48 protein-coding genes, 1 other RNA gene and 1 pseudogene (1 of these 50 cut by a window edge) are annotated in these 57,671 nt (G+C 47.0%); 4 read left to right on the top strand and 46 right to left on the bottom strand.

Annotated features, from left to right (window positions below):
- The 24 genes and pseudogenes from ftsA to WG8_RS15720 all read right to left on the bottom strand — a co-directional run.
- A pseudogene (gene ftsA / locus WG8_RS28555) lies at window positions 1-782 on the bottom strand (cell division protein FtsA); the annotation flags it as partial.
- A gap of 199 nt (window positions 783-981) precedes the next feature.
- The gene (locus WG8_RS15610) at window positions 982-1,746 is read right to left on the bottom strand and encodes a cell division protein FtsQ/DivIB (RefSeq protein ID WP_007431188.1); all 765 of its coding nucleotides are present in this window, start codon (window positions 1,744-1,746) and stop codon (window positions 982-984) included.
- A 56-nt stretch (window positions 1,747-1,802) separates the two neighbouring features.
- Window positions 1,803-3,113, bottom strand: coding sequence for a UDP-N-acetylglucosamine 1-carboxyvinyltransferase (gene murA / locus WG8_RS15615; RefSeq protein WP_007431189.1), 1,311 nt, complete (start codon window positions 3,111-3,113; stop codon window positions 1,803-1,805).
- Entirely contained in the window at window positions 3,103-4,008 is a 906-nt protein-coding gene (gene murB / locus WG8_RS15620; RefSeq protein ID WP_007431190.1) for a UDP-N-acetylmuramate dehydrogenase, read from the bottom strand. The genes murA and murB overlap by 11 nt, the downstream gene beginning before the upstream one ends.
- Before the next feature lie 146 nt (window positions 4,009-4,154).
- A complete protein-coding gene (gene murG, locus WG8_RS15625; RefSeq protein WP_007431191.1) occupies window positions 4,155-5,264 on the bottom strand; it encodes an undecaprenyldiphospho-muramoylpentapeptide beta-N-acetylglucosaminyltransferase in 1,110 nt (369 codons plus the stop codon).
- A gap of 6 nt (window positions 5,265-5,270) precedes the next feature.
- Window positions 5,271-6,368, bottom strand: a complete 1,098-nt coding sequence (gene spoVE, locus WG8_RS15630; RefSeq protein ID WP_007431192.1) for a stage V sporulation protein E — start codon at window positions 6,366-6,368, stop codon at window positions 5,271-5,273.
- Between the two features lie 49 nt (window positions 6,369-6,417).
- Complete coding sequence (murD, locus tag WG8_RS15635; RefSeq protein WP_007431193.1) at window positions 6,418-7,839, bottom strand: UDP-N-acetylmuramoyl-L-alanine--D-glutamate ligase; 1,422 nt, start codon at window positions 7,837-7,839, stop codon at window positions 6,418-6,420.
- Between the two features lie 4 nt (window positions 7,840-7,843).
- Window positions 7,844-8,812: a phospho-N-acetylmuramoyl-pentapeptide-transferase gene (gene mraY / locus WG8_RS15640; protein WP_007431194.1), complete on the bottom strand. Its 969-nt coding sequence runs from the start codon at window positions 8,810-8,812 to the stop codon at window positions 7,844-7,846.
- Between the two features lie 22 nt (window positions 8,813-8,834).
- Window positions 8,835-10,166 (bottom strand): UDP-N-acetylmuramoyl-tripeptide--D-alanyl-D-alanine ligase, encoded by a 1,332-nt coding sequence (locus WG8_RS15645; protein ID WP_083837592.1) that lies wholly within the window; start codon window positions 10,164-10,166, stop codon window positions 8,835-8,837.
- A 38-nt stretch (window positions 10,167-10,204) separates the two neighbouring features.
- The gene (locus WG8_RS15650; protein ID WP_043891180.1) at window positions 10,205-11,692 is read right to left on the bottom strand and encodes a UDP-N-acetylmuramoyl-L-alanyl-D-glutamate--2,6-diaminopimelate ligase; all 1,488 of its coding nucleotides are present in this window, start codon (window positions 11,690-11,692) and stop codon (window positions 10,205-10,207) included.
- An 88-nt stretch (window positions 11,693-11,780) separates the two neighbouring features.
- Window positions 11,781-13,697: a stage V sporulation protein D gene (locus tag WG8_RS15655; RefSeq protein ID WP_007431197.1), complete on the bottom strand. Its 1,917-nt coding sequence runs from the start codon at window positions 13,695-13,697 to the stop codon at window positions 11,781-11,783.
- Between the two features lie 82 nt (window positions 13,698-13,779).
- On the bottom strand, window positions 13,780-16,152 hold the full coding sequence (locus tag WG8_RS15660) for a penicillin-binding transpeptidase domain-containing protein (RefSeq protein ID WP_007431198.1): 2,373 nt from the start codon (window positions 16,150-16,152) through the stop codon (window positions 13,780-13,782).
- Window positions 16,153-16,211: 59 nt separating this feature from the next.
- A complete protein-coding gene (locus WG8_RS15665; RefSeq protein ID WP_007431199.1) occupies window positions 16,212-16,592 on the bottom strand; it encodes a hypothetical protein in 381 nt (126 codons plus the stop codon).
- A 23-nt stretch (window positions 16,593-16,615) separates the two neighbouring features.
- On the bottom strand, window positions 16,616-17,566 hold the full coding sequence (rsmH, locus tag WG8_RS15670; protein WP_007431200.1) for a 16S rRNA (cytosine(1402)-N(4))-methyltransferase RsmH: 951 nt from the start codon (window positions 17,564-17,566) through the stop codon (window positions 16,616-16,618).
- Between the two features lie 17 nt (window positions 17,567-17,583).
- Window positions 17,584-18,021 (bottom strand): division/cell wall cluster transcriptional repressor MraZ, encoded by a 438-nt coding sequence (gene mraZ, locus WG8_RS15675; protein ID WP_007431201.1) that lies wholly within the window; start codon window positions 18,019-18,021, stop codon window positions 17,584-17,586.
- A gap of 337 nt (window positions 18,022-18,358) precedes the next feature.
- Entirely contained in the window at window positions 18,359-19,624 is a 1,266-nt protein-coding gene (locus tag WG8_RS15680; protein ID WP_007431202.1) for an adenosylhomocysteinase, read from the bottom strand.
- Between the two features lie 80 nt (window positions 19,625-19,704).
- Window positions 19,705-21,336 carry a bacillithiol biosynthesis cysteine-adding enzyme BshC gene (gene bshC, locus WG8_RS15685; RefSeq protein WP_007431203.1) on the bottom strand — a complete coding sequence of 544 codons (1,632 nt, stop codon included), beginning with the start codon at window positions 21,334-21,336 and terminating at the stop codon, window positions 19,705-19,707.
- Between the two features lie 122 nt (window positions 21,337-21,458).
- Window positions 21,459-22,397 (bottom strand): ABC transporter ATP-binding protein, encoded by a 939-nt coding sequence (locus WG8_RS15690; RefSeq protein ID WP_007431204.1) that lies wholly within the window; start codon window positions 22,395-22,397, stop codon window positions 21,459-21,461.
- 11 nt (window positions 22,398-22,408) lie between these two features.
- Window positions 22,409-23,359: an ABC transporter permease gene (locus tag WG8_RS15695; RefSeq protein ID WP_007431205.1), complete on the bottom strand. Its 951-nt coding sequence runs from the start codon at window positions 23,357-23,359 to the stop codon at window positions 22,409-22,411.
- A 4-nt stretch (window positions 23,360-23,363) separates the two neighbouring features.
- Window positions 23,364-24,296, bottom strand: coding sequence for an ABC transporter permease (locus WG8_RS15700; protein WP_007431206.1), 933 nt, complete (start codon window positions 24,294-24,296; stop codon window positions 23,364-23,366).
- Window positions 24,297-24,489: 193 nt separating this feature from the next.
- Window positions 24,490-26,193 (bottom strand): peptide ABC transporter substrate-binding protein, encoded by a 1,704-nt coding sequence (locus tag WG8_RS15705; protein ID WP_007431207.1) that lies wholly within the window; start codon window positions 26,191-26,193, stop codon window positions 24,490-24,492.
- Between the two features lie 153 nt (window positions 26,194-26,346).
- Window positions 26,347-26,736 (bottom strand): DUF3397 domain-containing protein, encoded by a 390-nt coding sequence (locus WG8_RS15710; protein ID WP_043891102.1) that lies wholly within the window; start codon window positions 26,734-26,736, stop codon window positions 26,347-26,349.
- A 4-nt stretch (window positions 26,737-26,740) separates the two neighbouring features.
- Window positions 26,741-27,673, bottom strand: coding sequence for a ketopantoate reductase family protein (locus WG8_RS15715; protein ID WP_007431208.1), 933 nt, complete (start codon window positions 27,671-27,673; stop codon window positions 26,741-26,743).
- Window positions 27,674-27,826: 153 nt separating this feature from the next.
- Entirely contained in the window at window positions 27,827-28,477 is a 651-nt protein-coding gene (locus WG8_RS15720) for an RsfA family transcriptional regulator (RefSeq protein ID WP_007431209.1), read from the bottom strand.
- A gap of 296 nt (window positions 28,478-28,773) precedes the next feature.
- Between WG8_RS15720 and WG8_RS15725 the strand changes: the two genes are divergently transcribed.
- Entirely contained in the window at window positions 28,774-29,871 is a 1,098-nt protein-coding gene (locus tag WG8_RS15725; protein ID WP_007431210.1) for a coiled-coil domain-containing protein, read from the top strand.
- Window positions 29,872-29,971: 100 nt separating this feature from the next.
- On the opposite strand, the gene WG8_RS15730 is transcribed toward WG8_RS15725, so the two are convergent.
- From WG8_RS15730 to WG8_RS15750, 5 genes are all read right to left on the bottom strand, one after another.
- Window positions 29,972-31,303 (bottom strand): PhoH family protein, encoded by a 1,332-nt coding sequence (locus WG8_RS15730; protein ID WP_007431211.1) that lies wholly within the window; start codon window positions 31,301-31,303, stop codon window positions 29,972-29,974.
- 376 nt (window positions 31,304-31,679) lie between these two features.
- Window positions 31,680-32,741 carry an LCP family protein gene (locus WG8_RS15735; RefSeq protein WP_043891103.1) on the bottom strand — a complete coding sequence of 354 codons (1,062 nt, stop codon included), beginning with the start codon at window positions 32,739-32,741 and terminating at the stop codon, window positions 31,680-31,682.
- Between the two features lie 116 nt (window positions 32,742-32,857).
- A complete protein-coding gene (gene typA / locus WG8_RS15740) occupies window positions 32,858-34,699 on the bottom strand; it encodes a translational GTPase TypA (RefSeq protein WP_007431213.1) in 1,842 nt (613 codons plus the stop codon).
- Window positions 34,700-34,991: 292 nt separating this feature from the next.
- Complete coding sequence (locus WG8_RS15745; RefSeq protein WP_007431214.1) at window positions 34,992-35,483, bottom strand: hypothetical protein; 492 nt, start codon at window positions 35,481-35,483, stop codon at window positions 34,992-34,994.
- 160 nt (window positions 35,484-35,643) lie between these two features.
- Window positions 35,644-36,303, bottom strand: a complete 660-nt coding sequence (locus WG8_RS15750; protein WP_007431215.1) for a TerC family protein — start codon at window positions 36,301-36,303, stop codon at window positions 35,644-35,646.
- A gap of 250 nt (window positions 36,304-36,553) precedes the next feature.
- On the opposite strand from WG8_RS15750, the gene WG8_RS15755 reads away from it, so the two are divergent.
- Complete coding sequence (locus tag WG8_RS15755) at window positions 36,554-37,255, top strand: TerC family protein (protein WP_043891104.1); 702 nt, start codon at window positions 36,554-36,556, stop codon at window positions 37,253-37,255.
- 73 nt (window positions 37,256-37,328) lie between these two features.
- Here the strand turns inward: WG8_RS15755 and thiI are convergent, their stop codons facing one another.
- The 6 genes from thiI to WG8_RS15785 form a co-directional block, all read right to left on the bottom strand.
- Complete coding sequence (gene thiI / locus WG8_RS15760) at window positions 37,329-38,555, bottom strand: tRNA uracil 4-sulfurtransferase ThiI (RefSeq protein ID WP_007431217.1); 1,227 nt, start codon at window positions 38,553-38,555, stop codon at window positions 37,329-37,331.
- A gap of 1 nt (window position 38,556) precedes the next feature.
- Complete coding sequence (locus WG8_RS15765) at window positions 38,557-39,705, bottom strand: cysteine desulfurase family protein (RefSeq protein ID WP_007431218.1); 1,149 nt, start codon at window positions 39,703-39,705, stop codon at window positions 38,557-38,559.
- A 154-nt stretch (window positions 39,706-39,859) separates the two neighbouring features.
- The gene (locus WG8_RS15770) at window positions 39,860-40,558 is read right to left on the bottom strand and encodes a lytic transglycosylase domain-containing protein (protein ID WP_007431219.1); all 699 of its coding nucleotides are present in this window, start codon (window positions 40,556-40,558) and stop codon (window positions 39,860-39,862) included.
- Between the two features lie 168 nt (window positions 40,559-40,726).
- Window positions 40,727-41,122: a hypothetical protein gene (locus WG8_RS15775; protein WP_007431220.1), complete on the bottom strand. Its 396-nt coding sequence runs from the start codon at window positions 41,120-41,122 to the stop codon at window positions 40,727-40,729.
- A 45-nt stretch (window positions 41,123-41,167) separates the two neighbouring features.
- Window positions 41,168-41,395, bottom strand: coding sequence for a DUF1540 domain-containing protein (locus WG8_RS15780; RefSeq protein WP_029390016.1), 228 nt, complete (start codon window positions 41,393-41,395; stop codon window positions 41,168-41,170).
- A gap of 179 nt (window positions 41,396-41,574) precedes the next feature.
- Complete coding sequence (locus WG8_RS15785) at window positions 41,575-42,081, bottom strand: YpuI family protein (protein WP_007431222.1); 507 nt, start codon at window positions 42,079-42,081, stop codon at window positions 41,575-41,577.
- 186 nt (window positions 42,082-42,267) lie between these two features.
- Here WG8_RS15785 and WG8_RS15790 point away from each other — a divergent pair, with 186 nt between their 5' ends.
- Entirely contained in the window at window positions 42,268-44,148 is a 1,881-nt protein-coding gene (locus tag WG8_RS15790) for a S8 family peptidase (protein WP_007431223.1), read from the top strand.
- Window positions 44,149-44,259: 111 nt separating this feature from the next.
- Here the strand turns inward: WG8_RS15790 and WG8_RS26630 are convergent, their stop codons facing one another.
- Complete coding sequence (locus tag WG8_RS26630; RefSeq protein ID WP_007431224.1) at window positions 44,260-44,484, bottom strand: hypothetical protein; 225 nt, start codon at window positions 44,482-44,484, stop codon at window positions 44,260-44,262.
- 88 nt (window positions 44,485-44,572) lie between these two features.
- A complete protein-coding gene (gene pdxR, locus WG8_RS15800) occupies window positions 44,573-46,048 on the bottom strand; it encodes a MocR-like pyridoxine biosynthesis transcription factor PdxR (RefSeq protein ID WP_007431225.1) in 1,476 nt (491 codons plus the stop codon).
- Window positions 46,049-46,164: 116 nt separating this feature from the next.
- Between pdxR and WG8_RS15805 the strand changes: the two genes are divergently transcribed.
- Entirely contained in the window at window positions 46,165-47,385 is a 1,221-nt protein-coding gene (locus WG8_RS15805) for an aminotransferase-like domain-containing protein (protein WP_007431226.1), read from the top strand.
- A gap of 449 nt (window positions 47,386-47,834) precedes the next feature.
- Here the strand turns inward: WG8_RS15805 and rnpB are convergent.
- The 9 genes from rnpB to glyQ form a co-directional block, all read right to left on the bottom strand.
- Window positions 47,835-48,232: RNase P RNA component class A (gene rnpB / locus WG8_RS26035), an RNA gene on the bottom strand.
- Between the two features lie 100 nt (window positions 48,233-48,332).
- Entirely contained in the window at window positions 48,333-49,448 is a 1,116-nt protein-coding gene (locus WG8_RS15810; RefSeq protein WP_007431227.1) for a Nif3-like dinuclear metal center hexameric protein, read from the bottom strand.
- Entirely contained in the window at window positions 49,424-50,185 is a 762-nt protein-coding gene (locus WG8_RS15815; RefSeq protein WP_007431228.1) for a tRNA (adenine(22)-N(1))-methyltransferase, read from the bottom strand. Before WG8_RS15815 ends, WG8_RS15810 begins: the two co-directional genes overlap by 25 nt.
- Window positions 50,182-51,021: a hypothetical protein gene (locus tag WG8_RS15820; protein ID WP_043891105.1), complete on the bottom strand. Its 840-nt coding sequence runs from the start codon at window positions 51,019-51,021 to the stop codon at window positions 50,182-50,184. The genes WG8_RS15815 and WG8_RS15820 overlap by 4 nt, the downstream gene beginning before the upstream one ends.
- Window positions 51,022-51,107: 86 nt before the next feature.
- Window positions 51,108-52,241, bottom strand: coding sequence for an RNA polymerase sigma factor RpoD (rpoD, locus tag WG8_RS15825; RefSeq protein WP_007431230.1), 1,134 nt, complete (start codon window positions 52,239-52,241; stop codon window positions 51,108-51,110).
- Window positions 52,242-52,284: 43 nt separating this feature from the next.
- Window positions 52,285-54,159 carry a DNA primase gene (gene dnaG / locus WG8_RS15830; protein ID WP_179032941.1) on the bottom strand — a complete coding sequence of 625 codons (1,875 nt, stop codon included), beginning with the start codon at window positions 54,157-54,159 and terminating at the stop codon, window positions 52,285-52,287.
- Complete coding sequence (locus WG8_RS15835) at window positions 54,152-54,634, bottom strand: YaiI/YqxD family protein (protein ID WP_007431232.1); 483 nt, start codon at window positions 54,632-54,634, stop codon at window positions 54,152-54,154. The genes dnaG and WG8_RS15835 overlap by 8 nt, the downstream gene beginning before the upstream one ends.
- A 115-nt stretch (window positions 54,635-54,749) precedes the next feature.
- Window positions 54,750-56,825, bottom strand: coding sequence for a glycine--tRNA ligase subunit beta (gene glyS / locus WG8_RS15840; protein ID WP_007431233.1), 2,076 nt, complete (start codon window positions 56,823-56,825; stop codon window positions 54,750-54,752).
- On the bottom strand, window positions 56,818-57,671 hold the 3' portion of the coding sequence (gene glyQ / locus WG8_RS15845; RefSeq protein ID WP_007431234.1) for a glycine--tRNA ligase subunit alpha. It continues 34 nt past the right edge of the window; 854 of the gene's 888 nt are visible here — the last part of the coding sequence; its start codon lies off the right edge, out of view; its stop codon occupies window positions 56,818-56,820. Before glyQ ends, glyS begins: the two co-directional genes overlap by 8 nt.

A 57,671-nucleotide genomic window follows, 5' to 3' on the forward strand; every position in this document is an offset into this window, starting at 1 on the left:
CAGCCGTATTTGAGCTTTACTTTCTCGGCTTGATCGGTAAGGGTCCTCAATCCGTAGGCAATATCATTGGTTACAAATTCTCCGCCAATTGGAAGTGTTGATGTGGCAACAATCGATCCTTCCTGGAAAATAGCAACATTCGTAGAACCTGCACCAATATCCACCAGCACCGAACCCATCACCTTTTCATCCTTCGAAAGAGACAATTGCCCAGCCCCGAGTGGCAGCAGCACCAGATCTTTGATCCTCAAGCCGGCCTTCTCAACGCAACGCAACAGGTTATGTATCGGGGTCTTGCCTCCAGTAACAATCGTAGCCTCTACTTCGAGACGAACTCCGATCATACCGCGAGGGTCCTGAATTCCTTCAAGGCCATCCACGACATACTGCTTGGCTACCACGTCAATGATTTCTCTCTCCGGTGGTACGGCAATAACTTCAGCTGCTTTCAGTACACGCTCGATGTCCTCCTCACCGATTTCTCGGTCCTCGTTGGACACGGCTACTACGCCATGACTATTTTGCAAACCAATATGGTTGCCTGAAATCCCCACATACACTTCTGTTATTTGAATACCAACCATACGCTCTGCGTGATCCACAGCGTTACGGATTGATTGCACGGTTTGATCAATGTCTACAATTGCACCTTTGCGAATCCCTTCCGAGTCGGCAGATCCAACTCCAATAATATTAAAGGTTCCATTATTCATTTCCCCAATAATAGCCCGAACTTTGGATGTACCGATGTCCAAACTAACAATGATGTCATTGTTGCTCAAGTCTGTGGCACCTCCTGACTCCAAAATGAATTTCGTTCTTTGAACACACACTGTACATATTCAACATACTCCATGCTTTCCCTCTTTTTTCTACAAATTTTTTAGAAGCCAATTTATGGTTGCAGTCACATAAAAATTCGAAGAAAAAAGAAGGAGGCAAGTCTATTACCCATAAAATTAATTCTAACATTTTTTCACATCACTGAGTAGTATCTTTTTCTTGACCCTCTTCATTCGTATCCGGCTTGAACGGAACGTAAGAATCCGCCGCCAACATGGTGATCAGGCCGGGGTCTTCTGTTTCCAGCACCTGATTCAAATAGCTGATTTTAGAGTTCAGCAGCGAAACGGTTGTTATCACCTCAAACTGAGAGCGTGTATACATTTTTATGCGGTCCGGAAAAGAAGGAATCGGCGCGGGAATGATTTCCGAAATATCGGCTGTCCACTCTCCCGGAATACGCGATAAAGCATCACACAGCTTCGCTTTATACGGATCATCCGATTTCCATTTGGTCAAAATCGGCTTCTCAACAGCTATTCCGCTGCTGCTCACGCCTACGCTTGACCCGTTTGCCAGAATTGCTCGCAGGCTGCCATCACTCTGCAGCTCGTAAGCGACCGTAGCAAACTCTTTAACGTGAACAGAAATGATACCCGGAAACTGCTTGTCCACCGTGACTTGCTGAATCGACTGAATCTCCCGCAGCTTTTCAGAAATGTCAGATGAACTAACTCCAAAATACTGATCCCCGATAGCCAGACCGCTTCGATTTAGAAGCTGCTCTCGGGTCGAAAATACATTACCGTCAAAGCGGATTTCAGAAACCCGACTTAACGAAGAACGGAAAAAGAGAACAGCGAGTAACACAATGAACAATAAAATGAGAAGAACGGCAATCTTCCGGCTTGTCCTTTTTTTCGTTTTATTCTTTTTAAGAACAGGTATTTGAGCATTTGGCATAGCTTCTCTCCACAAAAGCCTTTTGTCCCCCCGCTCCCGGAGGGACGTTCCAGGCATTAATTTACGAAATCCAGCTGCTCCAGCACCGGAGACTGACGGCTCATTAAGGCGCCCAGTCCCTGGAAAAGACGTTCGATCCGGTCATACCCTCTGTCAATGTGGTGAACCTGCTCAACAATGGTACGTCCCTGGGCAGCCAGCCCCGCTATAACGAGCGCAGCCCCTGCCCGCAGATCGGTAGCCTCTACCGTAGCCCCGTATAGACGAGAAACTCCTCTTATAAAGGCAGCATTCGCATCGACCGTAATATCGGCTCCCATCACATTTAATTCATCCACATGTTTGAATCTACTTTCGAAGACGGTCTCTTTCATGACACTGAAGCCGTCCGCCAAAGAAAGCAGAACCATGACTTGAGACTGCAAATCGGTTGGAAAAGATGGGTAAGGTGAAGTAACAATCCTCTCCACCGCTTTGGGGCGGCTCATACAGCTTATGGTCATTATATCATTCAGGATGCCGATTTGAACACCAGCCCGCCTAAGGACATGAATCAATGCGGACAAGTGGGAGGGATTACAGTGTGTCAATGACACACTGCCACGTGTAGCAGCAGCTGCGATCATAACCGTTCCTGCTACAATACGGTCAGGAATGACCTCATACGTGCACGGATTCAGGCTACTGACCCCCGTAATTGTAATCGTGTCTGTTCCTGCACCGATAATATGGGCACCCATGGCATTCAGGAAGTTCTGAAGATCCTGAATCTCCGGTTCCCTCGCTGCGTTGGTAATCGTTGTTCGCCCTTCAGCCAATACGGCAGCCATCATAATATTTTCCGTTGCTCCTACGCTCGGAAAATCCATATGAATGTCTGAGCCGGTCAGCTTGCGGGCACGGAACGTAATTTGCTCGTCTTTTTCCTCGATCTCTGCACCAAGAGCCTTTAAGCCCTCCAGATGAAGGTCGATTTTACGCTCGCCTATAGCGCAGCCTCCCGGCTGGTAAATGGAAACTTCACCATATCTGGCGAGCAGAGGTCCCATGAGAAAGATCGATGAACGCATTTGCTTCATCAAATCCTCTGGAATTTGGAACGATCGGACGGACGACGTATCCACGTATACCGTTTCCTCTTCATGTCGGCATGTACAGCCGAGTCTTTCAAGGATGTGCAGCATGACCTTAATGTCTAATAGATGGGGCACATTCCGAATTTCCACCTTACCTTGCGCAAGCAAACTTGCTGCAAGAATAGGCAGTGCCGCATTTTTTGCTCCATGGATACGTATGGTGCCTGACAGGGGACGGCCTCCCTCAATCACCAATTTGTCCAATGTATCACCTCCGAGTTTACCGCTCACCCACTACGAAAACCTCCGGAACTAGCTTGATGCCGGTTTGAGATGATATTGTACTTTGAATATGCTTCATTAGGGTAAGCACGTCCTCTGCTGTCGCTTGACCGGTATTTACAATGAAATTGGCATGCTGTACAGATACTTCAGCGCCTCCCGCCTTCAAGCCCTTCAGACCCGCGCTTTCAATAAGCCGTGCGGCATAGTCACCTGGCGGATTACGGAACACGCTTCCTGCGCAAGCTAACTGTAACGGCTGAGTCAGCCTGCGGCGGTCTTTAAAAGCCGCAAGCGCCGCTGAAATTTCCTCGCGGTCGCCCCGCTTCATCTGAAATACTGCCTCTGTCACCATTCCACGCTGCTCATGCAGCACGGAGTGGCGATAGCTAAAACGCATGTCCTCGGCATCGTACACAGCCAAATCCCCTGTATCCAGCACAATCTCAGCGGACTGGAATATTTGTGACACATCAGACCCATGGGCACCGGCGTTCATGTAGACAGCCCCCCCGACTGATCCCGGGATACCTCCCGCAAATTCAAGGCCGGACAGCCCCTGCTTACTAGCCATAACACACAGTTTGACCAGTGACATGCCTCCGCCAGCGATGATCCGTTCATCCTCAAAATGGACATAATCAAATCCCGGCCCCAGTTTGATCACAAGCCCCCGTATTCCTTTGTCGGAAACGAGCATGTTGGAGCCCCTCCCCAACTGCATCCAGGGGATACCGTGCTCACGAGCCAGCCGTAAAACCCTTGCCAGCTGCTCCTTGGTATCCGGGATGACAAGAGCATCCGCAGGACCTCCAATCTTCCATGTCGTATATTTGGACAGCGGCTCATGCTCCAGCACTTTTCCGATATCATGCTCCGCTAATAATGGCATCCATTGCTGCATTGTACTGAAACCTCCTTGTTGCTTGCCCCCGCATAGTTATGAGGCTCTCACCTGACAACCGGCAGCCTGAGTGATGGTCACAATCTATAGGGTATCCTATGTCAATAGCGTCCGATATGTGACAACCGCCCAAACTGCGCTGCAGACTACCTTTTACGGGCAAGGCGCTCCATTTCTTTTACTAAAATATCTGCCGAGTCAGGCTTGCCAAGTGAAGACGCCGACTCTGCCATCCGGTTACGCAATGCTTCATCCCCCATAATTCCCGCAATAGTCTGAAACAGAGAAGAACCGCTCAATTCCTTTTCCATGATCATTACCGAAGCGCCTGCCTTTTCAAGCGTGCGGGCATTGGCCTCCTGATGATTATTGGTCACATTAGGTGATGGAATCAGAATGGACGGAATACCCAACGATGTAATCTCGGCCAAGAAGGACGCACCGGCGCGATTAACGATTAAAGAGGTACAAGCCAGCACCTCTGGCATATTGTGAATATAGGGAAGCACGTGAAGATGGTTGGGCAATGAGCCGATCTGATTCCGTATGCTGTCCAACGTCTGTTCATAGTAAGATTCACCAGTCACATATACAAAATGGACGTCTTTCAGTTGCGAAAGTTGCGGAGCCATGGCAATCATAGCATCATTAATAGCCTTCGCTCCTCTGCTGCCGCCTACCACAAGTACAACCGAGCTATTCATTGGAACCCCGATCGTAGCAAAGCCTCGATCCCGGTTAGCCAAACGAACTGTCGTCGCGCGTGGATTCCCGGTATACAATACATTTTTGGCTTTGGGAAAAGCCCCTTCAGAGCCTTCAAAGCTAACGGCCACCGTATCTACATAGCGGCTCAGAAATGCATTGGTCAGGCCTGGAATCGCATTTTGCTCATGAATCATGCTGGGTATGCCCAGCTTGGAAGCTGCATAGACGACAGGGCCGCATACATATCCCCCGGTACCTATGACGATATCTGGTTTAAATTTTTTTAATAATGCTTTGGACCTACGAACCCCCTGGAAAAAGCGCATGATCGTTTTAATATTTTCCAAGGACAAGCTGCGACGAAATCCTGTGATATCAATAGCCTCGAACGGAATTTTTTCCTGAGGAACCAGCTTGCTTTCGAGTCCTCGTTGACCGCCAATGTATAAAAATTCAGCGTCCGGATCAATCTCTTCGCACTGTCTGGCTACGGCCAGCGCCGGATAAATATGCCCTCCGGTACCGCCGCCGCTCAACACGACGCGCATAAACGTTCACCTCGCATAACGTGATAAATTCAGTAAAATACCCAACGCAGTTAGCATCAACGTCAGAGAAGAGCCTCCATAGCTGATTAAGGGCAATGTTATTCCTGTCACCGGCATTAAGCCGATGACAACACCGATGTTAATGACAACCTGTACGGCAACCATTCCGACAATGCCTACCGCCAGCAAGCTGCCATAGGTATCCGGAATGGTAATAGCGACACGCATTCCTCTCCATACGAGCACCAGAAAGAGTCCCAGCACCGTCATTCCACCGATAAAACCAAGCTCCTCCGCCAAAATAGAAAAGATAAAATCCGTCTGCGGCTCGGGAACATAACTGTATTTCTGCCGACTCATGCCAAGTCCCAGACCCGCCAATCCACCAGGTCCAATGGCATATAGCGATTGAATAATTTGATAGCCTGCACCAAGCGGATCGGACCAAGGGTCCAGAAAAGCCGTAATCCGCTGGAGTCGATAAGGCGCAGCCGCGATCAGTGCAGCAAACCCTGCTGCCCCTGACAAGGCCAGCAGGCCAAGATGCTTCATACGCGCACCAGCTGTAAATACGATCAGCATAGACGCTCCCATCATCACTGTACCTGTACCCAAATCGGGCTGCAGCATGATCAGGCCGAAGGCCAGTCCCATGAGTCCAAGCGGAGGCAATAGGCCACGCGTAAAAGAACTAATATCATAATCCGCACGACTGAGCCATTGGGCGAGATAAAGAATCATGCCCAGCTTCATAAACTCGGAAGGCTGAATGCCGAAAGAGCTGATACCCAGCCAGCTCCGTGCTCCGCCTCTAACTACACCAATGCCGGGAATTAACACGGCAACCAGCAACGCGAGACAGATCAGCAGCACGACCTTAGCATATTTCTGCCAGATTCGATAGTCCGTTCTGGCAGTAAAATACATCGCTACAAGACCAAGCCCCGCAAAAAGCAATTGCCGTTTTACAAAATAGTAGGAGTCCCCGTACTCGTGAAAAGCGAGGACGGCGCCCGCGCTGTATACCATAATCATGCCGATGGCTAATAAGCTTATAATACAGACGAAAAGCCATATATCCGGCGCCGAACGAGATTGCTTCATCAGGAGGCCACCCCTTGCATAAAAGTAGGGGCTTATCCAACCCCCCTACTTACAATTTATGCGCCGCCTCTTTAAAAATACGTCCACGCTCTTCATAGGATTGGAACATATCCCAGCTTGCGCAAGCGGGTGAGAGTAATACCACATCTCCCGGCTCAGCAAGTTCTGCCGCCTTGTTCACAGCCTCCACGAGCGTAGTAGCGGCGTCCTCCCCATTATCGACGACCTCGACATGCTCTATTCCGGCCTGATGGGCCCGATCTGCCAGCTTATGCCGTGTCTCACCCAAGAGCACAACGGCCTTTACACGCTCCTGCAGGGACGGTACAAGCTCCGTATAATCTGAGCCGCGATCCAACCCTCCGGCAATCAGTACAACGGGTTGCTTAAAGGAAGATAGGGCCATCATAGTCGCTTTGGAATTGGTTGCTTTGGAATTATTGTAATAGGCTGCTCCGGCATGCTCAATGACATATTCAAGCCGATGTTCTACACCGCGAAAAGCGCTTAAGGGTTCTGCCAACTTCGCAGGCTCTGCGCCTGCGGCAATGGCTATTGCGCAAGCAGCTAGCGCATTTTCCACGTTAAAGCGACCCGGCAGTCCAATCTCGTCCACACCTATAATGGGATGCACCACCCCAAAATTATCGCGATATACGATGCTTCGTTCGATATCATCCGTCACATCCGGTATGTATGGCGGGTCAGCAAACAACCCTTCCTGCAAACGTTCCGTCATCGAGAACGGAAGCAGCTTCGCCTTAATATAGGGCACAAGCTCCCGGCAGACTGGATCATCCCAGTTCACCACCGCTGAATCAGCGGACGTTTGATTGGCAAACAGACGTGCCTTGGATGCAACATAATCCTCCATGCCTCCATGGTAGTCCAGATGGGTCTCAGCTACATTGAGCAAGCAAGCAACAGCAGGCTTAAAATCCTTTGTTCCTTTTAATTGAAAGCTGCTCAGCTCCACAACCATCCACTCATCTGTCTTGGCGTCCACAGCCGCCTCACATAATGGAGTTCCGATATTACCAGCCACGATCGGATTCATGCCAGCAGACTCCAACAGCTTGCCCACCCACGTGGTCGTGGTCGTCTTTCCATTGGAGCCAGTAATTCCGATGATCGGGGCTTTACACAGATGGTAGGCAACCTCAACTTCGGTCACAACCTCAATGCCGAGCTCGACAGCTTTCTGTACAGGCGGGGCGGTATAAGGGATGCCTGGATTTTTGACGACCAGCTTCACCCCCGGATGGATCAGTCCCTCCGGGTGCCCCCCGCATAAAACGGAAATTCCCAAAGCCTCTAATTCAGAAGCTTCGGGACATTGTTCCCTGTCTTTTTTATCATTGACGGTCAGCTTTGCTCCTGCCTGATGCAGCACCTTGGCAACCTGTACACCGCTTTTGGCTAGGCCTATAACGACAACTTCCTGATCTCGGTATGCGTCTGGATGGTTCATTTGTCTACAACCCCTTGTTGAGATAAAGTCCGAGTCCTGCCAGCAACAGTCCTACAGCCCAGAATGTGATAACTACACGCCATTCGGACCAACCGGACAGCTCGAAATGATGATGAATTGGGCTCATTTTGAAAATGCGTTTGCCACGTGTTTTAAAGGAAGCCACCTGCAAGACCACGGACAGCATTTCAATCACGAATACGCCACCGATAATAATGAATAAAATTTCGCTTTTTGTAACGATTGCAATGGCACCTATGGCGCCACCGATGCCCAGCGATCCCGTGTCGCCCATAAATACTTTGGCAGGGTGTGCATTGTATACAAGAAAACCAAGCACAGCACCAATCATCGCCGCTGAGCATACCGCAGCCGGAAGCGAGGTCGCCTGAATCGCGACAATCGCATAAGCGGCGAAGGCAATTGCACTGGTACCAGACAGCAGCCCGTCCAGCCCGTCTGTGAAATTGACAGCATTGCTGATTGCCAGCATCATGATAATGATGAACGGGTAGTAAAACCAGCCCCCCCAATCAAATGACCATGAGGTACCCGGAATGCCGATGACAGTACTATGATCATTGCTGAGCAGAAGCCAGCACATAATCCCGCCAAACAATAATTGCCCGAACAGCTTTTGGCGCGCCGTCAGACCCAGTGAGCGCTTGAATACAATTTTGATATAGTCATCCAAAAAGCCGATCAGCCCAAAGCCGAGCGTAGCGACCAATAAAACGTAAAAGTCCGTATTTTTGATAGCTGAAAACTTAAGAAAGGTCAGCGTAAAAGCCAGCAGAATCACGATCCCGCCCATTGTAGGCGTACCTATCTTTTTAAGATGGCTTTGTGGCCCGTCATCCCGGACCTGCTGGCCGAATTTCATACGCCGCAGCAGCGGAATAAGCAGTGGAGCGGCGATGACCGCCAGTATAAACGATACGACGATCGTCAGCAGTAATAATTGAATATCCATGGGAGTCTTCCTCTCGTCAACATCAGTTCTTTAGCGGACCGTTTTTCAGCGCATCCACAATTTCTTCCAATCGCATCCCTCTGGATGCCTTAACCAGCACAATATCATTAGCATGGAGATAAGTCCGCAAATGCTGGATCAGCTTTTCCTTATCCGTATAAGCGTGTACTTGTTCAGTTGGCATTAGCCCTAGAGCTCCCTGCGCAATAGACATCCCCAGCTCACCGTAGGTAAACAGTTCCTCTACGTCGTGCTTAGCTGCAAAAAGCCCGATTTCCTCATGGAATTGCTTTTCCTCTGGCCCCAGCTCCAGCATATCACCAAGCACGGCAATTTTACGTCCGTCCGTTTTGTACCCGGATAACGTCTGTAGTGCAGCCTTCATTGAAGCAGGACTGGCGTTATAGGCATCGTTTAGCACAGTAAGTCCGTCAGAGCAACTCACAACCTCAATGCGCATGCCTGTCAGTTTCAAAGACGACAGCCCTTTGCGTATATGGTCTGCATCGACATTGAAATGACGCGCTACCGCCAGCGCTGCCAACCCGTTTACAATATTGTGCTGTCCAAGCAAGGGGAGTCGGAAAGCCTCTTTGCCAGATTGGGCGGTTGTGAATAAGCTGCCTTGTTCATCCGAAGTGATTGCTGTTGGATAATCATCATTGTTCTTGGATATCCCGAACGTAAACCATTTTAAACCTTCAGGCTTGACCGTTGCAGGCTCCGCCAGCACTTGTGGCAATAGTGGTTCATCACCGTTGTAGATCAGCAAGCCACCGGGCTTGAGGCCACTGGCGATTTCCAGCTTTGCACGAGCGATTTCCGCACGGGAACCAAGCTGGAGCAAGTGAGATTCGCCTATATTGGTAATGACGGCAACATCCGGCTTTGCAATATTAGTGAGCAGGCCGATCTCACCGCGTCCGCTCATACCCATTTCAAGAATAAGAATATCTGTATCCTGCGGCATGGACAGTACCGTTAAAGGCAAACCGATATGATTGTTATAATTTCCTTCGGTTTTGTGTACTTTAAAAGTCGTGCCCAGCAGAGCCGTCACGATGTCTTTCGTCGTCGTCTTACCGTTGCTTCCTGTGATTCCGACGATTGAAACGCCAGTTTCACGCAAATATGCAGCTGCTAGCTGCTGGAGAGCTTCTAATGTATCCTCTACTTCTATGGCGTTTCCCGCTGGAGGCGCTCCGTGATCCTTTTGCCATAAAAAAGCAGCTGCACCTGCCTCACTCATGATCTGCTGCACATAATTATGCCCGTCAAATCGCTCGCCGGAAAGTGGAACGAACAGCCCTTGGCTTTGCGGCTTGCGTGAATCTGTAAAAACGCCCTCAATCATCTGTTCAGCGTCCGCGTCTCTGTGAAGTGTTCCTCCGCTCACTTGGATAAACCCCTTATCGCTTCTTTGGCTACGATGCGGTCATCGAATTCATGCACCGTTTTTCCGATCAGCTGGTAGGTCTCATGACCTTTTCCCGCAATCAATACTACATCGTCAGGGCTTGCCATTTCAATAGCTTTATGAATAGCAGCTCTGCGATCTACGATCAACTCGTATCGTTCTGCGGCTACCCCTTCGTCAATCAGCCCCTGCTCGATATCTTTCAAAATAACTTCCGGGTCCTCTGTTCGGGGGTTGTCGGAAGTAATAAACGAATGATCGCTGTATCGCGCGGCAATCTTTCCCATCAAAGGACGTTTGGTACGATCCCGATCTCCACCGCATCCAAATACACACCATATTTTACCGACCGCAAATTCCTTAACCGTGCGAAGAACGTTTTCCAATCCGTCCGGGGTATGAGCATAATCTACAATCACAGCAAACGGCTGACCCGCATCTACAGGCTCTACCCGCCCGTCTACGCCTGCTATAGACTCCAGACTGCGCTTAATATCGGCCAGCGAGATCCCTTCCAGTAAAGCAGCCGTGATGGCTGCTAATGCGTTGTACACATTGAACTTGCCTACCATTCGAAGCTCAATATCGGTATCCCCTTTGAAAGTCGACACATGGAAGGAGGTCCCCTTCGCACTAATCGCGATACGGGATGCCTGCACATCGGATTCCTTTTCCACGCCATATGTAATGACTTGGGCCGCAGTTTGAGCCTGGAAGTAGGAAGAGGCCGGATCATCCGCATTCAGAACAGCATATTTACTGTCCGACCAATCCCGCGAGAAGGCATTTCCCAATCTGGAAAACAAAAGTCCTTTGGCAGCACGGTACTCCTCCATTGTCTTATGATAATCCAGGTGATCCTGTGTCAGGTTTGTAAATATAGCGGTACGAAAATCAGTTCCTTTGACGCGTCCCTGCTCCAGTGCATGTGAGGATACCTCCATGACACAGCATTGAACACCTTGCTCTGCCATATTGCCGAGATAACGTTGCAGCTCTACCGCTTCGGGCGTAGTGCCTGACATAGGGTAAGACTGACCACCATAACGCATTTGAATCGTACCGATCAGTCCGGTGTTTACTCCGGCATCATTCATGATTTTTTCAATTAGATAAGTAATTGTGGTTTTGCCGTTGGTTCCGGTGATGCCGATCATGCGCAATCGGCGGCTCGGTGAATCAAACATATAATCCGACAAAACCGCCATGGCATAACGAGCGTCCTTAACCACAAGCTGTGGAACAGACACATCCAGCTCCCGCTCTACAACTAAGGCTGCCGCACCGGACGCAATTGCCTGCACGGCATAGTCATGTCCGTCCACTGTAAAACCAGGCAAGCACAGAAACAAGTCTCCCTGCTTCACCCGACGTGAATCCGCCCCGATTCCTCGGCAATCCACTGTACCATCCCCCACAATGCGGGAGACGGCCAGCAGTGAAGCCAATTGTTGAAGCTCCATGGCCAGCAGTGAAGCCAATTGTTGAAGCTCCATCTTTCATTCCTCCATTGCTCTCTCGTTATTCATAGTATGGTATAAAAAAAACCTATCAATCCCCCATATAGATACGGATCGTTGATCCCCGTTCCAATCTGGAGCCCGGCTTCGGTGCCTGACTGACCACCGTCTTGCCTGACCCGGATTTTACAAGCATAAAGTTCATATTCATATCTTCGTACAAATCAGCCACGCCGGCACCTACCAAATCCGGGACCGTATCAATTCGAGTTTCCCCATACTTGTACTCCTTGGCAATCTGATTGGTGCGAGGTGGTATTTTCAGAGCAAGCAGCGAATCCCGCAAAATATTTTGTACGATTGGAGCAGCGACTACCCCGCCGAATTGAACACCTTTCGGGTTATCAACAGCAGTGTACACCACAATCTGCGGGTCATCCGCGGGAGCAAAGCCGATAAAAGATACAATATGCTCCGAAGAAGAATAACGTCCATTAATGACCTTCTGCGCTGTACCCGTTTTACCGCCCACCCGGTAACCCTCAATAAAAGCAGGACGACCTGTGCCTTTGGCAACGACGCTCTCCAGCGCTTCCCTCACCTGTCGGGAGGTATCCTCTGAAACAACCCTTCGCACCAGCTCCGGTTCTACTTTTTCCAGCACCTTGCCTGTTTCCGGCTGAATCCAGGCTTTTGTAATGTGAGGCTTATAAAGGTTGCCACCATTAATTGCGGCAGATACCGCCGTCACCTGCTGGATCGGAGTGACCGAAACCCCTTGACCAAAGGCGGTTGTCGCCAGTTCTACAGGCCCGACCTGGGGAAGTTTGAACAAAATTCCATTTCCCTCACCAATCATGTCGATGCCTGTTTTGCTGCCAAAGCCGAAATTGCGAATGTACTTGAACAGTGCTTCTTTGCCCAAACGCTGCCCAAGCGTTACAAAACCGGGGTTGCAAGAATTCTCCACCACTTGAAGAAAGGTCTCGCTGCCATGACCGCCTTTTTTCCAACAGCGCAGGCGCGCCCCGCCAACTTCAATATATCCCGGATCAAAAAAATGGTCATTTTTGAGATCTACTTTCTTTTCTTCCAACGCAGCGGCCAGTGTAATAATTTTAAACGTAGAACCAGGTTCGTAGGTCATCCAGATCGGCAAATTCCGATTGTAAATTTCAGGGGCATATTGCTTGTATAGCGCTGGCTCATAGCTTGGTCGTCCAGCCATGCCCAGTATCTCACCTGTCTTGGGATTCATGGCAATAGATAATGCCGAGTTGGCCTGAAATTTGACCATTGCTTGGTCAAGCTCTCGCTCCATAATGGACTGCACAGACTTATCAATGGTTAATTGTAAATTCAGGCCATCCTTCGGTTCAATGTACTTTTCAGAAGAACCGGGCATCAGCCGGCCACCTGCATCGGATAAATATGCAATACTCCCATCAATCCCCCGAAGCTTGCTGTTTTGCTGCTTTTCTACTCCTGTCAGCCCTTGATTATCAATTCCCGTAAATCCGAGAATATGAGCCGCCAGATCGCCATAGGGATAATAACGTTTGTTGTCCTCAGCAACAACGATACCCGGCAGCTTCAAATCACGAATTTGCTGCGCTTTCTCCATCGTAATTTTCCGTCCGCCGGGCTGAAGTTTTTGGCTTGCAGTTCGTTTGGTAATAAGCTTAAGCACTTTATCCTCACTCATATCCAGCAAAGGCGCCAGCTTCCGTGCCGTTTCTTCCGGCTGCTTAATCTGTACGGGTATCGCCATAACTGTCGGCGAACTAACATTATAGGTCAATGCCGTACCCTGCCGGTCCAAAATTTCGCCACGCTTGGCGGCAAAAGGAATATTGCGGCGCCACGAATCCTCAGCCTTGGCCGAGAGCTCGCCTCCTTTACCCAATTGAACATAGGCGAGCCGGATCGACAAGGCCGTGAACAGTACAAACAATCCCAGCAGCCCCCACACCAGCCTGCGCCGCATGATCACGTTAGATTTTTTCAAACGCGCCCCCTCCGTTCCTCCAAATACTCATGACATGTCTTACCTCATGAATATTCAAAAAAACGGACGTTAGAACAAGCTATCAATTATCCTCGCCTTTAATAGCGGCAGCACTTTTTTCATCTGCTATAGCAGAGTTTCCTCCACTCGGAGGCCTGACGCTTGTGCCTGCATTCGCAGTAGTATCGGAACCAGTGTCGGTTTTTGTATCGGTTTTGAGATTGGTACCCGTCTTCGCTGCACTGCCTGACTGATTTGTAGCCACACCTGTGGCCTGATCTGGCGTGTCCTCCGGTTTCACTCCGGTTACGGTTTCCTTGGCTGGCTGGAGCTTCACACTGACGGTCCGTTTGCCATTTACCATTTGTGCCTTTTGAGAGACAACGTAACCCTCTCCACTCACCTGGACACCAACCTTCATAAGCGTCAAAACTTGAAGTGTGTCACGCAATGAAACACCTGTAAAGTCAGGGATGGTCATGTTGGCGCTATCCTCGGTCAGCAAATAAATGCGTTGTCCCGATTTCATTTTGACGCCTGCCTCAGGATACTGGCGAACGATTTTGGAGCCTTTACCTACCGTTTCATAGGCAATCCCCTGTTTGAGCAATGCGTTTTGTGCATCCTTTTTCACCTGACCGGTTAATTGTGGTACCGTGGGCAAGTCCACCGTTTTCACAGCAGAGCCATCTGTCTTATTCGCCTTGGTTCCTGTTTTGGGAACTCCCATATATTGCAGTGACTGGGACACGATTTTTTTAAATACAGGCGCCGCTGCCGTACCGCCGCCTACCGATTTGTTAGGTTCGTCCATGACGACCAATACGGCTATTTTCGGATCATTTACCGGTGCAAATCCAATAAAGGACACGACATCCTTCGAATGGTCGTATACTTTGCCGACAACCTTCGTCGCCGTACCTGTTTTACCAGCAACACGATATCCGTCAATATAGGCAAGACGTCCTGTACCAATTTCCTGGTCAGACACGACCTGCTCCAGATAGCTGCTTGTCTGGACTGCCGATTCCTTCGAAATCACCTGACGGACTTCCTTAGGTTGAATCGTCTGCACTTCGTCCGTATCTGGATTCACAATTTCCTTCACCAAATGAGGCACCATGAGCTTACCCCCATTAGCAATGGCCGAAATCGCAGCTACCTGCTGGATAGGTGTCACCTGAACACGTCCGTGTCCAAAGGAAGCCGTTGCAACTTCGGATTTGTATTGGGTATGGAATGTGATAGCTCCAGCAGACTCACTCGGAAGATCAATCCCTGTTTTTACACCAAAGCCAAAGTTATTAATATAATTTTTTAGCTTTTCGCCACCCAGCTTGTCCAGCCCTAAATGGACAAAACCGACGTTACTTGAACGCTTGACACCTTGAAGATAGGTTAACGTTCCCCAGTTACGGCTCACGTCGCGAATATCCCAGCCTCCGACCCTAACGATACCAGACCGGTAGGTTTCATTCGGATTAAATACCTTTTCCTGAACCGCAGCAGCCAAGGTTACAATCTTAAACGTAGAACCCGGCTCGTAGATAGACTGAGTAGCATTATTGCGAAAAGATTCCAATGGTGCACTCCCATATGTATTGGGATTAAAATTAGGATAACTCGCCATCCCGAGAACATCCATCGTTTTGGGATCTGCCGCGACAACAGTCATCGTTTTCGGATTGTATTTTGCAATAGCTTCCTGCATGGCGTTCTCTATATAATACTGAATCGTATCATCAATCGTCAGCTTTAAATTTTTCCCATTTTGTGCCGGCTCATAGATACTTTCCGATCCCTGAAGAGGGACACCCTTCAGATCCCGCTGATAAAGAAGCTTGCCAGCCGTACCCGAAAGCTCTTTATTATAATAAGCCTCCAGCCCCATGCCTGCTGTGCCATCTTTTCTTTGATAGCCAAGAACATGGGAAGCCAGCTTATTTTCCGGATAATAGCGTTTGGATTCTTGAACAGTGTCCACAGCTCCAATTACTTCATACTTATCCTTCAAATATTTTTTGAACGTATCCACCTGTGCCTTGACCTCGGGATCTGCCTTCCAGCCACCATTACGAATCTCGCGATTTACTAAGTAGTTCCCCTTACTGTCCTTGGCCGAAAGATGTCTTCTCAACTCATCCTCAGGTGTTTTAAGTAACTGATGCAGTTTGGCTACAACCTCGTTTTCCAAATCGTATTCCTGAATGATACTCGGGTTGACCACTACCGTATAAGCAGGTGCATCCGTAGCCAGTACGTTTCCTTTACGGTCCGTAATGGTTCCACGCTTGGGCAGAATCACCTGATCTTTTTCCACTTGTGCAACTACCTGTTCATGCCAATATTCCCCGCTTACGACCTGAATCCAAAATACCTTTAGCAGCAGAACAAGAAAAAAGAGGGTAATACATCCCCCTATCAGCAGTGTGCGAAGCTTTATTCTCTTGACCATAGCTCAAACCTCTCTGCAAAAAATGTACATTAGAGCATAGCTTGAAGCTATGCTCTAAACTATTTGGCAGCCTGCTTTTCCACACGAATAGGTTCTTTTGTCGGCTCGATATATCCCTGCTGCTTTGCTGTTGGCGCAATCTGATTCTCGAGCCTCTCCTTTTGAATCTTCAGTTGGGCGATATTGGTCTGTAATTTAGAGATGTCCTTGCTGGCCGTATTAATCGCATAATTAATTTGATAAATATGAGCGTACCTGCCAATCAACATACCAGCAATGACTATGCACGCTACAAGGGTCAACAGATACAACAGCTTTTCCCGAATCGGCAGCTCTCTGCGGCGTGTAACGACTTTGGTGGTCTCACGGTACCGTTGTTGTTGAACCTGTTCCTGACGGGCTCTTTCTTTTACAGCCAAATTACCCCGTGTATAAGCCATGTCGCCTCTCCTTCTCATCAAATTTACAATTTCTCGGCAACTCTCAGCTTGGCCGACCGGGACCGTGGATTAAGCTCCAATTCCTGCTCTGATGCCACAATCGGCTTACGATTCACCAGCTTTAGATCGCCTACCATTTTGTCATCCAAAATAGGTAAATCAGACGGATAGATGCTTTTCGCCAAATACTCCTTGAAAATATGTTTGCATATCCGATCCTCCAAGGAATGAAACGTAATAACCGAAATTCTGCCCCCTGGAGCCAGACATTTTATTGCCTGATGCAAAGTATCTTCCAGTGCACCCAGCTCATCATTCACAGCAATCCGCAAAGCCTGAAAGCTGCGTTTAGCCGGATGTCCCCCGGTTCTGCGTGCCGCAGCCGGAATTCCTTCTTTGATAATATCGACAAGTTCCCCCGTTGTGTGAATAGGCTTGTTCAATCGACGTTCAATCATGATCTTCGCGATCCGTCGTGAAAACTTCTCTTCTCCGTATTGAAACAGAATACGTGCAATCTCAGCTTCCGGCCATTCATTGACAATTTCGTAAGCCGTAAGCGAGCTGCTCTGATCCATCCGCATATCAAGCGGTGCATCATGGTTATAGCTGAATCCCCGTTCCCCCTCATCGAACTGGGGCGAGGATACACCCAGATCGAACAAAATGCCTTGGACCTGCGGGACGCCGTCTTTTTCGGGCAATCCCAGTTCGGCCAGCTTGTCCTGCAGGTGGCGGAAGTTGGATTTCACTAATGAAATCTTTCCTTGATAGGCCGACAGCTTCTCACGCGCATTGTCCAATGCCCAATCGTCCTGATCAAAGGCGATAAGCCTTCCCTCAGGGCCGAGCTGTGAAGCAATGACGGAACTGTGTCCTGCCCCTCCCAGCGTGCAGTCCACATAGATCCCGTCCTGCCTGATGTTCAGTGCCTGTGTTGCTTCTTCCTTGAGTACGGTAATGTGGTGAAACAAACGACTGACCTCCTAAATTACAATTCAAAGTTGAAATCAACCAATTTCTCAGCAATGTCGTTAAATGCTTCTTCTGATTGGCTGAAATATTGCTCCCAAGTGTGCTTGCTCCAAATCTCTACCCGAGTGGACACTCCCAATACGACGCACTCTTTAGTGAGCTTGGCGTATTCGCACAAATTCCCCGGTAAATTTACCCTGCCCTGTTTGTCCAATTCGCATTCAGTCGCTCCCGAGAAAAAAAATCGGGTAAACGCCCGTGCATCAGCTTTCATCAGAGGCAGTGCCTTTAATTTTTTCTCCATGACAGCCCACTCATCCATGGGATACACGAAGAGGCATTGGTCCAGCCCGCGGGTAACTACGAACGAGGCACCGAGAAGTTCACGAAATTTGGCCGGAACTGTAAGCCGACCCTTCTCATCAATGCTATGTTGGAACTCCCCCATAAACATTGGTTTCGTCACCCCTTACCCCATTTCTCCCACTTTGGCCCACTTTCCACCACCTAAGCATAATAGATTCGCTTTAAAAAATCAAAGACCTCTTTTTCATTACCAAAAAGTGATAAACGGCAAATCGATACGATTGTGTCTGTTATTGTAGCCCTCCGTCACAAGATGCCAAAAAGCCCCTTACTCCATGAAGCCGAACCCCCGACAATATGCATCAGGTTTCGAAACAACATGAAATAAAGGGCTTAATCTCCAATCCAGATGTCAACCTATACGAGCATCTGGTTTAAAAGCTGAATGTCTTAACAGCCAGCATTGTGACTGGAAAATGCTCCAGTTACGCGTTCCAGCTGTCCAGATAGATCTTTTGCTCTTCTGTTAAAGCATCAATTTTGATTCCAAGGCTATCGAGCTTGAAGCGGGCTACTTGCTCATCAATTTCATAAGGCACATTAATAACAGCTTTGCCCAGCTCGTTGTAACGATCATTGACATATTTCAAACCAAGCGCCTGAAGCGCAAATGTAGTATCCATAATCTCTGCAGGGTGACCATCCGCGGCAGCCAAATTCACGAGACGTCCCTCTGCCAGCAAGTACATTTTACGTCCGTCTTTAAAGCGATACTCCTCAATGTTTCGACGGACCGTGCGAATGGACTCGGAGCGTTTGGCAAGCTCAGGCTTACTAACCTCTACATCAAAATGGCCTGCGTTGCACAGCACAGCCCCATCCTTCATAACATCAAAGTGCTCCCCGGTAATTACCGCTTTGTTTCCAGTTACTGTGATAAAGAAGTCACCCAGTTTAGCCGCTTCTACCATCGGCAATACATGGAAACCATCCATATGGGCTTCTACTGCCTTGATTGGATCAACTTCAGTTACAACAACATTGGCTCCTAGGCCTTTTGCTCGCATCGCAACCCCTTTGCCACACCAGCCATAGCCTACTACAACGACTGTGCTGCCTGCCACAACCAGATTCGTTGTACGAATAATGCCGTCGAAAGCTGACTGTCCTGTACCGTAGCGGTTGTCGAACAAATATTTGCAGTATGCATCATTCACGGCTACCATTGGAAAGTGAAGCTGCCCTTCTTTTTCCAATGCCTTCAAACGAATAATCCCTGTAGTTGTCTCCTCTGCTCCCCCACGGATGGTAGAAATCAGATCAGGCCGTTCGGATTGCAACAGAGTTACAAGATCACCACCATCATCAATAATGAGGTCCGGCTTCGTTTCCAGCGCCTTAATTTGCAAATTTTTGAACTCTTCCGGATCCGGATTGTATTTAGCCAGGACTGTAATCCCATCTTCAACCAATGCCGCGCAAACATCATCTTGTGTGGACAATGGGTTACTACCGGTAATTGTGACCTGTGCCCCACCTGCCTGTACTACTTTAGCCAAATAAGCTGTTTTAGCCTCCAGATGCAGACAGATGGTTACCTTCAGACCTGCAAAAGGCTGCTCCTGCTCGAACTGTTGACGTATCCGGTTTAATACCGGCATGTGGGCTTCCACCCAATCAATTTTCAGATGACCTTCAGGGGCCAGTTTAAGATCGTGAACAATGCTGTTTTGCAGAGAATGGGAAGTCATTACGTTGTTTCCTCCTTAGTATGGGCTGAATCTGCTAACACGGTAAAATCAATACACTACACAAAAAAATCTTACATAAATTATACATAAATTACACGATGCGTACCCGCCGGATCCGTTGGTATGTTCATAATGATATCAATCAAACCAAGCCCGTGACGGTTTAGAAAATGATAGATCGTGTACACCCGCTCCTGCGGCTGACCAAATGGAAAAAGTGACCACTCAATACGGTCCCACTGGCGAAGTGCCGTTTCATTTTGCCGAAGGAGCGCTTCCTGAACTTTCGCCTCCAGATAAGCAATCTGTCCCAGAATTTTCTTGCTGTTGGTTTCTCCGAGCCGAAGCAAACCTTTTTCAATCAATCCTGTCTGCTGTACAAGCGGCTCGTATAGACGGGTAAAGGCTTCTTTCACCCCGGAAAACTGATTCTGAATTCCAAGCTGATCTTGGGCTGCAAGCCATTGTTTCTTCGACTCCTCAAGGCCGTCCCTAACCTGTCCAAAAGTTAATTCATGCTTAAGCATATACTTCTCTACACCCGGGTCTAGCAGCGTAAAGGACATTCGGGGTAGCAGTATCGGCATCTGCATCTTCAGAACCCCGAAGGCGTCCCGGGTAATCGCCCAATAGGCAATTTCTCCTAGACCCAGCACAGATGCAAGTACCGGAAACAATGAATCCTGCATGAGAGGACGGGTTAGTACATTGTTACTAAAACGTTCCGGGTGTATTTCTATCTCCTCAAGCAGTTCTTCCTTTGTAAAGGCTACCAGGCCGCGCCGATCCGTAAATAGTCCGCCTTGCTTGAAAAGCAGCAAACGTTCATCTTCATGGATATAAAAAAGATTCGCGCCATCTTCGTGTACATCCGCTTGTAAATGATAGCCGTAACCCACGATTCGCGCAGCGGCCGTCCGGTAAGCCTGCTCCAGCTCATCGTTGTGCTGAACCAACTGACGAAAAACGGATGCTTCCAGCTTGCGCAGCGAAGGATCCGCTGAATCCACCAACACTAGTCCATAGTCGCCAAATAAAAGGCCTAGCAGCTTGGCAAAGGCCTCACTTAGTCCATACGAATCGGTCAAACCGTGCTCAATCATACGCAAAATATCAGCCTTATGCTCTGAATCAGGCAAGCTTTGCTCTATATCCACCATTGCCTGCTTCCACTCTACAGCATCCACTTTAATGGTACTAACCGAAGAACGGCGTTCAGGCTGCTTTTTCAGCTTGATTTTGATTGCTTGCGGATCATTCGCCAGGACGTATGTATGATTGACCTCATCCCAGTCATGATCTTCACCAGCAATCCAAAAGACGGGAACAACCGGACGTCCAAGCCTCTCCTCTGCTTCCCTGGCCGCCTTAATGATCGTGACCGCTTTGTAAATGACCAACATCGGACCTGTAAACAGTCCGCTCTGTTGTCCGCCAACTACGACTAAAGCGTCTGGACTTTCCAGACGATCCAATGAAGCCCGAACTGCCTCATACGAATTGTATTGCTCATTGTATATGCGAAGACATGCTACGACTTCCTTACGGCTTAATCGCAGATGCTCCGTCTCATCCAGCCACTTCGCCCGTTGGGCATATGCATCGGCATGCAGAACATCGTACTCATACAAATCGCGTGCGCGCCCTGTACCCTGTGTATAATCTTCTGCCAAAGCCGACCCTCCGCGAAGCATTTCAGGAATAATTCTCATGGGTCTGCCTCCTGTCTCCACCAAAACCTTACTGCTTGATTGTACCGAAAGCCCCTCTCCGCGTCAAAGCTTCCTACAAAAAAAACCGCCGAGCAACTCGACGGTTCGTGTGTAAAGCAGGATCAAGCATAAGGCTCAGCCACAAAATGTCCTTTGGACACTTCGATCAGTGTAGCATTTTCCAAGTTATAGGCCCCTGCCTTATTATCGGACGCATCATGAATTGGACCGCCTTGATCGTCAGGCATAATAATTCGTTTTTTGTTGGCTTCGACTTCCGGATCAGGAAGTGGAATCGCCGACAAAAGCATTTTCGTATATGGATGCATCGGGTTGGCATACAATTCAGAACTTTCAGCAAGCTCAACCATTTTGCCTCTATACATTACAGCTACCCGATCACTGATGTGCTTGACCATCGACAGATCATGCGCAATAAACAGGTATGTCAAACCCAAACGTTCTTGAAGCTCTTTTAACAGGTTGACAACCTGAGCCTGAATGGACACGTCAAGCGCTGAAATCGGCTCATCACAAATAATGAATTTCGGATTAACCGCCAGCGCGCGGGCAATACCAATCCGTTGACGCTGTCCACCGGAAAATTCATGCGGATAGCGAGTTGCATGGTCCGGGTTCAAACCAACCAGATCCAGCAATTCTTCAATCCGTTTTTTACGTTCGCCACGGCTACCCGCCATATTATGAATATCTAACGCCTCACCGATAATATCAGAAACCGTAAAACGCGGGTTCAATGATGCATATGGATCTTGAAAGATCATTTGCATATCACGACGCATGGCTTTCATTTTGCTTGGTGATAATTTGTAAATATCTGTACCGTTAAAACGTACGCTACCTGCTGTAGGCTCATATAAGCGCAAAATGGTACGACCCGCTGTAGATTTACCACAACCGGATTCACCTACCATCCCAAGTGTTTCACCTTCGCGAATATAGAAATTCAGGTTGTCCACCGCTTTGAGCACACGGTTTTTGCCAACATTAAAATACTTTTTAAGACCTTCTACCTCAATTAAATTGTTGCTACTCACCATGATCTCACCTCCTATTTCTTCAGCTTCGGATCAAGCGCATCACGCAAGCCATCGCCAAAAAGGTTGAACGCAAGCATAATCAAACTGATCAAACCTGCCGGGAAAAGCATACGCCATGGATAGTACATCCATCCCGTCAAAGCTGATTCAATCATCGAACCCAGTGACGCCTGAGGAGCCTGTACCCCTAATCCAAGGAAGCTCAGGAATGCCTCGGAGAAAATAGCGGTTGGAACGCTCAAGGTCAAAGTAACGATGATCGGACCAACAGCATTTGGCAACAAGTGGCGGAACAGCAGACGGCCTGCTCCAGCCCCCATGGAACGGGAAGCAAGTACAAATTCCCGGTTTTTGAGTTGCAGCATCTCACCACGCACAATCCATGACATGTTAATCCACCCCGTTACACAGAGCGCAATAATAATGGTGGTAATACTTGGCTCCAGTACAACGAGCAGCAGGATTGTAACCAGCAAATAAGGAATGGAATACAAAATTTCAGAAAATTTATTCATGATTTCATCAACGCGGCCACCAAAGTAACCCATAATTCCACCATAAATAACACCCATCAGCAAGTCAATCATTGCTGCAGCCAGACCGATCGTCAAGGAGATTCGCGCCCCCATCGCTGTACGGACAAACATGTCACGGCCAAGATCATCCGTTCCAAACCAGTGCTCCGCAGACGGTGCGAGATTTGTGCTCAGCAAATCATTAGAATAGTAGTTATAGGGTGACAATTTCGGACCAATCAGAGAAAAAAGCACGATTAACACCAGCACAATCAAGCTGGCCATAGCCACCTTATTTTTACGAAGCCGTTCCCAAGCATCACGCCAAGCGGATAAGCTTTCACGCTGAATAACTTCAGACTGCTTTTCATCCGCTCCGATTCTCTTAAAGTCTTCTGGTTTCACCTGAAGCTTATCCAAGTTCACAGCATTATCTTTCACAGACATAAAGTTATCCCTCCTTTCCGCCAGTAAGCTTAATCCGTGGATCAATAAATCCATATGCAATATCTGTAATAAAACGCGCTACCATCAATAAGATTCCGTAAAAAATAGTTACTCCCATAATCATGGTATAATCACGGGTTGTAATACTATCAACAAACACCTTGCCAATGCCGCCAATTCCGAAAATCCGTTCAATAACCACAGAACCAGTAATGATATTTGCAGTCATTGGACCAACATAGGTAACGACCGGCAAGATCGCATTCCGCACCACATGTTTAAACATAATCGTAACAGGCTGCAAGCCTTTTGCCTTAGCAGTCTTAATGTAGTCAGCATGAAGTACTTCCAGCATGCTGGAGCGTGTCAATCTAGCGATAAACGCAATCGGTTGAGCTGACAACGCAGCGACAGGCAAGACATAATCCAGTGGACCTTCAAATCCCATAACATTAAACCAGCCCAAATTCTGAGCGAAATAAAACTGGATTAGAGACGCCAGGACGAAGCTGGGAACTGCAATCCCCATAATTGCCAAGATCATCGCAACGTTATCAATGAGCCTGCGATGGTACATCGCCGCTACCATACCTAGCAAAACACCGACAATAATCGACACGATGATAGCAACAAAACCTAATTTAAGCGAAACCGTGAAAGTTTGCCCGATAATGTCAGTTACATCTTGATTCAGTTTTTTCATGGAAATACCAAAATCACCTGAAGCAATATCACCCAAGTATTTAAAATATTGAACATATACAGGTTTATCCAGCCCATATTGCTCCATTAACCGGGCTTGAATCTCAGGAGAAGTCGCTTTTTCACTCATGAAGGGGTTACCCGGAATTGCTTTCATGAGAAAAAACGTCGCAGAGATCAGAATGAACAAAGACAGCAGCATGTAGAGAAATTTACTGATCAAATAACGCGTCATTGCCCGTTTACACCCCCCATAATTTTTTCGACACCATTCGATTTTATCGAAATAGAATTGGACAATCCAATCTACTTATTTGCATGGTTACATGATGATGGAAAAGACTAGGACACAAAAAAAACGGGATATATATGGTTCAATCCACATATATATCCCGAAGTAACTATCAAACTTCAGAATTGAGCTTCAGTTACTGTGTAATATACGCTCTTGTGAAATCAATTGCTCCACTAAAGTCAAGCGCGATGTCTTTTACATTCGGTTTCGTTAAAGAAACATTTGAATAGTAGTAAATCGGAAGCATTACCATATCATCTTGAACCAGAATTTTCTCTGCTTTCGCAAAATCTTCCATACGTTTAGCTGGATCAGTTTCTGTCTTAGCTGCTTGAATCAAAGCATCATATGCAGGGTTAGAGTAACCCGCATTGTTGTTACCGTTGCCTGTTGTCCACATATCCATGAATGTCATTGGATCATTGTAGTCGGCAGACCAACCAGCACGGGCAATTTGGTAATTCAGCTTGTTACGATTTTGAATAAATACGCCCCACTCTTGGTTTTGGGTTTTGATGTCTACACCAAGATTTTTCTTCCACATATCAGCTACTGCCAAAGCAATCTTTTGGTGACTTTCACTGGAGTTATACAACAAGGTTACTGGAGGAAGTGAAGTCACGCCTTCTTCTTTCATACCTTCTTGAAGCAATTTCTTCGCTTCAGTGATGTCTTCTTTAAAGTAATCATCTTTATGCTCAGTACGGAATTCCTGAGAAACTCCTTTGATACCTGGAGGTACGAAGCCGAATGCAGGAAGTTGTCCGCCCAAGGTCACTCTTTCAACGATCGGTTGGCGTTGAATAGCCATCGCAAACGCTTTGCGGATTTTAACATTGTTAAATGGTTTTTCTGTTACATTAAATAAGTAGTAATACGTACTAGCAATTCCTTTAGCCTCGAATTCATTTGGCAACTCTTTTTTGACAGCCGGAATTTGGTCTGCAGGAATTTCACCGTTCGGCAACCCAGAATAATCAAGTTGTCCACTTCTGTAAGAAGCCAGTTCCGTTGCACCGCTGTTTACCAGGGACATCGTAATTTTGTTCAGCTTGATTTGGTCTTTACCCCAATAGTTTTCGCTCTTGGTGACTTCGATCTTTTGACCGCTGTCCCAAGTTGTTAACGTGAAAGGTCCATTAGTGATCATGCTATCTTTCTGAACAGCCCATTTGTCATTCCCTTTAATAGAAGGATGTACAGGGTAGAAAGTATAGAACGAGGTCAAGCCAAGGAAGTAAGGAGTTGGGTTTACCAGTTCTACTTGCAATGTATGGTCATCAACAGCTTTGACACCTACATCTTTAAAGTCTGTAATTTTAGTTCCTTTAAAGGTTTTCGAAGTGCTCAGGTTGTAGCCCTCAGCATTTTTGATATAGTACAATTGATAAGCATATGGAGGTGCAGGAGCCGTGGAAGGATCCAATACCCGTTGCCAAGCAAATACGAAGTCACTTGCTTTGACCGGGTCACCATTGCTCCATTTTGCATTATCACGAAGTTTGAACGTATAGGTTTTGCCGTCATCGGAAATTTTCCAAGATTCAGCTACGCCAGGAATTTCTTTGCCATCAGGCCCCATACGTACGAGACCTTCATACAAAGTTTTCAGAACCGTGTTAGTTTGGCTATCCTGAGCTTGTGCCGGATCGAAGGTTGGCGGTTCGGAAAGAAGGTTAATGCGCAAAATTTGTTTGTCGGCCGAAGCCGGCGTAGTTGATGCATTTTCTTGTGCGCCCTTACCATTGGTATCGTTCTTGGCGGAGCCACAACCTGCGAGCAGTGCGCCAACTGCAAGAACGAGTGTCAAAAGGACTAAAAAGCTTTTCCTTTTCATCTAGCGTTTTCCCCCTAGTTCTAAAGTGGTATATGTTTATAGATTATACAACCAGCGGTCAAAAAAATCTACATTACATTTCTTTAAATTGAGCTTTTTTTTCAAAAAAACATGATTAATTCATATTTTTTCACCTTTCGGTGTCACATTATATCACATGGAATTGAATATATTCTTAAATATACCAACAACAGTCAATAAAATATACGCCAATGTCATAGCTATAAAAGTTAATCTCCAGACCGCTCTACATAATCTTTTACCATCAACCTTGCCTTTTATTCGATTTTGCGCACCTCCAATTAAACCCAGCGCCAATAGTAAAAGAAGTAAAATCAAATAAAAACCGAACCGGGATGTGAAAATGACGTTAAAGAGTGCCGCGACGGAAAGAATCAGAAAAGCCGTGGTAATATCCATCGATGCAAGCAATGATTTCTTCTTTTCCATTTTAAGAATGTAGCGACAAACCACAAATACGATCAGAAACGGAAAAAAGGGAAGAATACTGAATGTGCTAATGGTACCTTGTATAATACTCAACTGATCACCCCTCTTTTAGCCGCATGCCTTCAATTAATTGCCACAATACCTCATGAGTTGGTGCAGTAACCCCAGCCTGCTCTGCCATCTGCACCAGCTGCCCGTTAATGGAAGCAACTTCTGTCATGGACTGTGCAAGCACATCGGCCAGCATGGACGAATGGTTTTCTGCCGTTGCCTGGCAAACATTCATAATTTGGTCCCACCAACTGCTGTCCCAGTGGATACCACAGGCTTCATACACTTGAATGCCTTCATCATACAGCTTGCGCATCATATGTAAACGAACAGGGTCCAAAAGCAGCTCGCCGTTACGAATTCGCCATATCGCTGTCAACGGATTGATCACGGCATTAATCAACAACTTGCGATATATACCATTCTCGATTTCTTTCGACAAGCAAACGTCAAATCCTGCTGCGAGCAGCCGATTTAACACGTATTGTTTGAAATTCCTGTCCTGCGTCTTCCCCCGTTCCTCATACCAGCCAATTTCAGTCACACCCGCTCCAGCATGCACAATAGATGTGGCTCCTTGTCTCTTGGCTCCTTCGGTCGTCACGGCAGGGTATAACTCGGCTTCGGGCCAGGCCTGTCTAATACGTTCAATATGTCCGATCCCGTTCTGTAAACAAACGATTGCCGTTTCTTTTTCCGTCTTAGCCACAGGTAGAATCTGCTTTAATACTTCCTCGATGGCCCCCTGTTTGGTCATTAAAAAAATCCATTGTGCGGGAGCATGTGAATTTAACCGCTGCCAATCCGCCAGTGGAGCTACCTTTAATGTATCTCCAGGTACATGAACAGCGATCTCTCCCCCTTTGTCAAACACTGTAATTCCGTCACAAGCAATGCTGAGTGCCTGTTCAAGTGTTCGTGTCCACAATCTCACATCAGTACCTGTGGCCGCCAGTCTTCCCGCGAACAGTAATCCCATTGAACCCGCTCCAATAATATCAATCACGTTTGTATCGTCTCGCTTCCGTCTTTTTTTCTACTATATCATATGCACTCCAGAGAAATACAAAAAACGCCAACTACGGCAAAGCACGAGTTGACGTTTTATATGGTATTTGCTGATGTAATCTTGCTACTCAATACGCTCCAGATTCCCATTGGCGTCCATTTTGAATCTAGATTTAAGCTCATCCTCATCCTCAGTAATTAAAGCCAAGCGCCGTGCTCGGTCCATAATCTGAATCAGGGCTTTATAATCATCATTTACGACACGATAGTCGGTTTGAACTTCGTTGACTTCCTTGGACAGCCGATCATTAATGGAACGAAGCTGATTCAATTCTTCTTCCTTTTCCCGCAAATCTTTTTCCAGCATCTTAATCTGTCGATTGGTTTCCTGCACAGTCCCTTTCCATTGACGCAAAAAGCGAATCACCGCATCAATAGATAACGTATCCTCATTCATTCCATCCGCTCTGTATCCCCCTTCGACCGTATCCAGTGTGGCAAAGGCCGCCACCTGCGATACTCCCACCGGACTCTGCTTGCGGATATAACTACGTTTTTGACGCTGCGCTTTGGCAATGCTAATCGCTTCATCGTAGCGTTTGCGCACGCAGCTGTTCCAGCGGAAGCCGCATGCCGCGGAGGTTCTTCCAATTTTTTGCCCAACCTCCTCAAACGCAGCAAGCTGTGTACCGCCTTCCCGGATATGGCGCAATGTCACCTCCGCCAATATCAAATCATCTTCTGCACTCCATGCATCTTGTCTTATTGCAGTCATGCTCCTAGCCCTCCTAACAACATCCTGAAATAACCGTCTTCATGAACCGAGCTTGCCGGTATTTGAATAGGGTATAAAAGCTGTTTATTCATTCCTATGCCTCTCGTAGAGTTCATAGAATCTATTTGATACTAAATTGTATTTCCATTTCTGCAAGAACTCATACGTGAACGCAAACAGTTTTGGGTTACAAGTATGCTCTGACTGCTGTACAATAAATGAATGGTTAAAGAATGAGAAAAGATCATATACATTATCATCAGTCTTTTTCGGTAATACATAAAAGGGGAAACCAAATGGAAAAACCAATAAAAATCATATGCTGTACCCTGCTGATCATCGCTATGATATTAACCTCGATGCTAACTTCAATGTATGTACGTCCTATTCTGGCTGCCCCTTCCCAGGAGGCAAACCAGATTTTACAAGATAGCCTGTCGATTATTGAAATAGACCATGAAATTGAGCGTATCAGCCAGGAGCAAAAGACTCTTATACAGCATCAACAGGAATTACGAAGCAATCTCATCACACAGCAGGAGCAGATGACCTTGCAACGGAACCGTGCCGGGTCTGTGCTACGCTCTTATTATATGGGGGAAAGGGACAAGCTGCTCAGTGTAGTGCTGGGGGCGAAAAATCTAAAGCAGCTTCTCTCCTTGTACGATTACTACTTGCTGTTAATTAGTCATGATCAGGATGTTCTTCAGGAATACGAATCCAATGTTCAGACTATGCGAAAAACAGAGCAACAAGTCACTCAGGCCTCGCTGGAATTGGAGAAGGTCAAAACAAACTTACTGGAACAACGTAAACGTATTCTCATGCTTCAGTCGCGTGTAAACGAGGGTGTTAGCGCCAGTAAGGACCCGGATACTCTCCGCAAGCTGATCAGTGAGCTGACTGCTTACTGGGAGAATGTAGGCGTCTATGAGGTAAATAGACACTTTAAAGCACTAGCGCAGGCTATGCAGGATTTACCTCAATTTATTCAACAGCAGCAAGGAGCCATGATTACGAACGGCAAAACCATTACGATAAACATTCGTGAGGAAGAGTTTAACCGGTTTTTAAAATCTGAAAATGAATTGTTCAATCACTTCAACTTTTCTTTCAAGCAGGACCATATTGTGGTAGAAGGCCAACAGGGAACGATGAAATTGATGGTAGAAGGGCACTACACTGTAGAGAACGAACCACAAAATGCAATTTTATTTCATGTGGATCGTCTAGTATTTAACGGGCTGGAACTGCCGGATACGACCCGTAACAAGCTGGAAAATGATTTTGATCTGGGCTTTTATCCACAGCAGCTCATTTCGTATGTTAAAGCCACAGAAGTACACACCTCGGCGGGAACACTTGAAGTTAAGCTCGAATTAAGCCTGAAATAGGCTTTTGCTCACCTTACATTATTCTGCATTTTACGTGAATAAAACAAGAGACCCCGGGATGCTCCCGAGGTCTTTAATATTTGTAAAAACGATCTGAACCTTATAGCAGATCGGCAGCCAGCTGTGCGAGCTTGGAGCGTTCTCCTTTTTCCAACATAATATGCCCGCTAATCCCTTCCTGCTTGAACCGTTCCACCACATAGGTCAATCCGTTGCTGGCAGCATCCAGATACGGGTGGTCAATCTGTTCCGGATCACCCATCAAAATGATTTTGCTCCCCTCTCCGACTCGGGACACAATCGTCTTGATTTCATGGCGGGATAGATTCTGAGCCTCATCGATAATAATAAATTGCCCTGGTATTGAACGCCCGCGAATATAAGTGAGCGCCTCCACCTGAATGCTGCCCAAGCCCATCAAAATTTTATCAATATCACCTGATTTTTTGGCGTCAAACAGGTACTCCAGATTATCGTAAATCGGTTGCATCCATGGGCGAAGCTTTTCCTCCTTTTCTCCCGGTAAATATCCGATATCCTTGCCCATAGGAACAACAGGTCTGGCAATCAGCAATTTCTTGAAACGATGTTCATCCTCTACCTTAAGCAAACCCGCTGCCAGCGCCAGCAACGTTTTACCCGTACCCGCTTTTCCGGTAATCGTTACAAGTGGGATATCGTCATTCAGTAAAAGCTCCAACGCCATCCGCTGTTGAGCATTACGCGCGCTGATTCCCCACACCGATTCGTTACTTAAATACAGTGGCTCCAATCGCTCTGCATCATGGTTCACTTTCAGCAAAGCTGACTTTCCAGTTCCCATTTGATCTTTCAGAATCACAAATTCATGCGGATACAGCGTATAGGGTGAATTCAGTGATCTGATTGATAAAAAACGATTGGAGTAAAATTCATCTATGATGGACGGATGCACCTGGATTGCTGAATACCCGGGGTATAGCTCGCTTGGATCACCTGTTCTATCGGATAAATAGTCTTCGGTCAGCAGTCCCAATACATCTGCCTTGATTCTGACGAGTACATCTTTACTGACCAACACGACCGAACGCGGTTCAGGCTGATCCTGCTCTTCCAGATGATAGTTCAAGGCGACTGCCAAAATCCGATTATCGTTAGAAACCTCCCCAAACATCTCCTGAACTTTCAAAAAACTCCGGTGGTTTAACTCAACCTTAAGCCTCCCACCTTGGGGAAGCGGAACACCACTATGCAGATGACCTACTTCTCTCAACCCGTCCAATAATCGTGATACATTGCGGGCATTGCGTCCAATCTCATCCGCGTTGCGTTTTTTGGAGTCGATTTCTTCCAGAACAACAGCTGGAATAACAACCTCATGTTCTTTGAAGGTAAAAATGGCTTTCGGATCATGCAGCAGCACATTCGTATCCAGCACAAAAATTTTCTTCATTAAAATCCCCTCCAAAGCGGCGTGGACAATCTCGTGTTTCATATCTATCCTATTCACAGGTTCCTCAATACTTGCTGATTCCCTTAAAAAAGACCTCTTCATGAGCATGAAGCAGCGAAAATTTTGTAGCTCAACATAGCCTATGAGCCTGTACACCTTAGGAAGACACAAAAGGCCCAGTGATCATTCACTGGACCTAGCTTTTTTCTCTCATTTCCATACAGAAACAACAGACGATATTTGATTCCAAACCGTTGCACATATCCAAACGATATGCTTGACGCACTACAAATTCAGACATACTTCAACCCCCTTATGTCATATAAGTGCTTTTACTCGCTGCGAGTATAACATAAGACGGAAGAAAGATACATACTCAGGAATTGGAAGAAGTTGCAGTACTATCATTTTCTTTTTTTGCCAATTCCTCTTGGAGCGCCTGTCTGGCTGCATCGAGCTGTTGCTCATCAATATATACATAAGGACTACGCCATGTTCCCGCTACCGGATTGTACTTCACATTTTGCTTGGAAATATTCCAATAGGTTTGTACAATATTTTTCATTTGCTGTGACTCGATATCAGTCATCATATTTTTATCAACTGATTTAATAATTGCGCTAAACTTGGTCAAAGCGTTAAAGGATTGCATTTGGTCAATTAGGGAATGAAGCACCTGGTTTTGTCGACGGTTGCGATCAAAATCGTCAGATTCAGCCGTTCTCGGACGACAATTCGATTTGCGGTAACGCACAAAATCAAGAGCCTGATCACCATTCAAATGCTTGGCTCCAGCTGTCAGATTAATATCGGTACCATCTGCACGGTCACGATAACACATATTTTTATCAACCGTAACATCTACGCCACCCAAATTATCCACAACATCTCTAAAGCCCTGGAAGTTAATAACCGTTACATAATCAATATTAATGTTTAAATATTTGCCGATCATCTTCTTCATTTGCTCTTCAGCGACCTCACCAGATTCCTTCTCTCTGGCTTTAAATACCGGATAATACTCATTTAGCTTGCGCGGTTTATATCCATCCATTTCCAGACGTGTATCGCGCGGCAAGGATACGATGGTAGACGATTTAGTATTGGGATTCAATGTGGCTACCATAATAACATCTGACAAATACGTCGGATGATCAGGACGGTAATCGGTTCCAAGCAACAAGATGGTCAAAGGCTTAGCTTCTGCCAATTCCGTTTGAGGTACTTCCTTGTTGTTTCCCGTATCCAAGACTTCCTCTACCTGATTATAAATATAGTAGGTATAACCACCTGCTGCCAAGATACCTATAATGAGCAGAAACAAGACAAACTTCATAAACGATCTGAAAAAGCTTTTTTTCTTTTTCGTTTTTTTCTGTTTGGGGGATTTTTTCCCGCTTTGTGTCCGGGGAGGCAATCCATTTGAAAGATTACTCATGATTCAACACCTTTTCCTGCGTTTTGAGAAAGACTCCGAGTTTATAATCTAAAAACACATACAGCGGCGCATCCCTTCTGGGCGTCGCCGCTGTGGCCAAAGACCAAACCAATTAATTACGCATTTGCTTGTGCTGTTTTACGTTGTTTCTCCGCACGCTCGCGCTCACCTTTGTTCAGGATCTTTTTACGCAAACGAATGGCATTAGGTGTAATTTCGCAATACTCATCATCATTCAGATATTCAAGCGCCTGCTCCAAGGAGAAGATACGAGGTGTTTTCAGCTTAACCGTATCATCTTTTGTTGCAGAGCGAACGTTGGTCAATTGTTTTTCTTTACAAATGTTAACGACAATGTCGTTATCACGCGTGTGCTCCCCAACGATCATACCCTCATAGATCTCAGTACCTGGCTCCAGGAACAAAATACCGCGATCTTCTACGCCGAGCATTCCATAAAATGTAGAACTGCCGTTTTCGGTAGAAATGAGAACACCTTGATGACGACCGCCAACTTGACCGCCAACAAATGGGCCATAGTTGTCAAATGCATGGTTCATTACGCCGTAACCACGAGTCAATGTCAGGAAGTTCGTAGTGTAACCGATCAAACCACGAGCAGGAATCAGGAATTCCAAGCGAACCTGTCCGGTACCGTTGTTGATCATGTTAACCATTTCAGCTTTACGGGAGCCCAGGCTTTCCATAACTGCGCCCATGCTTTCTTCTGGAATATCGATGAGGAGACGCTCGATAGGTTCCATTTTCTTGCCATCAATTTCCTTAACGATAACTTCCGGTTTGGACACTTGAAGTTCGTAGCCTTCACGACGCATGTTTTCAATCAGGATACCCAGATGCAGCTCACCGCGTCCAGATACAATGAAAGCGTCCGGGCTGTCCGTTTCATCCACACGCAAGCTGACATCTGTTTCAAGCTCTTTTAGAAGACGCTCACGCAATTTACGGGATGTTACCCACTTACCATCGCGTCCTGCGAATGGGCTGTTGTTAACCAAGAAGGTCATTTGCAGTGTTGGCTCATCAATTTTCAGTACAGGCAAAGCTTCAGGATGACTCGGATCAGCAATGGTTTCACCGATGTTAATATCCTTGATTCCCGCAATCGCCACAATGTCGCCAGCGCCCGCTTGATCAGTTTCAATGCGTTTCAGGCCTTGGAAACCAAACAATTTCTCAATACGTGCTGTTTTACTGCTGCCATCACGCTGAATAACAGTAACCGATTGTCCCTGCTTGATGATACCGCGGTTTACACGACCTACAGCAATTCGGCCCAGGTATTCGTTGTAGTCCATCAGAGTTACGAGGAATTGAAGAGGCTCATCTATTTTTTCAGTTGGAGCTGGAATATGCTCTACAACGGTTTCGTACAATGCCTGCATGTTATCGTCTTGCTTTTCAGCATCCAGACTGGAAGTTCCGTTCAGCGCCGAAGCGTACACAACAGGGAATTCCAATTGCTCATCATTCGCACCCAACTCGATGAACAGATCCAGCACTTCGTCAATGACTTCTGCCGGGCGAGCTGCCGGACGGTCAATTTTGTTCACGACAACGATAGGCGTCAGATTTTGTTCCAGCGCTTTCCGCAGTACGAATTTCGTTTGCGGCATGCAGCCTTCATAAGCATCAACGACGAGCAAAACGCCGTCAACCATTTTCATAATCCGTTCTACTTCACCGCCAAAGTCGGCGTGTCCTGGTGTATCTACAATGTTAATCAGATAATCTTTGTAAGTGATAGCTGTATTTTTAGCCAAAATCGTAATACCGCGTTCACGCTCCAGATCGTTGGAGTCCATGGCGCGCTCCTGAACAGCCTCGTGTTCTCTAAAAGTTCCAGACTGTTGAAGCAGCTTGTCGACAAGCGTCGTTTTACCGTGGTCGACGTGGGCAATAATCGCAATATTCCGAATGTTCTCTCTTGCATGCATGGTTTGTATCCATATCCTTTCCGTATATCAAAATAGTGTCTCTATCCTGAAGTAATACTGATTCAAGGCTAACAATCGTTCTTCAGGCCCACTCCCTGCCAGCCTCCTATATGTTTTAGGCCTTATACAGACAGCTTCTCTCTCCGATTCGCGTGAAAACCTTAAAATAAGCGTCAGAAATCATTCCGACGCTTTTATCATATCCATTATATTATAGTTGAAATATGTCATAAAGCAAGACATTCTTCCCTGTTCCGTAATTTACCGCCATGAATCCTGACAGCTTGTCGTTCTACCATTTACGTGTGCCGCGGTTGTTAACGACCAGCCAAATTCCAGCCCCGATCAGCAATACTGCAATAATATAAATAATGCCTGTTCTCAACAGGCTAATCATCAATAAAACCACCGATACCAAGCCTAAGATGACGCCACCTGTGTATACATTACGAGAAAGTGATAAATCATTGATAGCATATTCCCACAATCCGATCGCCACCCCAAGAAGCAACAAAGGCCACAGGTAGGCCATTAAATGCCAGCCCCAGGTATTACAAAGAGAAAATAACAAGCCATAAACCGTCAAAATTCCGGCGGGCAGCAGCATAAAGGGGGATACTTTACGCATCATGTACATCGCATGCAATATAATGCCCGGGATTAATATCAGCAAGGGCCAAAAGGTTCGTCCCAAAAAGGAGAATGCCCCCAGTTTTCCCAACAAAATAATCAGTCCTACGGCAACAATGCCCACTCCGATCATACGCTCTTTTCCGAAATTCATCGCGGTCTCCTTTGCTTGCTGAATTGGTTTGTGTTTTTTAATGTGATTGTTTTTGCGTGTATTTTGATGAATATAGCGTATTTACAAAAACCGAGCAAAATCCCCGGCATCTGCAAAACCCTATGTATAGTTTAGCCGATGTCTTCCAAAAAAACTACGTTCAAATGTGGTGGGCTCGCAGCTGACGATATATGCCGACAATGATAACTGCTGCGGCCAGCAATCCCGGTAACCATGCATATAAAACTTCCCCTGCTCCTGCTAACCATACGCCTAATCTGGAATCACGCAGCAGCATTTCTCCTGCTGTGAAGGCTAAAATTGCAGCCCCGAGCAAAACAAGTACAGGGAAGCGGTGAAGCCAGATCGCAATAACATTGCTGCCCCAGACCACAATTGGAATGCTAATCGCAATGCCGATGACAATAATGGCGATATCTCCATTCGCAAGTGCTGCGATAGCTAATACGTTATCCAGACTCATTACAAAATCCGCTATCAGGATCACCTGTATAGCCTTCCATATGCTGGTTTCAGCTCTGATTCCGACATGATCCTCATTCTCGTAAAGCAGCTTAAACGCAATCCATAACAGAAGCAGACCGCCCGCCGCTTGAATAAAGGGTATGCGCAGCAAAATGACTGCTACAAAAGTCAACACACAGCGCAGGCCAACTGCGCCTACCGCCCCCCACCATATCGCTTGGCTACGCTGTCTGGCAGGCAAGTTTTTGCTCGCCATGGCTATAACAACCGCATTATCACCGCTTAACACCAAATTGATCATTAATATTTTTAACAGCAAAATGATATGCTCCATGTGTACAAACACCCCCATCCTACTTGTATGCGCAACAGGAGGAGGCTATGCTCGTATCATAAAATACATAAAATCCCAATCAGTCAGGTTGTGTTGTTCATCATAAGTCATCATTTCTTAAAAACTCATGTCACATTTGTTGAGTAAATACCTTGAAATCAGCAGCGATCAGCAATATAATAAATCGTATTTTCGAAAAACAGGCATTAATATACAGAGATTAAGGATCTTGGGATGCTTAATCAGGGAGATGAGAACAATTGACATGTCCGGATTTCAGTTTATTTGGCTACTGCTTAATGTGATATTTATTGACCTTCTACTCGCAGGAGATAATGCAATTGTAATTGGACTTGCCGCCAGGAAGCTACCGCCCACAACGCAAAAAAAAGCGATTATATATGGCACAGGAGGTGCCCTGCTCATTCGCATAGCAGCCACCATTGTAGTGCTTTGGTTGCTTCAAATACCGTGGTTATTATTGATTGGTGGTGTAATGCTAATCTGGATCGCGTATAAGTTGCTGGTGGATCAGGAGGATCACACCGAAGTCAAAGCCGGAACCACTTTATGGGGCGCTATTCGCACCATTATTATAGCCGATGCGGCCATGGGTCTGGACAACGTAATTGCTGTTGCCGGCGCTGCCCAGCAGCATTTGGTGCTCGTGGTGCTCGGTCTGCTGGTCAGTGTGCCGATCGTTGTATGGGGAAGCACTCTTTTTATCAAGCTTATTCATAAATTCCCCTGGATTATCTATTTGGGATCAGCCGTGCTTGGTTATACGGCGTCTAATATGATTACCGAAGAGCGTAAGCTTGAGTCGTACTTTACCGAGCACCCTGCGTTACGCATTGTGTTTATTGGCTTAGTTATGGTTGGTATATTACTCACAGGGTATCTTCAAAACCGCAGGGCCATATCCAACCGTGAAAAAGCCGTTTTTAAATGATTAAAATCCTTTCAAAGCTCTAATCAAAAAAGCAGACCAACAGCGTCACTGATGGGTCTGCCTTTTTTATGCCTTAAAACCAATCTTCCTGCACAACTTCCTCCTTACGGCCCTCCATAGCCCCACCTGCCTCAAGAACGACAGTCTCGGTTGCAGCCACAGCCTGCTCGATCAAGGCATTCAAATCCCGAATAGAGGCTTCAATCTTTTGAACAACCCACAAGTTGGGATTGGTTGTCGGGGATTTGGGAACAAACAATGTACAGCAATCCTCATAAGGGAGAATAGATAGATCGTAGGTACCGATTTGCTTCGCGATTTCTGTGATTTCCTGTTTATCCATCATGACGAGAGGCCGCAGCAAAGGCAGCTCTGTCGAACGGCCAATGACATTCATGCTGGATAATGTTTGACTAGCCACTTGACCCAGACTGTCACCCGTTACAAGGGCCAGTGCTCCTTCACGCTCAGCCAGCATCGTTGCAATCCGCAGCATCGACCGCCTCACGAGCGTAATCATCAGATTATCCTGTCCCGTGCGCGTAAAAGCCGTCTGCACCTCCGTAAACGGTACCAGATGGATCTTAATCCGCCCTGCATAACCAGCTAATACCCTTGCCAGATCAATAACCTTTTCTTTTGCGCGCTCGCTTGTAAACGGGTAGCTATAAAAATGAACACATTCGATTTCCAATCCTCTGCGCATGGAAGACCAGCCTGCCACCGGGCTATCGATTCCACCTGACAAGAGCAGCATGGCCTTGCCGTTCGTACCTAGCGGAAAGCCTCCTACAGCCGTAATAATCTCGCTAAATATATAAGCTGCCTGTTCCCTGACCTCTACACGCAGTTCAATATTCGGTTGATGCACATCGACCTTTAACGCCGGAAACTCCCGTAATATAGGGGAACCAATAAGGTGGTTCATCTCATGGGAAGAATGGGCAAACTCCTTCCACACTCTGCGGGCATTAACCTTGAAAGTTGTACCTTCTGCCACATTCAGCTCACGCATCAGCTCTACAGCAGTCTTAACGATCTCATCAAGCTGGGCAGGAGCCATTTTGACAGGACTAATCGTGGTGATACCAAACACTTTTTTTAGCACTTGAATGATCTGCTCATAAGGCTCTCCTCCGAGAACCACATAAATTCGTCCAAATTCCTTTCGCAAAGAGGCGCCGGGAAACGGCTTGAGCAGCAGCTTTACGTGATTCAATACCGCTTTTTCAAAACGGGTGCGGTTTTTCCCTTTCAATGTAAATTCGCCAAAGCGAAGCAATAGCATATCATAATGCATTTTAATGTTTCCACCTTTCCAGGGATTCCAGCTTAGCTACAGCCTGCCGCAGCGCAAGTATAAGCTCGTTGATATCCTGTTCCGTATGTTCGTCGCCGAAGCTGATACGAATGCCGCCGGACGCTTCCAGCTCACTGCATCCCATCGCGAGCAGCACCCGGCTGGGCTCGGCCAATTTCGAGGAGCAGGCCGATTGGGTTGATACTGCCACACCCAATTGCTCCAGCGTATGCAACAGCACCTCAGCCTTCATGCCCGGATACGAAAAATGGACAATATGTGGCGCTTCCTCCCCGCTGTTCAGCCGCAGTTGAGGAATCGTCTTCACTTCTGCAACTACCCGATCTCTCCACTCAGTCATACGCCGTGCTGTCTCAGCTTGCCGTTCGCCCGCCAGCCGTACCGCCTTGGACATGCCAACAAGCAACGGCACATTTTCCGTACCTGCACGCAATCCCTGCTCCTGAGAACCGCCACTCAGCAGTGGAAAAAGCTTCACACCTTCCCGAACGAACAGCAGTCCAGCACCTTTGGGTCCGCGTAGCTTATGCGCAGAAAGACTGTACAGATCAGCCTGCCATCCCCGAATATCAACCGGAAGCTTTCCATAGCCCTGTACACCGTCAACATGAAATAGGACACGAGGGAACTGTTTCTTCAAGGCAGCCCCGATGTCATGCAACGGTTGTACCCTTCCCGTCTCATTATTAACATGCATGATACTGACCAGAATCGTATCTTGACGGACGGCATCACATACCTGCTCGGCGCTGATATGCCCTTCCGCATCAACGGGCAAAAACGTAACTTCAAAGCCCAGATCTGTCAACTGTTTGCAAGCCTCATATACAGACGGGTGCTCTGTCGATACCGTAACGATATGTTTGCCTCTGGCCTGATATTGTATTGCTGCTCCCTTAATGGCCAAATTGTTGCTTTCAGTTGCCCCGGATGTAAATACAATCTCCGCCGGCTGCACGCCCAAAGCCGCAGCGCATACTTCCCGGGAACGCTTAAGCAACTTATCCGCATCCTCTCCAAAACGATGCATCGAAGATGGATTGCCATAATGTCGTCTCATGACCTCGGCAATTGTTGTAATTACCTCTTCAAAAGGCGGAGTTGTCGCAGCATAATCAAAATATCTCATAAAACTCCCCTTTCTGCCCTACAACTGCTGCAACAAAAAAGAACCAAAACAGGGAAAGGCCGCTACGTTCCAGCGACACCCTTTCCCCATATTGATCCTGTCTGCGCACCTGATCTAATTAAAATTTCGCACATTTTTTTATAAGCTATAGGGCTTACATCGTATATTTTTCACGTGCATTCTGTATTTTCGTAATATATTTTTGCGTTTCTAATGGAAGCTTATCCAGTACAGCCAGCAATTGCTCATCACTGCTTACACCAAGACGCTGCACCCGCCCCGGGCCTGCATTATATGCCGCCAAGGCCATATTTTCCTGTCCGTTAAAACGTTTGATCTGGTAAGACAAATAACGAACGCCAGCATCGATGTTTTGCGAAGGATCATATGGGTCACTAACTCCCAAACCTTGAGCGGTAGCATCCATAAGCTGCATAAGCCCTTTGGCCCCAGCTGAAGAAGTGACCAGCGGATTAAATGAAGATTCCGTATCAATAACCGCTTTAATCAAAGCTACCGGAACGCCGTATTTTTGGCTGGCCTCGTTAATCAAACCATCATATGCAGTAGGCTTCGTAGGTCCGTCGCTTGCTGTGCTGGAAGAAGCAGGGTATACCGCAAAAGGGGAAGATGCTCCCCTCGAAGGTCCCAATTGGAGCCAGAGCAACCCATTTTCATCTCGGGTAACATCGCCAGAATTCTCACGAGTCGCGGCATCATCTGTCTCCAACTGACCTACTTGCTCCAGCAATCCGGAAAAAGCGTCCGTTGTGCCCGTTTGGGTTGTAGCACTTATATTATTTAATAGCTGCATGTCTAACATGGATTTGGACACGCGCGGATCAATTTGCATGTGGTGTTCCCAACTTTCTGTAGTTGTTGTATCCCAAATAGCTTATCGTTACTGCTAATGATACAACTTTTTGCTATGTACTGCCATACCTTTAACGAAAAAAAGCTCCTGATCTGTCGAAAAGACAGTGGAGCTTTAATCATTAAGCTTTTTTGTACCTTCGCAGGATCAACGAACAAACGGGATAAAAGCGAAATAACTCAATGTTGCGAGCGCACCAAGTCCAATCGACCAAATGCCTGTCGTTTTGCTACCATTCACATAAGCAAAAAAACCTAAAACCGCAGCGATTGGCCCCAGCACAATAGACCACATGAACAGGGATGCAATTCCTGCGGCTATGCCAACATAACCGGAAATACGACCACTGTTATTTATAACCTTCTGTTCACCTTTGTCCTCATCCCGAGTCACAACTGGCGAGCCGGGAGCCACTTCTGCGGCATATTCTTCACGGTGATGACGTCGCTTGGCGGAATGCTTTTGAATATGACGTGGGTAATCTACTCGTTCACGGCTAAAATGCTCTTCATTTTGATGCTTTTCGGTTTCATGATCCTCCATAATACACTGCACCTCCAAATGCGAATGATTGGCGTTATGAGTTTTTTACAAAGACTTCGGCTTAAAAGTGTGGCAACAAGTGGCAGCAGACGTGGCAGCTTTATCACGTTCTTCAGAGCTGAAGCTTTCTCCCGCATATTCTTCCTTAAATTTCTTATCGGCATGACCATCAACTTCAATCATAATCAAATCCGCCTTGCAAAAGTTGTTTTCTCCCCAATAATGGCAATTGGCTACACTGCATTTAACTATGGGCTTGGCCTCTTGGCTCATGATCATCACCTCGGATTCATTTTCCCCCTTCTCCCGCGCACCTATGCGCGTCTGACATATGGCAGTTGGTGACATACGAAAAAAGCCGCTTTCTTCACCTCCTCCAAACTGGCAGGATGCATGAGAAAACGGCTTGCTTGTCTTAGTTTTCGATTAAAAACGATCAACTCATGAATTGCTTAAGCATGAGTACGACGAGTCTGCATACGACGCTGAGTCAAATAATCACTTTCATAATAAGTCAGATCATCACGCAGCTCTTCAAAATTTTTAGTAATGTCCATGATCACTTCGCGCGCGGCAGGCACAGGCGTTTTACGGAAGCGAATAGCATCTTGTCCCGTATAAGCATAGCGTCCGTCCTCTGCGTAAGATTCATTTTTGGGATAAAAAAAGCTGTTCACGCAGTCATGGTAAACGTTATACAATGCCTTTTCCGCAAAATCGACGTCAAAGTTGGCACGGCGTAAAGCCACACCCAGCTTTTCATAGGATACTTCGGAAAAAACAAGGATATGGCGGAGATCCGACAAAAAGCCTTTATAAAAAAGTACGGACTCCTCATTTCCATCCACAGCAAGCTGCGGCAGGGCATGCTCATTGAGGAATTTTTCCACACGTTTTACGGCAGTTTTCAGTCTCTCCTGCGCCGACTCACATAATTTTTGTACGTTGACTGCTGACATCAAGGCAGCTCCCCCTTATTTGTTGCTTGTTCATCAATTTGGTTACCCGAAAATAGTCCCTTCTAACCGAAAGAGCTGTAATTTTCAGTATTTATCCTACCACAAATAAGCACTGAAAGGTATAAAAACATGCCAACCTCCTCACGCTAAACCATAAATTTATAAACACTCAAGGAGGATGGTCTCATGTCTCGGCAAAAATGGTTAAAGCCCCTGCTCGGCGCAGCTGCCGGGGTGCTTCTTATCACACTGATGCTGCCTTCCCGTGATCACCGCCACACACCGCAACCCGAGTATACGGCCAAGATGGTACCACAGCAAGAGAAGCAACTTAAAAAGGGAATACTGGCTTTGGACGTGTCCGCTACAGATTCACTCACTCGCATGGATGCCAGACAGGATATTCAATATGTCATGCGGGAGCTTCATGGCAAAACCAACGATCAGAAAAAACGGTTTATCCACAAGCTGCAGCAATCGCACAACCATCTTCATACGTTACAGTGGATTCATACGCGTAACGGGAAAAACAACACCTATACAGGCAGCAAAGCACACCCCCGTCTGCTGAATGATCCTCAAATCAAAAGCAGTATGGCTGTGGCTCGCCGTTCCGTCATGCAAAATAAATCCTACGAATCCGCTGCTTTTCAGGTGGATGGCGGTAAATATTTTGTCATGGCAGAACCATCGACTGACGGAACCTATGGCGTTGCCGCCTTGGTCAGCCAGCAAGTATTACATGACGTGGAGAAGCATCAGCGCAAAAATCTGCGTTTGATTCCCTACCCCAAGGAAGGCAGCTACAAGGTCGAATCCGTACATCCTGACACCCTGCACGATATTACCGTCAAGACCGGTCACGACAATGAGAATGCGAGCCATTATTTTGAAAATGAAATCGTCGTTCGCTTTCGTCACAATCCCGATCAACGCCAGCTGCGCGAAATCGCAAGAGATTTGCACTGTGAACCTGGTCGTAAGCTGGGTTACACCTATGTGTTTCATTCCGATAACATGAGCTACAAGGAGTTAAATCAATACTTTTCGAAAAAATGGAATCCGCTTTATACAGAACCTCACTATATGTATCTAACCAATGAAAAGAAGCTATTTAATTCTGATGGAAATGTTCCTAATGATTTGCTCTTTTCTCGGTATCAATGGAATCTGCCAGCCACCGAAACCAACCGGGGTTGGGGATTAAGCAAAGGCAGCAAGAATGTAACTGTTGCCGTCGTGGACACAGGAGTGGATCTGGATCATCCCGACCTTAAGGGCCAAATCCTCTCGGGGCATAACGTGGTAAAACCATCTAAAAAACCTTATGATGACGTCGGTCACGGAACCCATGTCGCTGGAATCATTTCTGCACTCGTGAATAACGGCGAGGGCGTCGCCGGCATGACGTGGTATAACAAGGTCATGCCGGTTAAGGTACTCGACAAATCCGGCTCCGGTACGACATACTCGGTGGCAGAAGGTATTATATGGGCAGCCGATCATGGAGCCAAGGTTATCAATTTGAGTCTGGGCAACTATGCACAAGCTGAATTTTTGCATGATGCGATCAAATACGCCTATGACAAAGACGTCGTGCTGGTTGCAGCTACGGGCAATGATAATACGGAACGCCCCGGTTATCCTGCAGCGTACCCCGAAGTGTTTGCCGTTTCGGCTACAGATTCTTCCATGCACCGTGCCTCTTTTTCCAACTATGGGGATTATGTGGACGTCATGGCTCCAGGTGCAAGCATCGCCAGCACATATCCAGGGAATCAATACGCTGCTTTGTCGGGTACTTCGATGGCCAGTCCGCATGTGTCTGCGCTCGCCGCCCTGATTCGGTCAATCAATCCTGACCTAACCAATAAAGAGGTTATGGATTTAATGAGAAAAAACGTCATTGATTTAGGCGTGCCAGGACATGACAAATATTTCGGATATGGACAAATCGATGTGTACAAGGCGTTAAAAGCAGCACAACGTCCATATGTTCCTTTACAATTGTATCCACAACATCTGAGCGACAAATTAAAATCCCTTTTAAAGAAGCTGGAAATGTAACAATTCCTTTTGGTCAAAAAGCAGCCATAAGTCATGAACTACCCCCTATTGCTAGACACCAATAACAATTGGGATGCAGTTCATAACACCATGGCTGCTTTTTTAGGCTCCTTAACGCTTGGAACTACCGCGACGCTTGCCATGGCCCAGAGTATGGCAGCATGGATCTCCAGGATCCTTTACACTCACCGGAAATACGTGGTGAGGTATAGGTACAATGTGCGTCTGATTAACAATTTCAATCGGATGAACCACAGGCACGACTTGTGGAACAAATTGATGATTTATAAATTGCATCGGTGGGCACACGATCGGGTCGTAAGAGCAATGACTCATAAGGTGCAACTCCTTTCGGTGAATTAGTACAGCATATTAAGAAGAAATGCCCTGTGCTTGGACGATTACCCCCAAATATAAATACCCTCTATAAAATAGGCTTTCTTTCCACAATGACCAAATGATCAAGCTGTTCGCCCAACAAACGACACAACTTGCGCAGACCTGTTTTGAGTGTTTCCTTGTCCGCATATGAAAAGGAAATACGGATATGATTACTGTCCATACCACCTGCATAGCACACCGCACCCGGTAAAAAGGAAATACCTTCTCGATCAGCCAATCGCCCTAATTCCGGGATATCAATAACAGATGGAAGCTTAATCCACAAATTGAGTCCACCTTCGGGAGCATACCAAGTAACCTCTGGGGGAGCATAGCGCTGAAGTGTATGCAATGCCGATGTCAGGCGATCCCGCATTTGATCCCGCAACCAGATGAGATGCTGATCAAGCCGATGACTGATGAAAGGCAACAGTGCTTTTTGCGTTAATAAAGGACTCCCCAAATCCGCAGTTGACTTGGCGGCCACCAAACGATCCAATACACTGCCAGTAGCTGCTACACATGCTATACGACAGCCAGGGGCGACGATTTTGCTGAAGCTTTTGATATAAACCACATGTCCGGACTGATCATGCGCCTTGATGGAAAGTGGCGGCTTCGCTTTATAATATAGTTCAGAAAATGGATCATCTTCAACAATCAGACAATGATAGCTTTGAGCTAAATCCAGCAATTGCGTGCGTCTGACCGTCGTTAAAGTCACTCCGGTAGGATTATGGAAGGTGGGAATCGTATAGATCAGCTTTGGCGGATGAGTATCACAAAGACGTGTCAGGATATCGATCCGCATACCCTGCTCATCCATCGGGATCATCATTACTTTGGCACCTCGACTGGTAAATACATCAATGGCCCCAGTATATGTAGGAGCCTCCATGTAGACAACATCGCCAGCGCCAACAAACGTACGCGCCACCAGGTCAATCCCCTGTTGGGCACCGCTGGTCACGAGTAGCTGTTCTGCTACCGTCCGTATGCCACGTTCGTTCATGTGAGCTGCAAACACTTCCCTCAATGCCAAATCTCCTTCAAACGTACCGTAAACAGCCATTGCGTCAGGATTTTCAGAGGATAAACGCCGGGTATCTGCAATAATTTCACGTGTAGGAAGAAGCTCCGGCTGAATGGCTGCGATATGAAAAGAATAGGGGACCTGCCGGCTATGGTTGAAGTTTCTCCATAACTGTGCCCGCGGCAAATAATCGACCAGCGACATTTGCCATGACAAATCCAGCGCCCCCTCGCGTGGCACGGATACTGAAGGCTCCGCTACATAGCATCCTTTGCCCTGCGTACATGTAACCAGATGATTCGACTCCAGCTCTGCATACGCTTTGCTTACAGTTACGGGACTTACGGCAAGCAGACTGGACAAATGACGGACTGAGGGAAGCTTTGTACCCTGAGGCAGCAGTCCGGACTGGATGCGATCCGCCAAGGTTTTGGCAATCTGTAAATATAATTTGACGCTGCTATTGCGGCTGAGATCAATATGCATCGGAACCGTCCCCTCCAAAAATCAACTGTTATATTCAGACGTTTACTGTTATACTTCATTATCGTTATAATACAACAAATTTCATAGTACAGTATAGAACACAGGAGATGATTGGATTGGAATACAAATTTTCGGGTATGGCTCGTACTCAGGGCTCGTCCATCGTTAGGGACATTTTGAAGCTGACACAGGGAACAGAAGTGTTATCCCTGGCAGGAGGCCTTCCGGCCGATGCCTTTTTTCCCGTCGAAGCTGTTGCTCAAGCCTATGAACGGGTATTTCGTCTCGGCGGTACTACCGCGCTTCAATACGGTCTAACCGAGGGATATATTCCTCTACGGGAACGTCTTACAACCATGATGGCATCCCAAGGCATCTCCGTCACCAGAGATAACATCATCATGACGACGGGCTCACAGCAGACGATCGATCTGGTTTCGCGCGTGCTGCTTGATCCGCAGGATACTGTATTGGTGGAATCCCCTACTTATTTGGCAGCTCTTCAGGCGTTTAAGTCCTATGGCGCCAACATTGTAAGTGTTAATACAGACTCCAATGGTGTGCAATTAGATGATCTTGAAGCCAAGCTCAAGGAACATCAGCCTAAATTCGTATATGTCATCCCAACCTTCTCCAATCCATCGGGGAATGTATGGAGCATGGAACGCAGAACAGGCGTTGTTGAGCTATGTCGTAAAAACGGAACTTTGATTTTTGAGGATGATCCTTACGGCCGTCTCAAATTTGACGAAAACCTTAACTTCCCATCCCTTTTCTCCATTGACCAGCAGCAAGGTGGAGACGGTCATGTCATGTACACCTCTACGTTCTCAAAAACCGTTGCTCCTGGTGTTCGTTCTGGATGGCTGATTGCCGATCAAGCGATTGTGGATAAAGTTGCAAAAGCCAAACAATCTGCTGATTTGCACTCCAGCAGTATCGATCAACGTGCTTTAAATGAGCTTTTGGACTTTTTTGATTTGGACGGACATATTCGTTCCGTATCCAACGAATATCACTCTCGTATGCTACGCATGACAACGCTGATGAAAGAGCGTCAATGGGAAGGCATTACGTGGAATGATGCACTAGGCGGCATGTTTATGTGGGTCACTTTACCCGAAGGCTTCCGTTCCGATCGCTTGCTGGAACTGGCTATTCAAGAAGGCGTCGCATTTGTGCCAGGACAAGTATTTTATGCTGATCTGAGCGGCAGCAACCATATGCGGATCAACTTTACGCATACTGATCCTTCACTGCTTCCTGAAGCGGTTGACCGTTTGGATCGGGCATTGAAAATGTATACGGAGGAAAGATTGGAAAAAAGCGTGCGCTGAGTAACTTGGCACGGTGAGGCCGCTTCGCGAATCATTTGATCTTACGATCGCTGTTGCCCCCAGATTCCTAATTATATAAGTTCCGACAAAGGTCGGAATCCGGGGGCAAAGGCGAACGCTTCGCTTCTCCAGATTCAAATGCTCCGCTGCGCTAACTGCGTGCCCCATCCCCGCACGTTTTTACGATAGAGGGAATGAGTAGATGGAAAAACGGAAAAAGCCCCGCATGATTATCGGGGCTTTATTCTGTTTGGCAAAGAACAAACAAAATAAATTTAACACTATAAAAATGCACTCTTGCTGCGTAAATCGGCATACAAAAAGGGTGAGTTATGTTTCCAACAGGAACATGACTCACCCTCTTTTAATAAATACATTTGGATTAAACGTCTTTCATGCAAACAGGTCAATTACAGAAGTTAAATTCTTGCACTTTAAGCTGTTGCAGTGGAGAAAGTTTTCCGTAAGCCGGGTTCTGTGCTATCGTGGTACAGACGGGAACTACCCTCCCACTACAAGCGACAATCATCTATCTAGGCCGAATATTGCTATCCGGCTCCAGCGACCAACCTAGACACACCTCGGGCTAAGGCTGCTTCGCGAAGAAGCTGTGTCCTATTAGGTCTTGCTCCAGATGGGGTTTACCAGGAACGAAGTCACCAGCGTTCCTCGGGGTCTCTTACACCTCGGTTCCATCCTTGCCTGTGCCGCAAGCGGCCATCGGCGGTCCATTTCTGTGGCACTATCCTTCAACTCGCGCTGACTGGACGTTATCCAGCATCCTGCCCTATGGAGCCCGGACTTTCCTCTCGCGGCTTACGCCGCCAGCGATTGTCTGTCAAACTTTCCGAACAACATTACATAGTATACAGGGAACGCGCTCACGATACAACCTGAAATTATTGTAAAACAGAAAAATTCCTTTTAACTTTCATAGCATCGAGGTTTTACAAAAATTGAAAGGGTTCAGTATTTACCTGTGACACATGTACTTCCGTTGAATATCGGCCTTCTTCCAACCGTTTGCGCATCCATTCTGCCGTTTTAGACTTCATAATCTTTTCAGCATTATGACCAGGGTCAATAATGGCGATACCCGCCATCAGGGCATCCTGTGCCGTGTGATAGTCGATATCCCCCGTGACTAACACGTCAGCACCTTTAAAAAGCGACTTGTTCACATATCGGCTACCCGAGCCTCCCAGCACGGCTGCTTTTTTGATCGTTCGGTTCAAATCGCCCACCACGCGTACGTGCTCGACGTTAAGACCATTTTTCACGTCATTTGCAAACTCGCGTAAGGTGCGGGCCTCCTTGAGCTTGCCTACCCGTCCCAAGCCAAAGGTACGGCCCTGCAAATCCACATGGTATAGGTCATAAGCCACTTCTTCATAAGGATGGGCCTTCAGCATTGCTTGCACGACTTTATTGCGTACACCCTGCGGTACAATAGTCTCAATACGGACCTCTTCACTACGTTCCATTTTGCCCGGCTCACCCAAAAATGGCTGTGTGCCTTCACCAGGCACGAAAGTTCCGTAGCCATCAATGTTAAAGCTGCAATGACTGTAATTGCCAATATGCCCGGCTCCGGCACCCAGCACGGCGTTCAGTACCTTTTGATGATGTGTTTTGGGTACGAAAACGACAAGCTTGAATAGTTGTTCCGTGTGAACATCCTCCAGCGAGCCTTCACTTTGAATACCCAATGCTTCTGCCATCCAGTCGTTCATGCCATCCTCTGCCGTATCCAGATTCGTATGACTGATATAGACAGCAATATCATTCTTGATCAGCTTCTCATACAATCTGCCCGCAGGCTGATCCGTGTTCAAAGCTTTAAGCGGGCGGAATATAATAGCATGATGGGCAATAATGAGATCAGCCTTTACGCGGATCGCCTCTTCGACAACCTCATCATTGACATCCAGAGCGATCAATATGTTCTTGATTTCCTTCTGCAAGCTGCCAAGCTGAAGCCCGATTCTGTCGTCCGGAACTGCCAAATATTTGGGTGCCAGCTGCTCCATATAGCTAATTACGGTTTGTCCTTTGGCAAACATGCAAGTACCTCCTCTAATTGTTCAATTTGTATACGCAATTGCTCCTGCTTATGCTGCGCAGATTCCTGCTCAGACCGCGATACTTGTGCCAGTACATCCTGAAGCTTCCGAATTTCCAACTGCCATTTCCTGAAAAAGACATCATTCGGCTTTTTGACCAATAACGGTCCAAGCTGCATCAGCCAATCCCGAGTCAGTACCAATGAGGTGCCGGGAAGCTCCCATGGCCGATACAGCTCGTCCTGTTTCAACGGGCTTTCTGAAGCAGGTATTGCCGTTAGAACTTCGTATATTTTCCCGTCCTCTTCCATGATATGCTCGCCTGTTAACACCCACTGATGCTCAATCAACCAGCGACGTAAAATATCCTCGCCTACGTTGGGCTGTAAAACAAGCTGCTTCACGGAAGCAAGCTTGTCTTTCCCTTGATCCAATATCGAAGCGATCAGGGCACCGCCCATGCCGGCTATCGTAATAACATCGACCTCATGGGCCTTAATCACAGCCAAGCCGTCTCCCTTTCTAACCGTAATGCGATTAGCAAGACCTGCTTCAGCCACCTGCTTTTGCGCTGCACGCAACGGACCATCGTTGACCTCGCCCGCAACGGCCTGCGGCACTCTGCCACTACGCACCGCAGCTACAGGCAGTAGCCCATGATCCGAACCAATATCTGCAAGTCTGCTCCCGGCAGGAATTTGTTCCATAATATATTGTAATCGTTGCGAAAGTTTCATGACGTCACCCACGTAATCCATTTTTTTCGAGTCCAAAATAAAATACCTACAACAATAGCCAGCTTCAATATGCTGTAAAACACCATATTCCCCGCCGCTTGATGGCGCAGGATGATCATGTCTGCTTCAGCCATAAAAGCCAGTGTCATTCCAATAGCAAAATAGACCAAGGCCAGACGCGGGAAACGGCGGTGTACCCACCAGCTTAAACCCACCAGCAATACAGTGTGCAAAATCCAGAATACCTCAAGCATCATAAGAGTAGACGTAGGCCAATAGCCGCCCATAAGCACTGCATACACTAAAATCAGCCCAACAAGGCCGCAGTAATGAAGCAGACTAATACGCAGGGTTATTCCCACGAGACACCATAACAAGCCACATAGGCCTACAAGCACAAGAAACCAAATCTTAGCTTCACCCTGATGAAGCTGAATAATCCATACACCCGAACCAAGCATAATCGCACTACCGAGGGTGCTCAGCATGGCACTCATACTCTTTTCAGAAGAACGCCAAATTGCGGCCAACCCATAGCAAATCGCGGTGATTATACATGCCGAGAATATTTGCATTGGCAACGGAAAAGCGGTAAAATAAAAACCAATCAAACAAATGCAGGAAATAATGACAAAACCAAGAAGCCAGACAAATCCATGCCCGTGTCTAAGATATGTAAGCAGCCCGGTGTTGTTACGATTTTGACTCTGTGGCGGATCTCCATCCTCTCGATACAGGTTGGACAAAAAATCGCAATATTGCTCAGGTAGCAACCGGCTTCGCCGCCAATGCTCAATTTCATGTAAAAGTATTGCCCGTTTCTTCTCTTGGTCCAAGCTTCTCCCCTCCACCAAGGCTGCCATGGGATAAAAAAAGACCCTCTGCGTGCTTCAAGCCGCAGAAGGTCCGCAATGGTTCGCTTCTATTCGAGGAAATCCTTCAGTCGCTTACTGCGGCTTGGATGGCGCAGCTTGCGCAGCGCTTTGGCCTCAATCTGACGAATGCGTTCACGTGTAACACCGAATACTTTACCCACTTCTTCAAGCGTTCTGGTTCTTCCGTCATCCAAACCAAAGCGGAGACGCAACACGTTCTCCTCCCGTTCAGTCAACGTATCCAGTACATCCTCAAGCTGTTCCTTCAGAAGTTCATAGGCAGCCGCATCCGCAGGCGCCAGCGCTTCCTGATCCTCAATGAAATCCCCCAAATGAGAGTCATCCTCTTCACCAATTGGCGTTTCCAATGAAACAGGTTCTTGGGCAATTTTCATAATCTCCCGTACTTTTTCCACGCTTAGCTCCATCTCGGCAGCCACTTCCTCCGGCGTAGGTTCACGCCCCAGCTCTTGCAGCAGTTGACGCGATACACGAATCAACTTGTTGATTGTTTCCACCATATGCACTGGGATACGGATCGTTCTGGCCTGATCGGCTATCGCACGCGTAATGGCCTGACGAATCCACCAGGTTGCATACGTACTGAATTTAAATCCTTTTTCGTAATCGAATTTCTCTACTGCCTTAATCAGACCCATATTACCTTCTTGAATCAGATCCAGGAAAAGCATTCCGCGACCAACATAACGTTTTGCAATACTTACAACCAGCCGCAAGTTTGCTTCTGCCAGCCGACGCTTAGCTTCTTCATCACCGTTATTGATCCGTTTGGCGAGTTCTACCTCATCATCAGCTGAAAGTAGCGGTACACGACCAATTTCCTTCAAGTACATCCGGACCGGATCATTGATTTTAATACCGGGAGGCAGGCTCAGATCGTCATCGAAGTTAAAATCATCCCCGTCATTGTTTTCCGGGTCATCATTTTGACGCAATCTGGTAACTTCTTCGTCGTTGTCATTCACAACCTCAATCCCCAAGTCACCCAGCTGCTCATAGAACTCATCCATTTGCTCGGGGTCCTGATCAAACGGCGACAGTTTTTCCATGATATCTTTGTAGTTCAGAGAGGAACTTTTTTTACCCAACTCAATCAATTGATCTTTGACTTGATCCAGTGTCAGTTCCGTCTCCAGTTCAGTATGCTGATCATTCGCCATCTTTCGACTCCCTCCTCCCTAGAAACATCCGACCTCTGTGTGTTCATTGTCTCTCTAGGGCTATAATCTCACTTGCAATTTGTGCTGCACGCAAAAAGTCACCTACGCGCTCAGCGGCTCTCATCTCTTCCCTCTTCAGATCCAGTTGCTCCTGCAATGGAAATTTTCGCACCTGATGAATGTAATCGTCCAAAATGTGCGGTGCCCATACGCCCGGAGCATCCATCATCATGATCGAACTTACGTTTTTCTCCAGTCGGTCATCTTGCAAAGATGAAATAAAGCGGCTTGTATCCGGTAACTTTCCTTGTGCGTAATAGGCGTATAGATAAGCAGCAATCGCTGCATGATCCTCAATATTAAAGGCGTCGCCCAAATGCTTTTCAACATACTCTGCAGCTTCTAAATCCTGCATCATCCAGTGAAGCAATCTGCGTTCCGCCACATGGTAAGCCGGCAGTAAATTAGGTGTGGAGACCTGCCCTTTTTTATGCCTACCATTATTCCACCCATTTTCGTTATTATCCCCAAAGTCCTGTTTTTTTTGCAGGGACTGGCGGAGTATATTGCATTCTTGCTTTAAGGTTTCAAAATCCACCTTAACTTCGGCTGATACTTCGCGCAAATACACTTCCCGCTCGGTCGGGGATGACAGAGGTGCAATGACATTTAATGCTTCGCGGGAATACGCAATTCTTCCTTCTTCCTCTTGCAGTATATGGTTTTTTTTCAGATATATAAGCTTAAATTTCACCGTTGAAACAGCACTTTCGATAATTTGACGCTGAAAGCGCTCGCCGCCGTATTGCCGAATAAAATCATCCGGGTCCATACCGTCACTGATCAATGCTACCTTAACGTGAAGTCCCGCATTTTCCAACAGTGGAAAATTTTTAAGCGCAGCAGCTTGTCCTGCCCGGTCACCATCATAACAAATAATAACCTCGTCGCACAGTCCCTTTAACATCGTGGCATGATGCTCTGTCAGGGCTGTTCCCATGGCGGCCACCCCATTCTGTACACCCGCTTCCCATGCCGAGATGACATCCCCGTAGCCTTCAAAAAGAACGCTCTGGCGAAGCTTGCGAATTGAGGTTTTAGCATGATGAAGATTGTACAGCGTTCGGCTTTTGTTGAACAGCTTCGTTTCCGGTGAATTCAAATACTTTGGCTGTCCCTCGCCAAGAATACGGCCTGCAAAGGCAATAACTTTTCCATTTCGATTCCAGATGGGGAACATAATACGATCCCTGAATCGATCCACATACCCATCACCCTCATGTCGGGGAGAAATAAGTCCCCCCTTTTCCATCTCTACAGGATCAAAGGAACGTTTCTCCAAAAACTGAACAATCGTATCCCATCGGTTCGGTGCATAGCCAATTTGGAATTGATCAATAATCTTGTCACTAAACCCCCGTGAACGCAAATATTCCATAGCTGGTTTGCCGTGCTCCGTATTTTTAAGCAAAAAGTGGTACATCTTAGAAGTTAGCTCATACGCTTGCAGCAGCCTGTCCAACTCAGGATGCTGATGCGATGACTCACGTCCCTGCCATTCGCCGAGAGGGATATGACTTTCTTCCGCCATTGTCCTGACAGCTTCGGGAAAGGATAGTCCTTCGATTTCCATCATAAATTTGATGGCATTGCCTCCCGCGCCGCAGCCGTAGCAGTAAAAAATCTGACGATCCGGTGTCACGGTGAATGAAGGGGTTTTTTCGGAATGAAAAGGACAGAGGCCTTTCATATATTTCCCCTGCTTGGTCAAATGCACGTACTTGCTTACCGTATCTACAATATCATGATGCTGTAAAACCGCCTCAATGATATCATCCGGTATATTACCTTGTCCGGCACTCATGTTAACCACCTTCATCTCTTTAGCACGTAAATATAATTCGATACCGTTACTCATTCTCCTGCAAGTAGAGTAAAAGTTTTGTCAGTTTATGTTGAAAAACTTCGCGATCCTCTACTGTAAACGGTTTAGGACCTTTTCCATAGCGTCCCTTTTTCCGTTCTTTGGCAGAAGTATGACGGCGATCAAGCATAAAATCTATCGAATCGTTTCGATACATAGCTCCGCGAAAAGACATCACTTCACAGCCTTTAGCCAAGGCAAGGGCAGCAAGACCGTAATCGTTGGTAGTTACAATATCTCCTCGTCGGATATGATTAGCAATATAGAGATCGGCACTTTGGTCGCTCCGGTCCACTTTAACGACAGTCACGCCCTCGCTGCCCTGGATGAGATGATCATACGAGGATACCATAATAACCTGAACATGAAAACGGGAAGCCGTTTCTGCAATTTCGTTTTTAACGGGACAAGCATCTCCGTCAACAACGATCCGGACACCCCATAAATTTTCGGATATCTCCACCAGCATCCCCCATCTCCATGCGGATTCGAGTAAAATACGGAACGGGTGCAAGATCACTCTTACACCGTTCCGTATATTTATACCCATTTTTTCAAGTTATTCATACCATGACGACTGACGTTTAGCCTACAAGTTTAGAAAAATCAGCAAAACGCTTCAGTTCTGAGTCAATAGCAGCTAGCAACGCCAAACGATTATTACGAACAGCATCATCCTCAGCCATAACCATAACGGAATCAAAGAACGCCGTCACCGCGGGAGTAATGGATGAAGCAAGCGCCAACGCTTGTGCTGCATCACCTTCCTGTAAAGCAGCATTATAAGATTCGTAAGCGCCATACCATGCTTCATAAAGCGCCTTTTCGCCCTGTTCCATAAACTCACCGGTATTCACTGACTTATGAATCGCCTTGGTAGCCAAATTACTCACCCGGTTAAAGGACTCAACAGTTGACTTAAAACGATCACCTGTTTGCACCGCAGCCATCAGCGCAGCTCCGCGATTGACAACAGAAGCAACATCATCAAATCCGGCTGCAAGCACAGCGTCCACAACGTCATAACGAAGAGTCTCGGACAATAATTTTTTCACGCGCAATCCGAAAAACTCATGTAATTCTTTACGTATTTCATCGGCGGAGCGTTTCATATTTCCAAGGGTTCCGTGCACGTCGATCGCGATATTGAATACATCAGACAACGTAGCCGAAAGCTTGCGATCCAGCAAGATCTGCACGATCCCTGCAGCCTGACGGCGAAGCGCATAAGGGTCTTGCGAGCCTGTCGGAATAATACCGATGGAAAAGCAGCCTGTGATCGTATCTATTTTATCAGCGATACTCACAATAGCCCCAGCGTTCGTAGAAGGAACCGTTTCTCCGGCGAAACGAGGCTGATAATGCTCGAACACTGCTCTCGCCACTTCTTCCTTTTCTCCAGCCTTGCGGGCATAATCCTCACCCATAACACCTTGCAGTTCCGGAAACTCGTACACCATTTGTGTTACCAGGTCGAATTTACAAATATCTGCTGCCCGGCTAACCGATTCCTGTGTATCTGGGGAAACACGAAGCTTCTCTGCCAGAGCATCAGCAATGCGGCGAATCCGCCGTACCTTGTCCCCAACCGTTCCCAGCTCTTCGTGGAAAACAATACTTTCCAGCTTGGAGAGTGCATCCTTGATTTCCAGCTTCTGATCTTCTTCATAAAAGAATTTGGCATCAGACAGCCGCGCACGCAATACTTTTTCATTCCCTTTAGCAATGACTTCCAGTGATTGACTGCCACCGTTACGTACTGTAACAAAGTAAGGCAGCAGCTCTCCGGCGCGGTCCAACACAGGGAAGTAACGCTGATGCTCACGCATGGAAGTAATCAGTACATCCTTCGGAATATTCAAGAAGGATGGATCGAAGCCTCCAAACAGCACCGTTGGTGTTTCGACCAAATACAATACTTCCTCCAACAGATCATCCTTTATTGCAATCGTCCAGTCTTTTTCGGCTGCCAACGCTTCAATCTGCTTCACGATAAGCGCTTGACGTTCCTCAATGTCTACAATGACATGCTGCTTGCGAAGCACTTCAACATAGTCAGCCGGGCGCTCTACAACAGCGTCCTGTCCAAGGAAACGATGGCCTCTCGTCACATTTCCTGACTGTACTCCGGCAATTTCCAGGTTGATAATATCGCTGCCAAACAAGGCAATCAACCATCGGATCGGACGAACAAACTTGAAGTCATAGCTCGCCCAACGCATGAATTTAGGGAATGTCATTGCATGTAATACATGCAGCAACCCTTCAGATAGCACTTCCGCCGTCGGTACACCAACGCTGCTCTTGGTCGCATAAATATATTCCACGCCACCAAGCTCCTTGAACGTAAACTGTTCAGGATCAACCCCCTGACTACGAGCAAAACCAAGAGCGGCCTTGCTCCAGTTGCCAGCTTCATCAAGCGCAATTTTGCGGGAAGGGCCTTTAACTTCTTCGTTGATGTCCTCTTGTTTCTCTGCTACTTCCTTGACCAGCACCGCCAAACGGCGAGGTGTGGCATAAGCCTCTACAGCGCCATAAGCAATACGCGAGCTGTCAAGCCACGCTGCCATACGCTCCTTCAACTGCTGAATCGCATTCGGGATAAACCGTGCAGGCACTTCCTCCAAACCGATTTCAAACAATAAATCCTTAGACATGTGCCGCACCTCCTTTCTTCAACAGCGGGAAGCCCAGCTTCTCGCGTTCCTCCAGATAGGTCGCAGCCACCTGACGCGCCAAATTCCGCACCCGAATAATAAATCCGGTTCGTTCCGTCACACTGATTGCCCCGCGTGCATCCAGCAGGTTGAACGCATGAGAGCATTTCAGCACATAATCATAGGCCGGAAATACAAGATGCTGCGCCATCGCTTTATTAGCTTCTTCCTCATACATATTAAAAAGAGTGAAAAGCATTTTAACATCTGACACTTCAAACGTATATTTGGAATGCTCGAATTCAGGCTGATGGAAGACATCACCGTACGTGATTCCATTGACCCACTCCAAATCGAACACATTTTCCTTGTCCTGAATGTAAGAAGCAAGACGCTCCATACCATACGTAATTTCAACCGCAACCGGACTGGCATCAATGCCGCCTACTTGCTGGAAATACGTAAACTGGGTAATTTCCATACCGTCCAGCCATACTTCCCAGCCTAGTCCCCAGGCCCCCAGCGTTGGTGCTTCCCAGTTGTCTTCAACAAACCGAATATCGTGCTCCAGAGGGTTGATTCCCAAACGAGTCAAACTTTCCAGATACAATTCCTGAATATTGTCCGGCGAAGGCTTTAAGACCACTTGAAACTGGTGATGCTGATACAAACGATTCGGATTCTCACCATATCGTCCGTCTGATGGGCGGCGGGAAGGCTCAACATAAGCTACGTTCCACGGCTCAGGTCCGATCGACCGCAAATAGGTCATCGGATTCATCGTGCCTGCCCCTTTTTCCGTGTCATACGGCTGTACAATAATACAATTCTGCTCGGCCCAAAATT

Source organism: Paenibacillus sp. Aloe-11 (assembly GCF_000245715.1).
GTDB lineage: Bacteria > Bacillota > Bacilli > Paenibacillales > Paenibacillaceae > Paenibacillus > Paenibacillus kribbensis.

Excerpts from the sequence above, each read along its gene's own strand:
- WG8_RS15775 (WP_007431220.1), bottom strand. The coding sequence starts at position 41,122 with ATGGAGGATCATGAAACCGAAAAGCATCAAAATGAAGAGCATTTTAGC.
- WG8_RS15700 (WP_007431206.1), bottom strand. The coding sequence starts at position 24,296 with ATGACGCGTTATTTGATCAGTAAATTTCTCTACATGCTGCTGTCTTTG.
- mraZ (WP_007431201.1), bottom strand. The coding sequence starts at position 18,021 with ATGTTTATGGGGGAGTTCCAACATAGCATTGATGAGAAGGGTCGGCTT.
- WG8_RS15715 (WP_007431208.1), bottom strand. The coding sequence starts at position 27,673 with ATGGGATTACTGTTCGCGGGAAGACTGGCGGCCACAGGTACTGATGTG.
- WG8_RS15695 (WP_007431205.1), bottom strand. The coding sequence starts at position 23,359 with ATGTCTGTGAAAGATAATGCTGTGAACTTGGATAAGCTTCAGGTGAAA.
- WG8_RS15650 (WP_043891180.1), bottom strand. The coding sequence starts at position 11,692 with ATGGAGCTTCAACAATTGGCTTCACTGCTGGCCGTCTCCCGCATTGTG.
- WG8_RS15765 (WP_007431218.1), bottom strand. The coding sequence starts at position 39,705 with ATGAGATATTTTGATTATGCTGCGACAACTCCGCCTTTTGAAGAGGTA.
- WG8_RS15705 (WP_007431207.1), bottom strand. The coding sequence starts at position 26,193 with ATGAAAAGGAAAAGCTTTTTAGTCCTTTTGACACTCGTTCTTGCAGTT.
- WG8_RS15835 (WP_007431232.1), bottom strand. The coding sequence starts at position 54,634 with ATGCTGGTGGAGATATCCGAAAATTTATGGGGTGTCCGGATCGTTGTT.
- rpoD (WP_007431230.1), bottom strand. The coding sequence starts at position 52,241 with ATGGCGAATGATCAGCATACTGAACTGGAGACGGAACTGACACTGGAT.
- WG8_RS15680 (WP_007431202.1), bottom strand. The coding sequence starts at position 19,624 with ATGACTTCCCATTCTCTGCAAAACAGCATTGTTCACGATCTTAAACTG.
- WG8_RS15780 (WP_029390016.1), bottom strand. The coding sequence starts at position 41,395 with ATGAGCCAAGAGGCCAAGCCCATAGTTAAATGCAGTGTAGCCAATTGC.
- mraY (WP_007431194.1), bottom strand. The coding sequence starts at position 8,812 with ATGGATATTCAATTATTACTGCTGACGATCGTCGTATCGTTTATACTG.
- spoVE (WP_007431192.1), bottom strand. The coding sequence starts at position 6,368 with ATGAAGCAATCTCGTTCGGCGCCGGATATATGGCTTTTCGTCTGTATT.
- typA (WP_007431213.1), bottom strand. The coding sequence starts at position 34,699 with ATGCATGCAAGAGAGAACATTCGGAATATTGCGATTATTGCCCACGTC.
- WG8_RS15730 (WP_007431211.1), bottom strand. The coding sequence starts at position 31,303 with ATGAAGAAAATTTTTGTGCTGGATACGAATGTGCTGCTGCATGATCCG.
- WG8_RS15665 (WP_007431199.1), bottom strand. The coding sequence starts at position 16,592 with ATGGCTTATACACGGGGTAATTTGGCTGTAAAAGAAAGAGCCCGTCAG.
- WG8_RS15660 (WP_007431198.1), bottom strand. The coding sequence starts at position 16,152 with ATGGTCAAGAGAATAAAGCTTCGCACACTGCTGATAGGGGGATGTATT.
- WG8_RS15755 (WP_043891104.1), top strand. The coding sequence starts at position 36,554 with ATGAGAACAATTGACATGTCCGGATTTCAGTTTATTTGGCTACTGCTT.
- WG8_RS15735 (WP_043891103.1), bottom strand. The coding sequence starts at position 32,741 with ATGAGTAATCTTTCAAATGGATTGCCTCCCCGGACACAAAGCGGGAAA.
- WG8_RS15750 (WP_007431215.1), bottom strand. The coding sequence starts at position 36,303 with ATGGAGCATATCATTTTGCTGTTAAAAATATTAATGATCAATTTGGTG.
- WG8_RS26630 (WP_007431224.1), bottom strand. The coding sequence starts at position 44,484 with ATGAGTCATTGCTCTTACGACCCGATCGTGTGCCCACCGATGCAATTT.
- WG8_RS15745 (WP_007431214.1), bottom strand. The coding sequence starts at position 35,483 with ATGAATTTCGGAAAAGAGCGTATGATCGGAGTGGGCATTGTTGCCGTA.
- glyS (WP_007431233.1), bottom strand. The coding sequence starts at position 56,825 with ATGTCTAAGGATTTATTGTTTGAAATCGGTTTGGAGGAAGTGCCTGCA.
- murB (WP_007431190.1), bottom strand. The coding sequence starts at position 4,008 with ATGCAGCAATGGATGCCATTATTAGCGGAGCATGATATCGGAAAAGTG.
- dnaG (WP_179032941.1), bottom strand. The coding sequence starts at position 54,159 with ATGAGTAACGGTATCGAATTATATTTACGTGCTAAAGAGATGAAGGTG.
- WG8_RS15810 (WP_007431227.1), bottom strand. The coding sequence starts at position 49,448 with ATGTTTGCCAAAGGACAAACCGTAATTAGCTATATGGAGCAGCTGGCA.
- WG8_RS15690 (WP_007431204.1), bottom strand. The coding sequence starts at position 22,397 with ATGGTGAGTAGCAACAATTTAATTGAGGTAGAAGGTCTTAAAAAGTAT.
- murG (WP_007431191.1), bottom strand. The coding sequence starts at position 5,264 with ATGCGCGTCGTGTTGAGCGGCGGCGGTACCGGAGGGCATATTTATCCG.
- murD (WP_007431193.1), bottom strand. The coding sequence starts at position 7,839 with ATGAACCATCCAGACGCATACCGAGATCAGGAAGTTGTCGTTATAGGC.
- WG8_RS15725 (WP_007431210.1), top strand. The coding sequence starts at position 28,774 with ATGGAAAAACCAATAAAAATCATATGCTGTACCCTGCTGATCATCGCT.
- WG8_RS15610 (WP_007431188.1), bottom strand. The coding sequence starts at position 1,746 with ATGCCAAATGCTCAAATACCTGTTCTTAAAAAGAATAAAACGAAAAAA.
- thiI (WP_007431217.1), bottom strand. The coding sequence starts at position 38,555 with ATGCATTATGATATGCTATTGCTTCGCTTTGGCGAATTTACATTGAAA.
- pdxR (WP_007431225.1), bottom strand. The coding sequence starts at position 46,048 with ATGCATATTGATCTCAGCCGCAATAGCAGCGTCAAATTATATTTACAG.
- WG8_RS15770 (WP_007431219.1), bottom strand. The coding sequence starts at position 40,558 with ATGCAAATTGATCCGCGCGTGTCCAAATCCATGTTAGACATGCAGCTA.
- bshC (WP_007431203.1), bottom strand. The coding sequence starts at position 21,336 with ATGAGAATTATTCCTGAAATGCTTCGCGGAGGGTCGGCTTTGGCAGAA.
- WG8_RS15785 (WP_007431222.1), bottom strand. The coding sequence starts at position 42,081 with ATGTCAGCAGTCAACGTACAAAAATTATGTGAGTCGGCGCAGGAGAGA.
- WG8_RS15645 (WP_083837592.1), bottom strand. The coding sequence starts at position 10,166 with ATGATTGAGGGCGTTTTTACAGATTCACGCAAGCCGCAAAGCCAAGGG.
- WG8_RS15815 (WP_007431228.1), bottom strand. The coding sequence starts at position 50,185 with ATGAAACTTTCGCAACGATTACAATATATTATGGAACAAATTCCTGCC.
- WG8_RS15720 (WP_007431209.1), bottom strand. The coding sequence starts at position 28,477 with ATGACTGCAATAAGACAAGATGCATGGAGTGCAGAAGATGATTTGATA.
- WG8_RS15790 (WP_007431223.1), top strand. The coding sequence starts at position 42,268 with ATGTCTCGGCAAAAATGGTTAAAGCCCCTGCTCGGCGCAGCTGCCGGG.